The organism is Enterobacter sp. DC4 (assembly GCF_000568095.1).
GTDB classification, from domain to species: Bacteria; Pseudomonadota; Gammaproteobacteria; order Enterobacterales; family Enterobacteriaceae; genus Enterobacter; species Enterobacter pseudoroggenkampii.
In genome coordinates, this window is record NZ_AZUB01000016.1 from 1 (window position 1) to 41,634 (window position 41,634).

Genomic DNA, 41,634 nt, shown 5'->3' on the forward strand with positions numbered 1-41,634 from the left:
GATATGTAAGTAGTTATAATACACACCACTATATAGTGGCGAACTTTCTTCATCAGAAACTTTTTTAGCCTTTTCAAGTATAACATTAGAAGTAAGAAACTTTATTCTTTTTTCCAAAAGAGCGAAATTATTCGTATTGCAATAATCTTTTAAAGAAAGTACAATTTTTCTTTTTAATTTAAGTATTTTCTTTTTTGAAATCGTAACTTTAACATCTCGCTTATCAGAAGCTTTTATTTTCCCGCTTCTAACACAAAAACAATACCCTAAATAATTAAACTCATTGGCCACCATCCCTTTTTCATTATTATGGATATCTATTTCTCTGCATTTTGAAATGTTGAAGTCTAGATTATCCGGCAAGAAACCCTTAAAGAAATTTTGAAAGTCATTTATTTTTTCACACGTAAAAATGATAATATCATCTACATAGCGTGCATAGTAGAAAACACTTTTAGTACGTTTAACCTTATCATCAAAATCTTCAAGGTAAAGCTCAGCCATGGTGGCGCTTAAACCGATTCCTCTTGGAAGACCTGATTCAGTAGACAGATGTGATAGTTCAAAAAAACGCTTTATCAACCTTTTCGTTTTATAAGAAACAATTGAGGATCTTGTTATTTTGTCCAAAATTTTATTTTTATTAATACTTTCATAAAAATCTTTAATATCTAACTTATATACAAAAAATGGGACCGGCTCTTCGAGCATGCAAATCACATGTCTTACAATATCATTCCTATCTGATTGTCTGACACCATAGATTCTCTTGAGATTATCATTTGCTTTTCTTAGTGCCAATATATCTTTGAATTCATTAGGTATTATGACCTTTTTATTATTTATCCTTGCAAAGGAAAACCTGCCAAAATTAAATTTATCGTCATTTATGATTTGTGATAACCTTATCATTTCACTTTCATAATCTTCCCTATCAATATTTCTGAGGAATTTTTTAGGATCTTCTTTATACAAAAGCCTCAAAAGGTTTCTTGGCGAGAATGTTTGATCCAGCATGATTATAAATACCTCGAATTTTATTCTTATCGCAGTAAGCAAGTTGCATTTCAATCCATGTAGACTCAAATCCATATTCATGCAAAATCGTTGACATCGTGTGTCTAAATCCATGCCCAGTCACTTTTCCTCCATATCCAATACGCTTGATCAACTGGTTGATGCTAGCCTCACTCATAGGCTTGTTCGAATTGTTACGCCCAGGAAAAACTAACTGATAGTTTCCTGACATGGACTTTAGCTCAATGAGTAAATCTAACGCTTGAGCTGATAATGGCACAAGATGTGATCTTCGCATTTTCATCCTTTTAGCAGAAATTTCCCAAATAGCGTTATCCAGATCAAATTCTTGCCATAATGCCGCACGTAATTCGATGGTTCTCACGCCTGTAATCATCAGTAATTTCGTGGCTATCTGGACAAGCTTACTTCCGGTATACCCCTCTAAGGCACGCAGAAAATCAGGTATCTCATCAGCTTTTAGGAACGGGAAATGATTGGATTGGTGTACTTCGAGAGCGCTGGAGAGATCCGCCGCAGGATTGTACTCCGCCCTGCCTGTTGCGATTGCGTAGCGAAACACTTCGGAGCAACGCTGACGCACTTTCCGCATTTTCTCCAACGCACCACTTTTCTCAATTTTACGCAGTACGTTCAGCAGCTCTAGCGGTTTAATCTCTCCCACAGGCCTTGTTCCAACATAAGGAAAAATATCTTTCTTAAACGCTTCCATGATGTCTGATGCATAGCCTGCCGACCATTTAGCAGATTTAAGTTGATGCCACTCTCTGGCTATCTTTTCGAAGGCGTTCTCTGACTCTGTTTGCAGAGCCAGCTTTTGCTCTTTTCGAACCTTGCTAGGGTTCTTTCCTTCTGCCACAAGTTTTCGAGCTTCATCACGACGGGAACGAGCATCGGCAAGAGTGATCGTTGGGTAAACGCCAAGCGAGATCATCTTGGGTTTACCGGCATAGCGATAGCGGAACCGCCAGCTCTTGCTTCCATTAGGTTCTATAAGCAATGACAAGCCTTGCCCATCCCCAAGCGTATAGGGTTTATCTTCAGGCTTAGCGCAGCGAATCTGCATATCGTTTAAAGGCATGTGTATAGAAATACATGACCGAACAGGAACATATACACAATCCTATACACATTCTTTATCGGATTCTACTGGATGGCTGCGGACGATGATGGACTAAAAAGCGGTAAAATCGTTATAATTCAGGGTATTATGGATGAATACGGACATTTGGGGAAGTCGAAATGGTGCCGATAATAGGAGTCGAACCTACGACCTTCGCATTACGAATGCGCTGCTCTACCAACTGAGCTATATCGGCCCTGAGAGGCCGGTTACGAGTGTAACCACGGGGCAAAAGGTTAGATCTATCCGGGTGATGCGTCAATGCCCTTTTGAATCAAACGGCTACTTTTGCATCACCCGTGATTATTTACGCACGAATCGTATCGTCACCGAAGCCGATCCACTTGTACGTGGTCAGCGCTTCCAGCCCCATCGGACCGCGCGCGTGCAGTTTCTGCGTGCTAACCGCCACCTCAGCGCCGAGCCCGAACTGGCCGCCGTCGGTGAAGCGGGTGGAGGCATTCACATATACCGCAGAGGAATCCACTTCGTTCACGAAGCGATCCGCATTGCGCAGCGTACGCGTCAGTATGGCGTCAGAATGCTGCGTGCCATGCTCACGGATGTGCGCAATCGCGTCGTCAAGATCGCTCACGATTTTCACGTTCAGATCCAGTGACAGGAACTCGTCGTCGTACTGCTCCGCGTTGACGGGAACGACGTTAGCCGGGCCATCCTGCAGCAGCGCGAGCGCACTGGCGTCAGCATGCAGCGTCACGCCGCTCTCTGCCATCTGTTTGCTCAGGGCCGGCAGGAAGGTGTTCGCAATATCCTGATGCACCAGCAGCGTTTCAACGGTGTTACAGGTGCTTGGACGCTGGGTCTTCGCGTTAACGATAATCTTCAGCGCCGGTGCAATCTCAGCGCTGTCGTCTACAACGATGTGACATACGCCGATACCGCCGGTGATCACCGGAATCGTCGACTGCTCGCGGCACAGCTTGTGCAGGCCCGCGCCGCCGCGTGGGATCAGCATGTCGATGTATTTATCCATGCGCAGCATCTCGTTGACCAGCGCACGATCCGGGCTCTCAATTGCCTGCACGGCACCCGCCGGTAAGCCACACTCTTCCAGCGCCTGCTGAATGACTTTCACCGTCGCGGCGTTGGTACGCCAGGTCTCTTTCCCACCGCGCAGAATAGCGGCGTTACCGGTTTTCAGGCACAGGGAGGCGACATCCACCGTCACGTTTGGACGGGCTTCATAAATAACGCCGATAACGCCGAGCGGCACGCGACGGCGCTCCAGGCGTAAACCGCTGTCGAGCAGCCCGCCGTCGATCACCTGCCCTACCGGGTCGGCCAGATTGCAGACCTGACGAACATCGTCGGCGATGCCTTTCAGGCGGGCCGGGGTCAGCGCCAGACGGTCGAGCATCGCTTCGCTCAGACCGTTGCGGCGCGCTTCCAGTAAATCCTGCTCGTTGGCGAGCAAAATTTCCTGGGACTGTGATTCCAGATAATCAGCGATTTTTTCCAGCACGCGGTTTTTCTCGCGGCTGGAAAGGAGCGCCAGTTTGTAAGAGGCGGCCTTCGCGGCAGCGCCCATTTGTTCCAGCATGTTCTGGCTCCTTAACGAATAATCATGTCATCGCGATGTACGGCAACCGGGCCATATTCATAGCCCAGAATGGCGTCGATCTGCTGTGAGTGGTGACCCGCGATGCGGCGCAGGGCATCGCTGTTATAACGGCTTACGCCGTGGGCGATGTCGCGGCCTTCGAGGTTACGGATACGGATCACTTCACCACGGGAGAAGTTGCCTGTCACGCTTTTAATTCCTTTAGGAAGTAATGAACTTCCTCGTTCCAGAATCGCGGCGGTTGCCCCTTCATCGACGACGAGTTCGCCCGCAGGCGGCGCGCCAAATATCCAGCGTTTACGGTTTTCCAGCGGGGATTCCTGAGCGTGGAAGCGGGTGCCGACCGAGATGCCTTCCATCACGTCACCAATCACGCCAGGGCGGCTGCCCGCCGCAATGATGGTGTCGATACCGGCGCGGCACGCCACGTCAGCGGCCTGCAGCTTGGTCCCCATGCCGCCCGTTCCGAGGCCGGACACGCTGTCACCGGCGATGGCGCGCAGCGCATCGTCGATACCGTGAACGTCGGTAATCAGCTCGGCTTCCGGGTTGGAGCGCGGATCGGCAGTGAACAACCCCTGCTGATCGGTCAGAAGCAGTAATTTATCGGCACCGGCCAGAATGGCAGCCAGCGCAGAGAGGTTATCGTTATCGCCTACTTTGATTTCAGCGGTAGCAACGGCATCGTTCTCGTTAATGACCGGAACGATATTGTTGTCCAGCAGCGCGCGAAGGGTATCGCGGGCGTTCAGGAAGCGCTCTCTGTCTTCCATATCCGCACGCGTCAGCAGCATCTGCCCGACGTGGATGCCATAGATAGAGAACAGCTGTTCCCAGAGTTGAATGAGTCGGCTTTGCCCCACGGCGGCCAGCAGCTGTTTGGAGGCTATCGTCGCGGGGAGTTCGGGGTAACCCAGGTGTTCACGCCCGGCGGCAATCGCCCCGGAGGTCACAATCACAATACGATGCCCTGCGGCATGTAACTGAGCGCACTGACGTACAAGCTCAACAATGTGGGCGCGATTTAGGCGGCGCGATCCGCCTGTTAAAACACTGGTACCGAGTTTTACCACCAGCGTCTGGCTGTCACTCATGATTCTCTGCCGTTCAACGATAAGGGAAAGTAATGTCGAACGAACGTTTTAGCAGGAGTCAGCCCCGTTGCCAACTGCCTTAGCACATCGCGAAACACTTTGTTGCGCGGGATCAGGAAGCGTAGCGGGAGAATTTGACACTTTTATTACCGAAATAATAAATCACAGTTTTTTAAAATTATTCTTAGTTTGTCATAAAAGTTTCATTCCAGAACGATAAAACCCTTCCTGTTTTTTCACGGGACTTAAGCATGAGCTTATCGTCCAGCGAATTTTTTAGCGCGTTTATAAGACAGGATCGAAAATGAAAAAGAGCACTCTGGCATTAATGGTTATGGGCGTAGTGGCTTCTGCATCCGTTCACGCAGCTGAAGTTTATAATAAAGATGGTAATAAGCTGGACGTGTACGGCAAAGTGAAAGCCATGCACTACATCAGCGATGATGCCACCAAAGATGGCGATCAGACTTACGTTCGTTTCGGTTTTAAAGGCGAAACCCAGATTAACGATCAGCTGACGGGCTATGGCCGTTGGGAATCTGAATTTGCAGGTAACAAAGCCGAGAGCGACTCCTCTCAGAAAACCCGTCTGGCGTTCGCGGGCCTGAAGCTGAAAAACTTTGGTTCTCTGGATTACGGTCGTAACCTGGGTGCCCTGTATGACGTTGAAGCATGGACCGACATGTTCCCTGAGTTCGGCGGCGACTCTTCCGCGCAGACCGATAACTTCATGACCAAGCGTGCGACCGGTCTTGCTACCTACCGTAACACCGATTTCTTCGGCGCGGTTGACGGTCTTGACATGACCCTGCAGTACCAGGGCAAAAACGAAAACCGTGACGCCAAGAAACAGAACGGTGACGGTTTTGGTACCTCTCTGACCTATGACTTCGGCGGCAGCGATTTCGCCGTCAGCGGCGCCTACACCAACTCTGACCGCACCAATGCGCAGAACCTGTTGGCGCGTGGCCAGGGCCAGAAAGCAGAAGCCTGGGCAACCGGTCTGAAATATGACGCGAACGATATTTATCTGGCAGCGATGTATTCAGAAACCCGTAATATGACGCCAATTTCTGGCGGGTTTGCCAATAAAGCGCAGAACTTTGAAGTGGTCGCACAATATCAGTTCGATTTCGGTCTGCGTCCGTCCCTGGGTTATGTCCAGTCTAAAGGCAAAGATATCGAAGGTATTGGTGACGAAGATCTGGTGAAATACATTGACGTTGGCGCGACCTATTACTTCAACAAAAATATGTCCACCTTTGTTGATTATAAAATCAACCAGATTGACGACAAAAATAAACTGGGCGTGAGCAGCGATGACATCGTTGCCGTGGGTATGACCTACCAGTTCTGATGATGCGAAATAAAAAAACCGGCCTAGTGCCGGTTTTTTTATTTCAGGGATTAATGCGGTCTGGTGCCCTCTCCCACGGGGAGAGGGAGAAAACCATCATTTTTTGTAGGCCGGGTAAGGCGAAGCCGCCACCCGGCGCTGGGACACCATCAGGCAGTCAGTTTCACCGCTTCGCTGGAAAAGTTATCTGCGGGCTCGAGCTTGAGATCCAGAGTCGCCAGCAGTGCGCGTGCCTTATCATGGAACTCTTTTAGCGTATATTCCAGGCGGTCAATCACTTCCTGATCTTTAATAGAGGTCGCCTGCCAGTTGCCGTCTTTATTAAACAGGCCAAACTGGTAGCTATACGTAAAGCGTTTTTCCTCTGCTTCCATTTCCATCCACCAGCCCCAGAATTCACGTTTTTCGGGTGCAGGCTTCACGTTGACGCATACAGCCAGGCAGTCGAAAAAAAAGCGATTCTCTTCACACTGCTCTTCTCGAATATACGGGCCGAGAGCCATAAACTTCTTAATCAGTCTACTTTTCGGGTGTCCACTCGGTAACGTCATTGCGATCTCCTTTTGTGAAGCCACTGTTTTACCAAACCAGCAAAATTTAGCAATCTATTAACACAATCTCTGAGCGATCCAGCGCGTAATCTCTTTCAGCGCTTTATCGAAATTCTGATAGACCGGGCTGAACGGCACTTCTAGCAATTTGCCATCCGCAGATGACGACGTGATTAAGCGCGACTCTTCTTCCGGACTGAACGGATCGTTTTTCCAGAATCCCGACAGCATCGGCGTTGGGCAGCGGCGTCCCAGCAACCCTTGCGTTTTTAACGAGTAGCGATTGAGCTCAACGCGCAGCGCTTCGTCTGATGCATCATGCATGCCAAGACGGCTGGCCAGCACATCAAGGTACATTTCAGGTACGCTCCCCTGACGTGCGGGATCGCTGAGCAGGGCGTGAACGACCGGGCCGAGGCAGGCGACAGCTTTCAGGCGAGAAGATTCAAGGTAAGCCAGACGCACCGCGACGTTTGCACCAAAGCGGAAGCCAAATGCCGCCACGCGGGTGTGGTCGACCCACGGAATGTTTTCCAGCGCTTTTAGCGCATGCTGGTGCAGCAGGCTGGAATCCTGAGTCAGTTTCCATTTGGAGGAGAAGCCGATAGAGGGCATATCCAGCGTCAGCATCGCGATCCCTTTTGGTGCGAAGTAGCGCTCATACAGGCTGTAATAATCGATCTGCAACGAATCCAGCCCACCGCACATAAGGACTGTCGGGAACGGGCCTTCACCTTCAGGCATATGCAGGAACCCGGTAATGGATGACCCACCCGGAATGGTAAACTCGAGTTCGCGCATCTGGCCCGGCAGGCGTTGAGCCGCCTCTTCATAGGCGCGATTCGCCAGCGCCTGTGCCTGCTCAGCCAGCTCATCACCTTTCAGATGTGGATACGCGGCAATGGCGTAGAGATTGGCAGCATGCAGCCAGTGCTTGCCGCTGCGTGTGGCATCCTCTTCCTGGCTGGCTTTTTGCTGCCAGAGCATCGCCTGTTTAGACCATTCATAGATCCAGTTTCCACCCCGGTAACCCACCACCGTATCATAGAGTTCGCTGTCGGTACGCTCGGCTTCACTCATCACGATACGCGCCTGCACGTCAAGGATTTCACGAGGATCGATACCGCGCCAGACCCACATCAGGCGGTTAATCATACGATACCAGTGGGGCACGTTTTTACCGTCTAACGCGGACTGGACGGCAGGCTGTGTCCCCGGATTAAAGCGACGCACCAGCGTCGACGTTTCAGGGTGTTTGAAACGGGGTTTGAAAAGTGTCTCGGTGAGATTCGCCTGCGTCATTGCGTTGCCTCCATGAATACGTCATATGAAGACTATTGTAACGCGTGGCAGGCCAAAAAGAACAACGCCCGGCATTGCCGGGCGTGTAAAGTTACGTACTGGGATTAACGGCCTGAAATCGGCGGTACGAAGACCACGCCCATATCCCATGGCTGTTCAATCCAGGTATCCTGCGGGATATCAATCACGTAATCGTCAACCAGCGGGCGGCCAGCAGGTTTCGCGAAGATAGTGACGAAATGTGCTTTCGGATACATTTCGCGGATAGCGACCGCAGTACCGCCGGTATCTACCAGGTCATCAATCACGATGAAACCTTCACCGTCGCCTTCCGCGCGTTTCAGCACGGTCAGCTCACGCTGGTTGTCATGGTCATAGCTGGAGATGCAAACGGTATCGACATGACGAATACCCAGCTCACGTGCCAGCAGCGCCCCCGGTACCAGACCGCCACGGCTGACGGCAATAATGCCTTTCCACTGTTCGGAAGGCATCAGACGCGCCGCCAGTTTGCGGGCGTGAATCTGCAACATGTCCCAGGTGACGACGTATTTTTCGCTCATGTGAAGTGTCCCAGCCTGTTTTTATACGGCTTAAAAAGTGTTCGAGGGGGAAATAGGTTGCGCGAGATTATAGAGATCTGACGCACTAAAAACCAGTGTTTAGCGCCCTCTGCCTGTGTTTTTACATGCTTTATGCTACCAGCCAGCAGAGAAAGTGGTATTCTCAGTTTCATCTCGCAAGCCTGACTTGTGGTAACTATTAACCTGCTAACCCTGTGACCTGCAACCCTGTTTGCAGCGCCTCGACAAGGAGACTTATCGTGTCTGAACTGTCTCAATTATCTCCGCAGCCGCTGTGGGATATTTTTGCCAAAATCTGCTCCATTCCACACCCTTCCTACCATGAAGAACAGCTTGCCGAACATATTATGGGCTGGGCGAAGGAAAAAGGTCTGCATGCTGAACGCGACCAGGTTGGCAACATTCTGATCCGCAAACCCGCCACCGCAGGCATGGAAAACCGCAAACCGGTTGTGCTGCAGGCGCACCTGGACATGGTGCCACAGAAGAACAACGACACCGTTCACGACTTCACCAAAGACCCAATCCAGCCGTACATCGACGGCGACTGGGTGAAAGCACGCGGCACCACCCTGGGCGCGGATAACGGCATCGGTATGGCCTCTGCGCTGGCGGTACTGGCTGACGACAGCGTTGAGCACGGTCCACTGGAAGTGCTGCTGACCATGACCGAAGAAGCGGGCATGGACGGCGCGTTCGGTCTGCAGGCGAACTGGCTGCAGGCGGATATCCTGATCAACACCGACTCTGAAGAAGAAGGTGAGATCTACATGGGCTGCGCGGGCGGGATTGATTTCATCTCTACCCTGCCGCTGTCACGCGAAGCGATTCCTGCCGGTTTCCAGACCTTCAAGCTGACGCTGAAAGGTCTGAAAGGCGGCCACTCCGGCGGCGATATTCACCTGGGTCTGGGCAACGCCAACAAGCTGCTGGCGCGCTTCCTGGCAGGCCATGCGGCTGAGCTGGATCTGCGTCTGGTTGATTTCAACGGCGGTACCCTGCGCAACGCGATCCCACGCGAAGCCTTCGCCACCGTGGCAGTACCGGCGGCAAAAGCCGACGAGCTGAAAAAACTCTCCACCGTGTACCTGGATATCCTGAAAAACGAACTGTCGGCGAAAGAGAAGAACCTGACCGTGGTGCTGGAATCCGTCTCCACGGATAAAGCCGCGCTGACCGCGAAGTCTCGTGACACCTTCGTTCAGCTGCTGAACGCGACGCCAAACGGCGTGATCCGCAACTCTGATGTGGCGAAAGGCGTGGTGGAAACCTCGCTGAACGTGGGCGTGGTGACCATGAGCGACGACAGCGCGGAAATCATCTGCCTGATCCGCTCCCTTATCGACAGCGGTAAAGAGTACGTGGTGAGCATGCTGGAATCGCTGGGTACGCTGGCGGGAGCAAAAACCTCTGCCAAAGGCAGCTACCCGGGCTGGCAGCCGGATGCAAGTTCTCCGGTGATGGCGCTGGTGCGTGAAACCTATCAGCGTCTGTTCAACAGCACCCCGAACATTCAGGTGATCCACGCCGGTCTGGAATGCGGTCTGTTCAAGAAACCGTATCCGGATATGGATATGGTGTCCATCGGGCCAACCATTACCGGTCCGCACTCGCCGGATGAGCAGGTTCATATCGAAAGCGTCGGTCACTACTGGACGCTGCTGACTGAACTGCTGAAAGCGATCCCCGTTAAGTAATTCCCTCACCCCAGCCCTCTCCCACAGGGAGAGGGTGAACAACGTAGGCCCGGTAAGCGTAGCGCACCGGGCTTTTTTACAATCCTAATACCAGCTGTCGCTCTAACTGCGGATCCAGCAGCGTGACGTGCAATCCCACCAGCCTCACCCCTCGCCCGCCCCGGCGTTCTTCCCATGCCTTTTTTGCCGTCGCGATAAGATCGTCTTTATTCAGTCGCGGCCAGACGTGTTCCTGCGTGGTCTGCTGGAAGTCGTTGAATTTTAATTTGATACCCTGACGGGCAATGCGCAGGTCCGGCTTCACCTTGCTTAAGCGTCGCTCCAGCTCCGGGTAAAGCTGTTCCGTAATTATGGTTTCGCATTCGGACCAGTCATGAATATCTTCAATGAGGGTGCGCTCAACGCCGACGGATTTCCGTAGCCGTTCACTGTTCACATCGCGATCGTCAATCCCCTGGCTGCGCTCCCACAGCACGCGGCCAAACTTCCCGAAGCGCTTGAGCAGCATGGCGAGGTCGCTTCGCTGCACGTCTTCACAGGTCCGTAGCCCCATGCTTTCCAGCTTTGCGGCGGAGACTTTCCCGACGCCGGGGATTTTACCGAGCGGTAGCGTTTTCAAAAACGCAGGCACCTCTTCCGGCGTGATGACGTACTGGCCGTTGGGCTTATTTAAATCGGAGGCGATTTTGGCGAGGAATTTAACGGGCGCGACCCCCGCCGATGCCGTCAGATTCAGCTCGTTGAAAATCGTCTGGCGGATCTCCTGCGCCATCAGCGTGGCGGAGCCGTGGCAATGCACGCTGTCGGTCACATCGAGATAGGCTTCGTCCAGCGACAGCGGCTCTATCAGAGAGGTATAGCGGGAAAAGATTTCCCGAATATGAAGGGAAGCCTCTTTATAGGCGTCGAACCGCCCGGGCAGAAGCGTGAGATGAGGGCAAAGCTTTAAGGCCATCGCCGTCGGCATGGCGCTGCGCACGCCAAATTTGCGCGCAGGATAGTTGGCGGTGCTGATGACACCACGCTGAACGCGGCTGCCGCCAATGGCGATGGGAATATCCCGCAGCGCCGGGTTGTCTCGCATCTCCACTGCGGCAAAAAAGCAGTCCATATCAACATGGATTATTTTGCGCATAGTAAGCCCTCACTCATCACTGGATAAGTATACAGTAAACAAATGAGGGTTGAGAAGTGTGCGTGGGAATTGTCGGGTGGCGGTTTCGCCTTACCCGACCTGGCAGATTAAATGATGCGCTGCTGCTCGCGGGCCATTCTTTTTTTCCGCGCATCGCACGGTTCCGGGCAGTCGCAGACCTTTTCCATCCCAAGGGAGGAAATACCGCCGCAGCTGCCCTGAATGCTTTTCCGCTTAACGATCCAGCCTAACGACATGCCGAAGATGACAAGCACAAACACCACAAAGGTTGCCAGAAACGTCAGCATCATCAGCCTCCGAAGTCATCAAGCATGATGTTCTCATCTTCAACGCCGAGATCTTTCAGCATCTTAATCACGGCGGCGTTCATCATCGGCGGACCACACATATAGAACTCGCAGTCCTCGGGCGCCGGGTGCTGTTTGAGGTAGTTTTCATACAGCACGTTGTGGATGAACCCCGTATAGCCCGTCCAGTTATCTTCCGGCTGCGGATCGGAGAGCGCCACATGGAAGGTAAAGTTCGGGTTTTCACGCGCCAGCTGTTCAAACTCGTCGTCATAGAACATTTCGCGCAGCGAACGCGCCCCGTACCAGAAGCTGATTTTACGCTTGCTGCCGAGCCGCTTGAGCTGGTCAAAAATGTGCGAGCGCATCGGGGCCATACCGGCACCGCCGCCGATAAAGACCATTTCCGCGTCGGTATCTTTCGCGAAGAACTCCCCGAACGGACCGGAGATGGTCACCTTATCTCCCGGCTTCAGAGACCAGATGTATGACGACATCACGCCCGGCGGTGCATCCGGCACATTCGGTGGCGGCGTGGCGATACGCACGTTGAGCATGATAATGCCCTTCTCTTCCGGATAGTTGGCCATGGAGTAGGCGCGCAGCGTCGGCTCTTTTACCTCGGATACAAAGCGGAAGAGATTGAATTTGTCCCAGTCAGCGCGGTACGCCTGCGGAACGTCGAAGTCCGCATACGCCACGGTATGCTCAGGACACTCAATCTGAATGTATCCCCCGGCGCGGAACGGAACATCTTCCCCTTCTGGTACCCGCAGCTTCAGCTCTTTAATAAAGGTGGCTTTGTTATCATTAGAGATAACCTCGCACTCCCATTTTTTAACGCCGAAGATCTCTTCCGGCAGCTCAATTTTCATGTTCTGGCGCACCGCGACCTGGCAGGCCAGACGGCAGCCCTCTTTTGCCTCACGCTTAGTGATATGCGCCAGCTCGGTGGGCAGAATATCGCCACCGCCCTCTTTTACCGTCACGCGGCACTGCCCGCAGGAGCCGCCGCCGCCGCAGGCTGAGGAGACAAAAATACCGTTACCGGAGAGCGTGTTGAGCAGTTTATCTCCCGCCGGCGTGCGGATCTGATTCTGCGGATCGTCGTTAATATCAATCACCACGTCGCCGGAATTCACCAGCTTCGCGCGCGCCGCCAGAATGAGTCCTGACAGCACCAGTACAATCAGCGTGAACATCACCACGCCAAGGATAATTTCCATCTGTTAGCCCTTATAGCTGCACACCGGAGAAGGACATAAAGCCCAGCGCCATCAGACCGGTGGTGATAAAGGTGATCCCTAAGCCACGCAGACCCGCAGGCACGTTGGCATATTTCATTTTCTCGCGGATCCCCGCCATGGTGACAATCGCCAGCATCCAGCCGATGCCGGAACCAAAACCGTACACCACGGATTCACTGAAGTTGTAATCACGCTGAACCATAAACGAGACGCCGCCAAAGATGGCGCAGTTCACCGCGATCAGCGGCAGGAAGATCCCCAGCGCGTTGTACAGCGACGGGAAATATTTATCGAGGATCATCTCCAGGATTTGCACCAGCGCTGCGATCACCCCGATAAAGGTGATGAAGTTCAGGAAGCTGAGATCAACCCCTTCCACCAGCGCGCCGTCCCGCAGCACGAAGTTGTACACCAGATTGTTAATCGGAACCGAAAGCCCCAACACAACGGTGACCGCCACCCCCAGCCCAAATGCCGTGGAGACCTTTTTAGACACAGCAAGGAACGTGCACATGCCGAGGAAAAACGCGAGCGCCATGTTTTCAACAAACACCGCGCGCACAAACAAACTCAGGTAATGAGCCATCGTCGGTTACTCCTTTTCCTGCTGTTCTGGCTTCAGCGTACGAATCAGCCAGATCAGCAAACCGATAATGAAGAATGCGCTAGGGGCCAGCAGGAACAGGCCGTTTGGCAGATACCAGCCGCCGTTTTGCACCGTGTCCAGCACCGTGATGCCAAACAGCTTGCCGCTGCCAATCAGCTCGCGCAGGAACCCTACGGTCAGCAGGATCGCGCCGTAGCCCAGGCCGTTGCCGATACCGTCCATAAAGCTCGCCAGCGGCGGCATTTTCATGGCGTAGGCTTCCGCACGCCCCATGACAATACAGTTGGTGATAATCAGCCCGACAAACACCGAGAGCTGTTTGGAGGTTTCATAGGCGAAGGCGCGCAGCAGCTGATCGACCACGATCACCAGCGAGGCGATGATCGCCATCTGCACGATGATCCTCACGCTGTTGGGAATGTGGTGGCGGATCATCGAGATAAACATGCTCGAAAACGCCGTGACCAGCGTGACGGCCAGCGTCATCACCACCGCCGTTTCCAGCTTGGTCGTTACCGCCAGAGCTGAACAGACGCCCAGCACCTGCAGCGTGATCGGGTTATTGGCGAGCAGTGGGCCAATGAGCACCTTTTTCACTTCTTTCAGTTCATCGGTATCAGCCATTGTTCAGCGCTCCTTCACGTACGTTTTTCAGGAAAGGACCAAAGCCCAGCTCGCCCATCCAGAAATCAAAACTGTGCTGCACCCCGTTTGAGGTGAGCGTGGCGCCGGAAAGCCCGTCGACGGCGTAGTCGTCACCGGGACGTGCCGCCCCTTTCATCACCTTCAGCGCAGGCAGACCGTTATCGTCAAGCACTTTCTTGCCGACAAACTGTGCCCGCCAGTTCGGGTTTTCCACTTCACCGCCCAGCCCCGGCGTTTCGCCCTGGTCGTAATACGTAATGCCTTTGACCGTGCGGCCATCCGTATCCAGGGCCACAAAGGCATACATCATTGACCACAGGCCGTTGCCGTAGACAGGAAGCACCACTTCCTGAATGCGTTTTTGGGGGTCACGCACCAGGTAAATTTCGGCCAGGTTGCTGCGGCGCTTAATCCCGGCGGGATCTTGCGATGCCTCGAGCGTCACGCTCATCTGCGGATCTTTCAGCGCCAGCGCCTGGTTGAAGGTTGCCGGGTCTTTATCCAGCAGTTCACCCGTTTTTAAATCCACCAGCCGCGCGGAAATACGTTCGGCAAAGACGGCCGAAACGTCGTCTGCGCTCATTCCTTCCTGCATCAGCCCGGCCACGGCCAAAATGTTGCGCTGTTTATCCAGCGCGCGTTGCTCCTGCTGCAGGGGTTTTAACCCCACGGCAGAACCGGCCACGACGATGGAACAGACCAGACAGAGCACCAGCACCACCAGCAGCGTTTTGCTGATGCTGTCGTTATTTTTAACCTCAGCCACGCGCCTTCCTCCGCTTGATGTTGGCCCGCACCACCAGGTAGTCGAACAGCGGCGCAAAAAGGTTGGCAAACAGAATGGCCAGCATCATCCCTTCCGGATACGCCGGGTTGACCACGCGGATCAGGACACACATCGCGCCAATGAGCACGCCATAGCTCCATTTACCTTTATCGGTAAACGAGGCCGAGACCGGGTCCGTCGCCATGAACATCATGCCGAACGCGAAGCCCCCCAGCACCAGATGCCAGTACCACGGCATGGAGAACATCGGGTTGGTAGTAGAATCGATAACGTTGAACAGGGTGGCGGTCAGCACCATGCCGATCATCACGCCCGCCACAATCCGCCAGGAGGCCACACGTCCGAAAAGAATGATCGCCCCGCCAAGCAAAATCATCAGCGTCGAGACTTCACCGATGGAGCCCGGAATGTTGCCAATAAAGGCATCAAACCAGGTGACTTGCTGACCCGTCGCGTTGTTCACCAGCGTTTCGCCACCGTGGGCTGCCCACTGTGAAAGCGGCGTCGCGCCGGAAAAACCGTCTGCCGCCGTCCAGACCAGATCGCCTGAGATTTGCGCCGGATAGGCAAAGAAGAGGAACGCACGCCCAGCCAGCGCCGGGTTGAGGAAGTTCCGCCCGGTGCCGCCGAAGATCTCTTTGGCAATGACCACGCCAAAGCTAATGCCCAGCGCCGCCTGCCAGAGCGGTAAGGTTGGCGGGACAATCAGGGCAAACAGAATCGAGGTCACGAAGAAGCCTTCGTTGATCTCGTGTTTACGGATGATGGCAAACAGCACTTCCCAGAAGCCGCCCACGATAAATACCGTGAGGTAAATCGGCAGGAAGAACACCGCGCCCAGCGTCATCATGCTGATCCAGCCCGCGTCTGCAGCAAAGCTCACCCCTAACGACTGGGCCAGACGGTAGTGCCAGTCAGACTGGAGCACCTGCGCCAGCTGCTGTGCATCGTACATGTGGTGCAGCGCCGGAATGGTCTGCAGGCCAACGTTGTACATCCCCCAGAACATCGCCGGGAAGACCGCAAACCACACCAGGATCATCATTCGCTTGAGGTCGATGGCGTCGCGAACGTGCGCCGCGCCTTTCGTCACCAGCCCCGGCGTGTAGAAAATGGTCGCCGTTGCTTCATACAGCGGGTAGTACTTTTTGAGCTTCCCTTCGGTAAAGTGCGGCTCAATTTTTTCAAAGAGGTGTTTTAAGCCCATCGGTTATCCTTCCTGCTCAATGCGGGTTAACACCTCGCGCAATACCGGTCCATATTCGTATTTGCCCGGACAGACATAGGTACAGAGCGCCAGATCTTCTTCGTCCAGCTCCAGACAGCCCAGCGCCTGCGCGCTGTCGGTATCACCGGCGAGCAAATCGCGCAGCAGCATGGTCGGCAGAATATCCAGCGGCATGACGCGCTCGTAGTTACCAATCGGGACCATGGCGCGCTCGCCACCGTGCGTACTGGTCGAGAAGCTAAACAGCTTATTACGCAGGAAATGGCCCAGCGTGGTGCGGGTGACGGAATATTTTTCCGCACCGGGCAGCACCCAGCCGAACAGCTCTTTCTCACGCCCTTCCTGCACAATGCTGACCTGAAGATGGAAACGTCCCAGATACGCGTGCGCATTGGCAGCATGGCGTCCGCTGAGGACCGAACCGGAAATCAGGCGGTTTTCACCCTCTTTGTTTTCCCCCACCAGCAGTTCATTGATGTCTGCGCCCAGCAGCGTCTTCACCAGGCGCGGGTGTGCAGCCTGCGGCCCGCCGATGGCGATGACGCGTTCCGCGCAGATTTCACCCGTAGTAAAAAGCTTTCCGATGGCGATGACGTCCTGATAATTCAGATGCCAGACCCGTTTCGTCAGGCTTACCGGCTCAAGAAAGTGGATGTGCGTTCCGACCAGACCCGCCGGATGCGGGCCAGCAAACTCATTAAACGTGACCTGCCCCTGCGGATGCCCGCCAAGCTTGCCGCCGCCGGCCTGGCAAACGTGGACTTTCCCTGACGTGAGGCGGGTTAAAACGGTCAATCCGGCATCGAAGGCTTTGCGCTGTGCCAGGATAACCGGCTGCGGGTCCACGCTAAGCGGATTGGTGTCGATGGCCGTGACGAAAATCGCGGCCGGTTCCGTGCCCGGAACAGGGGATTTGCTGAAGGGACGCGTACGAAGCGCGGTCCATAAACCGGACGCCAGAAGCTGAGCCTGAACGGCGTCACGGCTCAGCGACGCGAGGTCTGCGGCATCGTAATGGGCGAATTCACGCTGTTCGTTGCCTTCAATGCGAATAACCACCGACTGCAGAACGCGTCGTTCGCCACGGTTAATCGCCACAACGGTGCCACTTGCGGGGGCCGTGAACATCACGCCGGGATTTTTTTTGTCCTCAAAGAGCGCCTGTCCTTTGATCACGCGATCGCCTTCCTGTACCAACATAGAAGGTCGCATTCCCAGGTAGTCGTCGCCCACAATGGCGACATGATGAACGCTTGCGCCTGTCGAAACGTGCTGCGCGGGCACGCCTGCAATCGGCAGATCAAGTCCTTTTTTTATTTTAAACATGTGGTTAGCAGGTTTCCATGAACAACAATCCAATGGGCGCAAAGTGTAACATTTTCCCCTTCTCGCGGGCAGGGAATCCGCCGTCGCGCGCGCCAAATTGCGAGCTAATGCGCAAAGTTCCTGGAGCCATCGCGATTTTGATGGTTTATAAAGTAAAACTAATTTGTAAACTCACCGCCCGGCTCTTGCGAAAATCTATAGCGGTGCTAATGTGAGCGCTCCTAACAGAATAATCTGATTTCGGGTCTCTTTTGCCGTCCTGGCAAGTTGGTCATGGTTTTATCAAGGAACTAGTAGTATGCGTAAAATCGCATTGTTCATTGCGATGCTTCTGATTCCGTGCATGTCGTTTGCCGGACTGCTCAGCAGTAATAGCTCAACGACGCCGGTCAGCAAGGAATATAAACAGCAGTTAATGGGATCGCCGGTTTATATTCAAATCTTCAAGGAAGAACGCACTCTCGATCTGTTTGTGAAAATGGGCGAGACCTATCAGCTGCTTGATAGTTACAAAATTTGTAACTACTCCGGCGGACTGGGGCCAAAACAGCGTCAGGGCGACTTCAAAAGTCCGGAAGGGTTCTACAACGTTCAGCGCAGCCAGCTCAAGCCTGACAGTCGCTTCTATAAAGCCATTAACATCGGCTTCCCGAATGCCTATGACCGTGCTCACGGTTATGAAGGTAAATACCTGATGATTCACGGTGCCTGCGTGTCTATCGGCTGTTATGCGATGACCGATTCCGGCATTGATGAGATATTCCAGTTCGTGACCGGCGCGCTGGTCTTTGGACAGCCTAGCGTACAGGTCAGCATCTATCCGTTCCGCATGACGGACGCCAACATGGCGCGTCACAAGTACTCATACTACGCGGATTTCTGGAAACAGCTGAAGCCAGGTTACGACTACTTTGAGCAGACCCACAAGCCGCCGGTGGTCTCTATCGTCGATGGCCGTTACGTGGTCAGCAAACCGCTGAGCCACGAAGTCGTCCATCCACAGCTGGCGTCAAATTACACGGTCCCCGAGACAAAATAGCACCCACTCGCCTGGCATAATCTTTTGCCAGGTTTCGTTGCCCGTCAGCGGCTGCGTTGCAATGACTGTGACCACATCGTTCGGTGTGGTCTCCTTCTGAAAGTCTATCTCCACATCCTGATCCAGCAGCGTCGCCACGCCAAACGGCGCACGGCGGGTGATCCAGAACAGATTCGTCGAGCAGAACGCCATCACATAGCGGCCGTCAGAGAGCAGCATGTTGAACACGCCTTTTTCACGCAGTTCAGACGCCAGCGTCGCGATGTATTTGAACACGGCAGCCATGTTGCTGGGCGTGCGGGGATAGCGCTCCGTCAGTTTGTGCAGCAGCCAGCAGAAGGCTTTTTCGCTATCCGTTTCGCCGACCGGGCGGAAATTGCCCGTCTCCAGCGACTTATAGCCCGTGAGTTGCCCGTTGTGCGCATAGGTCCAGTTACGGCCCCACAGCTCGCGGGTAAACGGATGGGTATTTTCCAGCGCCACTTCGCCACGGTTAGCCTGACGGATGTGGGCGATCACCGAGCGGGACTTGATGGGGTAGTCCTGCACCAGTTTGGCAATCGGTGAGTTAAAGCTGGGCTGTGGATCTTTGAACGTGCGACACCCTTTGCCTTCGTAGAAGGTGATGCCCCAGCCGTCTTTATGCGGCCCGGTTCCTCCACCGCGCTGAACCAGCCCGGTGAAACTAAAGCAGATATCGGTTGGCACATTGGCGCTCATCCCGAGCAGTTCGCACATACGTCACCTCCACAACAGCGGGGGCAAGAGTGCCCCCAGCGAAGTCTTACTTAACCATCTCTTTTTCGATCAGCTGGATCAGGATGTGGATCACTTTGATGTGAATTTCCTGAATACGGTCAGCATAACCGAAGTGCGGAACGCGAATTTCAACATCCGCCGTACCGTCCATCTTACCGCCATCTTTACCCGTCAGGGTGATGACTTTCATCCCTTTTTCACGCGCGGCGGCGATCGCTTTGATCACGTTGCCGGAGTTGCCGGAGGTAGAAATCCCCAACAGCACGTCGCCTTCACGGCCTACCGCTTCAACGTAGCGGGAGAAGATGTGGTCGTAACCGAAGTCGTTGCCTACGCAGGAGATGTGGCTCACGTCGGAAATCGCAATCGCCGGGTAGCCCGGGCGGTTTTCGCGATAGCGTCCGGTCAGCTCTTCTGCGAAGTGCATCGCGTCGCAGTGGGAACCGCCGTTACCGCAGGAGAGCACTTTGCCACCGGCTTTGAAGCTGTCGGCCAGCAGGACCGCTGCGCGCTGAATAGCGTGAATATTGGCATCATCTTTCAGAAAGTTCGCCAGCGTTTCCGCCGCTTCGTTCAGTTCGTTACGAATAAGATCCTGGTACATGAGGATAATCCTTCAGTATTGATGAAATAACACAGTGGAGTGTACCGGATAGCGCGAAAAGCGAGAAGCTAAAGCCATGCGAATCGTCCGGCGTTTTGATTTTTTGTGCCGGCTAAAACACGAACAATGTGAACCAGGTTGTAATTATTTTGTAAACACATTGCTAAAGGAATTTACATCAACTACAACCATATCATCACAAGTGGTCAGACCTCCTACAAGCAAGGGAGCTTTTCTTTATGATGATTTTGAGCATTCTCGCAACCGTTGTTCTGCTCGGTGTGTTGTTCTATCACCGCGTAAGTTTATTCCTGAGCAGCCTGATTCTTCTGGCCTGGACGGCTGCGCTTGGCGTCGCAGGTCTCTGGAATATCTGGCTTTTAGTCCCTCTTGCCATCATTCTTCTGCCGTTTAACCTGGCGCCGATGCGTAAATCCATGATCTCTGCGCCGGTGTTCAAAGGCTTCCGCAAAGTGATGCCGCCAATGTCGCGTACCGAGAAAGAAGCGATTGATGCGGGCACTACCTGGTGGGAAGGCGACCTGTTCCAGGGCAATCCGGACTGGAAAAAGCTGCATAACTATCCGCAGCCTCGCCTGACCGCGGAAGAACAGGCCTTTATTGACGGCCCGGTGGAAGAAGCGTGCCGCATGGCGAACGACTTTGCCATCACCCACGAAATGGCCGATCTGCCGCCAGAGCTGTGGGCGTACCTGAAAGAGCATCGCTTCTTCGCGATGATCATCAAGAAAGAGTACGGCGGTCTGGAGTTCTCCGCTTACGCTCAGGCTCGCGTCCTGCAGAAGCTGGCGGGCGTTTCCGGGATCCTGGCGATTACCGTTGGCGTGCCTAACTCCTTAGGGCCGGGCGAACTGCTGCAGCATTACGGTACCGAAGAGCAAAAAGATCACTACCTGCCGCGTCTGGCACGCGGTCAGGAAATTCCGTGCTTCGCGCTGACCAGCCCGGAAGCAGGCTCAGATGCGGGCGCGATCCCGGATACCGGCGTGGTCTGCATGGGCGAATGGCAGGGCGAACAGGTGCTGGGCATGCGCCTGACCTGGAACAAGCGTTATATCACCCTGGCGCCTATCGCCACCGTGCTGGGTCTGGCCTTTAAGCTCTCTGACCCGGAAAAACTGCTGGGCGGCGAAGAAGATCTGGGCATTACCTGTGCGCTGATCCCAACTTCTACCCCAGGCGTCGAGATTGGTCGTCGTCACTTCCCGCTGAACGTGCCGTTCCAGAACGGTCCGACCCGCGGCAAGGATATCTTTGTGCCGATTGACTACATCATCGGCGGTCCGAAAATGGCCGGTCAGGGCTGGCGTATGCTGGTGGAATGTCTGTCGGTGGGCCGCGGCATTACCCTGCCGTCGAACTCAACCGGCGGTCTGAAGTCGGTCGCGATGGGGATTGGGGCTTACGCTCACATCCGTCGTCAGTTCAAAATCTCCATCGGCAAGATGGAAGGTATCGAAGAGCCGCTGGCGCGTATTGCGGGCAACGCCTACGTGATGGACGCCGCCGCCACGCTGATTACCTACGGCATTATGCTGGGCGAAAAACCGGCCGTACTGTCCGCCATTGTGAAGTACCACTGTACCCACCGCGCGCAGCAGTCAATCATTGACGCGATGGATATCGCAGGTGGTAAAGGCATTATGCTCGGCGAAGGCAATTTCCTGGCGCGCGGCTATCAGGGCGCACCGATTGCCATCACCGTGGAAGGGGCAAACATCCTGACTCGCAGCATGATGATCTTCGGTCAGGGCGCGATTCGCTGCCATCCTTACGTGCTGGAAGAGATGGCCGCCGCGCAGAACAACGACGTGGATGCCTTCGATAAGCTGCTGTTCAAACATATCGGTCACGTGGGCAGCAACAAGGTGCGCAGCTTCTGGCTGGGCCTGACGCGCGGTCTTACCAGCGCGACGCCGACCGGCGATGCGACCAAACGTTATTACCAGCATCTGAACCGTCTGAGCGCCAACCTGGCCCTGCTTTCTGACGTTTCCATGGCGGTGCTGGGCGGCAGCCTGAAGCGTCGCGAACGTATCTCTGCCCGTCTGGGCGATGTGCTGAGCCAGATCTTCCTGGCCTCTGCGGTCCTGAAACGTTACGACGATGAAGGCCGTCAGGAAGCGGATCTGCCGCTGGTGCACTGGGGCGTGCAGGATGCGATGTATCAGGCTGAACAGGCGATTGACGATCTGCTGGCGAACTTCCCGAACCGCTTCGTGGCAGGCGCCCTGCGCGTGGTGATCTTCCCGACCGGTCGTCACCACCTGGCGCCGTCCGACAAGCTGGACCACAAAGTGGCGAAGATCCTGCAGGTTCCGAGCGCAACCCGCTCCCGCATCGGTCGCGGTCAGTATCTGACGCCGACGCCGCATAACCCGGTGGGTCTGCTGGAAGAAGCGCTGCTGGACGTGATGGCTGCCGATCCGATTCACCAGAAGATCTGTAAACAGCTGGGCAAAAACCTGCCGTTTACCCGTCTGGACGAACTGGCAAAACAGGCACTCGCCGGTGGCATTATCAATAAAGATGAAGCCGCTCTGCTGGTGAAAGCCGAAGAGAGCCGGCTGCGCAGTATTAACGTGGATGATTTCGAACCGGACGAGCTGGCGACGCAGCCGGTAAAGCTCCCGGAGAAGCACCGTAAACCTGAAGCGGCGTAACGCGTTTCGCTTATACAAACCCCGCCTCGCGCGGGGTTTTTTATTGCCACATTTTCTCGTTATGTCGTGCTACAGTGTCAAAAAGTGGTCGTTTGAGGAGTCTGAATTGTGCCTGGTCTGAAGATTTCTATTTTGCAGCAACCTTTAGTGTGGATGGATGGCCCCGCCAACCTGCGCCACTTTGATCGTCAACTGGAAGGCATTACCGGGCGTGATGTGATTGTCCTGCCGGAGATGTTCACGACCGGCTTCGCCATGGAAGCGGCACAGCAGTCAATGCCGCAGGATGAGGTGGTCGCCTGGATGCATGTCAAAGCGCAGCAGACCAACGCGCTGATTGCCGGGAGCGCCGCCCTGCAAACCGAACGCGGGCCGGTGAACCGCTTCCTGCTGGTGGAGCCGGAAGGGAAAGTGCATTTTTACGATAAACGCCACCTGTTCCGCATGGCGGATGAGCATCATCACTATGAAGCGGGCAACGAGCGCGTGGTGTTCGAGTGGCGCGGCTGGCGTATTCTGCCGCTGGTCTGCTACGACCTGCGCTTCCCGGTGTGGTCGCGTAACCGCAACGATTACGACCTGGCGCTGTATGTCGCCAACTGGCCTGCGCCGCGCTCCCTGCACTGGCAGTCGCTGCTGGTGGCTCGCGCGATTGAGAACCAGGCGTACGTGGTGGGCTGTAACCGCGTGGGAACGGACGGCAACGGACATCACTACCGCGGCGACAGTCGGGTGGTGAATCCGCAGGGCGAGATTATTGCCACCGCCGAACCGCATCAGGCGACGCGTATTGATGCCGAGCTGTCGTTGACCGCGCTGAAAGAGTACCGGGAGAAGTTTCCTGCGTGGCAGGATGCGGATCCGTTTAGCATTGGGTGAATAAAAGCCGGGTGGCGGCTACGCCTTACCCGGCCTACAAATGTTGCCCGCTTCTTTCTAACTCACCAGCGCCTGCCCGTCCTTGCGGCTTTCCGTCGCGGCCACGTAGTGCCCTTCCGGCAGGCGGTAAATCACCTGCGCACCGCCGAAGTTGTAGTCCTGAAGCGGATCTTCCACCACGATCTGATGCCCGCGCGCGCGCAGCGCGGCAATCGTGTTGCGATCGAACGTCGATTCAACGATCACCTCCCTGCCCTGCACCACGCGCCAGCGCGGGGCGTCGATTGCCGCCTGCGGGTTTTGCCCGTGCAGCATGATGCGCAGCGCCATCTGCATGTGTCCCTGCGCCTGCATCGGGCCGCCCATCACGCCGAAGGACATCAGCGGCTGACCGTTGCCGTCCATCGCAAAGCCCGGAATGATGGTGTGGAACGGACGCTTGCTGCCCGCCAGCGCGTTCGGGTGATTCGGATCCAGCACAAACCCGCAGCCCCGGTTTTGCAGGCTGATCCCGGTATCCGGCACCACGATGCCTGACCCAAAGCCCATATAGTTGGACTGAATAAACGAGACCATCATCCCGCTGGCATCTGCAGTGCTGATGTAGACCGTGCCGCTCTGCGTCGGGGAACCGTAGACAAAATCAGATGCGCTGTCGTGGTTGATCAGCGCCGCGCGCGACTTCAGGTAATGGTCGCTCAGCAGCTCTTTCGCCGCGAACGCCATGTGTTCTTCATCCGCCACGTAGCGGTCGAGATCCGCCAGCGCCAGCTTCATCGCCTCAATGGAGAGATGCAGAGACTGCACGGAATCCGGATGATGCTTCTCAATGCCGCACTGCTCAAGAATGCCGAGCGCAATCAGCGTGGCGATCCCCTGACCGTTAGGCGGCAGCTCCTGCACCGAACCGCCCGCGAAGTCGCGCGACAGCAGCTCTACCCAGTCCACGCGATGGTTGGCTAAATCCTCAGCCGTCAGGTGCGCGCCATGTTCTTTGGCAAAAGCAGCAATTTTCTGCGCCAGCTCGCCACGGTAAAAGGCTTCGCCGTTGGTGCGGGCGATCAGCTCCAGCGAGTTCGCCTGCGCCGGGTTACGGAAGATCTCCCCCACGCGCGGGGCGCGGCCTTCCGGCGCGAAGCAGGCGCTGAAGCCCGGCTGATCTTTCAGCTTGCTATAACCGCGCTGCCACAGATGCCCAATCAGCGGCGAGACCGGGAAACCGTTGCGCGCATAGTCAATGGCGGGCTGCGCCAGCGTAGTCAGCGGCAGCGTGCCGAAGCGTTCCGCCAGGGCGACCCAGCCGGATACCGCGCCCGGCACGGTCACCGCGTCCCAGCCGATTTCCGGCACCGCGGTTTTTCCGGCAAACAGATCCGCATGCCAGCTCGCAGGAGAACGACCGGACGCGTTCAGGCCGTGCAGCTTTTCACCGTCCCAGACGATGGCAAAGGCGTCGCTGCCGATCCCGTTGCCGGTCGGCTCGACCACCGTCAGCGCCATCGCGGTGGCAATGGCCGCATCCACGGCATTCCCGCCCAGCTGCAGCATCTTCATGCCCGCCTGCGCCGCCAGCGGCTGAGACGTCGCAACCGCGTTATGGCCCAGCATCGGCGGGCGGCGTGAATCGTAACCGGACGTAAAATCAAGCGCTTTGGTCATCATGACTCCTTAGTCATGGCGCGGTTCGAGCGCATCGCGCAGCCCGTCGCCGAGTAAATTAAAGCCCTGCACGGCAAGAAAAATCGCCACGCCGGGGAAAATGGACATCCACGGGGCCTGCTCCAGAAACCCTTTCGCGGTGTTAAGCATGGAGCCCCAGGACGGATTTGGCGGCTGCTGCCCCAGCCCCAAAAACGACAGGCTGGCTTCGGCAATAATCGCCGAGGCAATCGCCAGCGTGGCCTGCACCAGGATCGGCGACATCACGTTGGGCAGGACGTACTTGATGATGATCCAGCGATCCGGCAGGCCAATTGCCCTCGCGCCGTCGATATACTCTTCGTTGCGAATGGCGATCACCTGGCCGCGCGTCAGGCGGGCGAAGATCGGCATCGCGGAAAGACCGATGGCGATCATCGCGTTGGTCAGGCTTGGGCCCAAAAACGCCCCCAGCGCGATCGCCATGATCAGGAACGGGCAGGCCAGCAGCGCCTCAATAAAGCGCGAGATCACCCCGTCCCACATCTTCTGGAAGTAGCCCGCCACCAGCCCCAGCGGCACGCCGATAACCACCGCAATAACGACCGACATACAGCCCGCCATCAGCGAGGTTCTCGCCCCCCAGATAATGCGGGATAAGATGTCGCGCCCCAGCTCGTCGGTGCCGAACCAGTACATCGCCGACGGCGCTTTGCGCACCGCCAGGAAGTTGGCTTTCACCGGGTCGAACGGGGCGATCCACGGCGCCAGCAGCGCCACCAGCACAAAGAAACCCACCACCACCGCGCCAATGACCGCGCTTTTATTGCCGAGGAATTTCTTCAGCACCCGGTTCTGCGCGCGCGGGAGTGCAGGCGTAACGGTTTGCGTCGTCAGTTCCGCCATGGTTAACCTCGCATTTTCGGGTTGATAAGGACGTAGAGCACGTCGGCCAGCAGGTTGAGCATCAGGAAGCCGATTGCCACGATCAGCACCACACCCTGCACCACCGCGTAGTCACGGTTGAATACCGAGTCGACGATCATCTTGCCGAAGCCCGGAATGGTGAAAACCTGCTCGGTCAGCACCGCACCGCCCAGCAGCTCGCCAAACAGCAGCGTGGTGAGGGTAATCACCGGCACCAGCGCGTTGCGAAACGCGTGCTTTAAGATCACCGCCTTCGGCAGCAGCCCCTTAGCGCGCGCGGTGCGGATGTAATCCGCTTTCAGCACGGCAATCATCGAGGCGCGGGTATGGCGCATCAGCGTTGCCGCGAGGCCCGTTCCGAGAACGGACGCGGGCAGCAGCAGCGTACGCAGGTTCTGGATCGGATCTTCACTGAACGGCACGTAGCCGGAGGCGGGTAGCCACTGCAGGTTCACCGAAAAAACCAGAATCAGCAGGATCCCCAGCCAGAAGTGCGGGATCGAGATCCCCGAGATCGCCACGAAGTTCGCCCCGTGATCGACCCAGCTGTTTTTGTTCACCGCCGCGAGGATCCCCATGCTGATGCCAAACACCAGCGCGATAATCATCGCCAGCAGGGACAGCTCCAGCGTGACCGGCAGCTTGCTGGCAATCAGCTGCGTCACCGGCTCGTGCGTGCGTAAGGAGACGCCCAGATCCCCCTGCAGCGCCCGCGTCAGCCAGTGGAAATACTGCACGGGGATCGGCGCATCGAGGTCCAGTTCCGCACGCAGCTGAGCGATGACCGCCGGATCGCGCTCCTCGCCAGCCATGGCGATCAGCGGGTCGCCGGGCAGCAGCTTTTGCAGCCCGAACACCATCATGCTCACCAGCAATAGCGTCGGGACGGCCAGCAGCAGACGTTTGCAAATCAGTTCCAGCATGGGCTCTCCTCAGGACGGTTATTTCGCCAGCGTCAAACCCGCCAGACGCACGATGCCGTCCGGGTAAGGCTTAAAGCCCTGCACGCTTTTGTTCAGGCCGAAAATACGCGGCTCGAAGTAGAGGTAGGCAATCGGCATGTCGGTTTGCAGCTGCTTCACCACCTTGTCGTACAGCGGCTGGCGTGCGGCCTGGTCGGTGCTCTGGCGCGCCTGGGTCAGCCATTCGTCAACCTGCGCGTTACTGTAGCGGCCGTCGTTCAGGGTGCCTTTGCTGTTGATAAAGCCGTAGATGCTGCCGTCCGGATCCGGGCGTCCCGACCAGCCGGAGAAGCTCAGCTGATAGTCTCCGCTCTGCTGGCGATCCAGCAGCGTGGCGAATTCGGTCATCTGCAGGTTCAGGGTGAAGCCCGCCTCGGCCACCATCGCCTGCAATACCTGCCCCACCTGCTGCGAGGTTGGGTTGTTCGGCACCAGCAGGTTGACGGTCAGCGGCGCGGTCACACCGGCGGCTTTCAGCAGCGCTTTGGCTTTATCGACGTCACGCGGCGGGACCGGCAGGTTAACGTGATACGGGCTGACCGGTGAAAACGCCTGGTTGGCCGGGGTGTAGAGCCCTTCAAAGACCACCTGGTTTAGCGCATCGCGGTCGATAGCCTGCGAGAAAGCCTCGCGCACGCGGGCATCCTTAAACGGATCGTTCGCAGGCACCTTGCCGTTGTTGATGTTAAAGGTGATGCCCTGATAGCCCAGACCCGTTACCTTTGCCAGCGCCAGCTTGCTGTCAGCCTCGACGGTTTTCACATCGCTGGCGGCGATGCCTTCGGTCAGGTCGAGATCGCCCGCACGCAGGTTCGCGAGGCGCACAGAGGCATCCGGGATCGGCAGATAGATAATTTTGTCGAAGTGGTAGGCGTCTTTGTTCCAGTAGTTGTCGAAGCGGGTCAGAACAATACGGTCCTGGGACACGCGGCTGTCGAATTTATACGGGCCGGAACAGACGGGATGGGCGGCAAAGTCAGGCTTTTTCGCCGCCTCGGGGGCCATCATCGCGCCCGCGCGGTCGGTGAGCTGCATCAGCAGCGCGGCATCGGGGGTCTTCAGGTGCAGCGCAATCTGCATCGGGCCGGTGACCTCGACCGATTCAACGGAGGAGATCTCGCTCTTACGCAGGGAGCCTTTTAAGGTCAGGGCGCGGTCGAGGTTGTATTTTGCCGCGGCGGCATCGAATTTCTCACCGTCGTGGAAGGTCACACCTTCGCGCAGATTGAGCGTCAGGGTTTTACCGTCCGCACTCCACGCCCAGTCTTTGGCCAGACCGGGTACGACCTTCAGATTTTCATCCACGTCCACCAGTCTGTCGCACAGGGAGGCAAACACGAAGCGGCCATAGTAGGTGCGCGCCAGATGCGGGTCGAGCATGTCCGGGTCAGCGCCCAGACCGATTCGCAGCACGCTTTCAGAATGGGCGGGCAGCGCCGCGCCAAGCAACATAACACTTCCCAGTACGGTCAAAAGAGAATTACGCATTGTCATTATCATGAGTTCCTTGAAGGAAGGGACGAGTGAGTGGCCGCGTGTTCAAACAGCGCGCGGCGGCGCAGAAAAGCGGCGGATGGCGGTGCAATCTGGATAACGCTGCGATCGCGGTTGATCTCCTGCCAGCGGTGGCAGGCAACCTGACGCCCGCCGTCGAGCACCTGATTGATCGGCTCGACCTGGCGGCATTCGTCGGTGACGTACGGGCAGCGGGTGTGGAAACGACAGCCGGACGGCGGGCTGGCTGGGTTGGGCAGATCCCCCTGCAGCAGCGGCGCATCTCGCTCAATGCCCGGCTGCATCTGCGGCGCCGAGGCGATCAGCGCCTGGGTATAGGGATGCAGCGGCGCGTCAAAAATCTCATCCACGGTGGCAAGCTCGACGATTTGCCCAAGATACATGACCGCCACGCGGTCGCTCATATGGCGGATCACCGCCAGGCCGTGGGCGACAATCACCATCGTCAGCCCCAGCTGGTGCTTCAGGCTTTCCAGCAGGTTGACCACCTGCGCCTGAACGGAGACGTCCAGCGCGGATACCGGCTCATCACCCAGCAGCAGCTTCGGTCCCGAGGCCAGCGCGCGCGCAATGCCGATACGCTGGCGCTGCCCGCCGGAAAACTCGTGCGGATACCGGCCGGCCCAGGCGGCGGGCAGGCCAACGGTTTTAAGCAGCTCGGCAACGCGGTACTGGCGATCCGCTTTTTTCATGTTCTGGTGCAGCCACAGCGGCTCGCCGACGATCTGCTCCACCGTCATGCGCGGGTTCAGGGAGGCGAAGGGATCCTGGAAGATGATCTGCAGCTCGCGCCGGAGTTGATTGAGGCGCGCCCCCGAGGCATGCGTGATCTCTTCCCCCTGGTAAAACACGCGCCCTTCGCTGGCGGCCAGCAGGCGCAGCAGCAGACGGCCAAGCGTGGATTTTCCGGAGCCGGACTCGCCGACGATCGCCAGCGTTTCGCCCGGCATCACGGCAAGCGAAACGCGATCGACCGCGGTGACAAACCGTGCCGGAGTAAAGAGTTTTTTGGGGCCGGGGAAAAGCTTGCTGAGGTCACGGGCTTCAAGAATGGGCGTGGTCATGCGATTTCTCCCAGGGCAATGTGCTGTTCGAGCGGCACGCGGAAGCAGGCGACCTGATGGCCCGCGCCGAGCGTGGTGAGCTGCGGTTTTTCAGCGTGGCAGCGGGTCTGCGCAAACGGGCAGCGCGTCGCGAAACGACAGCCTTTCGGCATGGATTCCGGGAGCGGGACCGCGCCGGGAATGGTGGAGAGCTGGCCCTTGCGTGCCCCCAGCGAGGGGATCGAGCCCATCAGGCCGATGGTGTACGGGTGCTGCGGGTCGGCAAAGATGGCCTCCACGCTCCCCTGCTCCACCACCTGCCCGGCATACATCACCGCTACCTGCTGGGCGACTTCTGCCACCACGCCTAAATCGTGGGTGATCATCAGCACCGCCGTGCCGGTTTCCTCTTTTAAAGTGTTGAGCAAGGCGAGGATTTGCGCCTGGATGGTGACGTCGAGCGCGGTGGTGGGTTCGTCGGCAATCAGCAGTTTGGGATGGTTAATCAGCGCCATCGCAATCATCACGCGCTGGCGCATGCCGCCGGAAAGCTGGTGAGGGTAAGCCTTGAGACGCATCTCTGCCGCCGGGATCTGCACTTTCTCGAGGATCTGCAGCGCGACCCTCATCGCCTCTGCGCGTGAGACGTTCTGATGGCGCATAACCGCTTCACTCAGCTGATCCCCGAGCGTAAACGCCGGATTGAGCGAGGTCATCGGCTCCTGAAATATCATCGCCAGCTCGCTGCCGCGCAGATCGGCATATTCCCGCGGTGAGAGCTTGCGCAGATCGTGGCGGCGAAACTGCATCTCCCCGCTGACGATCCGTGCGCTGGCGGGCAGTAACCCCATCAGCGCCAGTGAGGTGATACTTTTCCCGCAGCCGGACTCCCCCACCAGCGCGAGCGTTTCGCCTGCCCTAACGGTCAGAGAAATACCATCAAGCACGCTAACCGGCGAGCCAGCAAACGTAACGTTGAGATTTTGCACTCGCAATACGGGCGTGGCGTCCTTAAAGGATATTGTCGTCATGGCGTGAAGTCGTCCTCGAGGTGGATCGCCTGAATCAGGGCGGTTTGCAGGCTGAGCAGGTGTTCGCGCATGGCGGCCGCGGCTTCATTAGGCTGGCGATGGATAATCGCAGCCATGATCTTATGGTGGTGGTCGTTATAGCTGTCGACACGTTCGGGGGTGCGCGCCAGCTCGCGCAGATGCTGCCAGCCCGGTTCACGCCGCACTGCATCAATGGCATCAAACAGGCCGAGCATCAGACGGTTGCCCGCCGCCTCGGCAATTGCCCGGTGAAAGGCGCTATCCCACAGTTCGTTGAGATCGCGGTCATCCGGGCTGACCTTATCGATGCGTTCCAGCATGCGCTGCATGAGCGCGAGGTTTTCCCTGGTGGCACGCAGTGCCGCAAGCCGGGCTAAGCCGGGTTCGAGCTGTAGACGAGCTTCCATCACTTCCAGAAGGTTGGTCTGCTGAACCAATCCCTGAAGGGCCAGCGGTTCAACAGGTGCCGCCGGACCAATAAAGGTCCCTTTGCCCTGCTTACGCCAGATGCGCCCCTCTTCTTCCAGCACGTCCAGCGCACGACGCACTTCACGTCGCCCTACGCCGAGAGTGTCCGACAGCTCACGTTCCGTGGGCAGCGGTATGCCTGGTGTTGACTCATGCTGGTTGATTAGCCCGCGCAGCTGCTCAAGCGCGGTGCTGGAATTGGCCAGAAACCGTGACGGTTTTTCCATATTGGTTCGCTCGCTTTCATCATAATTTTATTTTTATTAACGATAAGTTATTGATATGGAATGAAGCTTATCGTGCTAATGATTAAGCAATAACCAAACCAATACGCAATTGGTTCGGTTATTTTTTGGAAAGCGGGAGATAACCAAATGATTCTGCGTGAATTATTTTTACAGAAAGACACATTCTGACTGAGGTCTGAAGAGAGGAACGGTGGTTAAATGCACAATATCAGTGCGGATAACGCACTATATTTGTGCAATTGTTAATTAATTGCACCATAGATATTAACTTTTTGTTAACGATAGTTGAGGGGATGAGATTACAGAATGCTGAAACGACGAAGGCCTGAATCATTTCTGATTCAGGCCTTCTGAATAGTGGCGGAACGGACGGGACTCGAACCCGCGACCCCCTGCGTGACAGGCAGGTATTCTAACCGACTGAACTACCGCTCCACTGTTCCCGTTTGGGGAACGAGGCGCATATTACGGTGCGCCTCCGATCTCGTCAACGCTTTTTCTCGCGTTTTGAATCGTTTGCTGCAAAAATCGCCCAAACGATGATTTTACAGGCATTCCGGCGTTTTTTCAGGCGCGCCACATACAGCTACCGCCCTTCTTCTGGACCAGATCAAGCCGGGATTCGTGGTTATGAAGCTCTTCATCACTGGCTAAAACAACCCGCAACCGGCTTGCCTGACGGACAACACGCTGAATGCCCGCTTCGCCTTGCGTCTGCTGGGATTCATTTTCCATACTGAACTTCATTGAGGTCTGCCCGCCGGTCATCGTCAGATAGACATCCGCCAGGATCTGGGCATCGAGCAACGCCCCGTGGAGCGTTCGTTTGGTATTGTCTATCTCGTAGCGCGAGCAGAGCGCATCCAGGCTGTTACGCTTGCCGGGAAACATCTTCCTTGCCAGCGCCAGGCTGTCCGTCACCTTACAGAAGGTGTTCGTCTTAGGGATATCACGATTAAGCTTGCTGAATTCATAATCCATAAAGCCGATATCGAACGAGGCGTTATGGATGACAAGCTCGGCACCCTTGATATATTCCAGGAACTCGTCAGCGACATCCGCAAACGTCGGCTTATCCAGCAAGAACTCATCGGCAATCCCGTGAACGCCGAACGCTTCCGGATCCACCAGCCGATCGGGTTTGAGGTAGACGTGGAAGTTGTTCCCCGTAAGACGACGGTTCACCACTTCAACGGCGCCGATCTCGATGATCTTATGCCCTTCGTAGTGCGCGCCGATCTGGTTCATACCGGTGGTTTCGGTATCGAGGACAATCTGGCGAGTAATTGCAGTGCTCATAGCGGTCATTTATGTCAGACTTATCGTTTTACTGAACGTTTCGAATACAGGAAGTCTACCAGAGATGCGTAAACAGGTAGAAATTTTCACCGATGGATCTTGTCTCGGTAACCCAGGACCCGGCGGTTACGGCGCGATTATGCGCTATCGCCAGCACGAAAAAACTTTTAGCGAAGGCTATTTTCTGACCACCAACAACCGGATGGAGTTGATGGCGGCCATCGTGGCGCTGGAGGCATTAAAAGAACATTGTGACGTGGTGTTAAGCACCGACAGTCAGTACGTGCGCCAGGGGATTACCCAGTGGATCCACAACTGGAAAAAACGCGGCTGGAAAACCGCCGATAAGAAACCGGTCAAGAACGTCGATCTCTGGAAACGTCTTGATGCTGCGCTGGGCCAGCACCAGATTAAGTGGGAGTGGGTTAAAGGCCACGCAGGCCACCCGGAAAACGAACGCTGCGACGAACTGGCGCGTGCTGCGGCATCCAATCCCGCTCATGAAGATGCGGGCTATCAGCCCGACGTTTAATCGGTTTTTTTGTACTGCCGCGTGGCACCGACGGTCTGGCGGATGGGCGTTTTCGACTTGCTCTGCTTCATGGGGTTAAGCGTAAGGGGAATGGTTCGCTTACGCGCGACGATAAACTGCAAACAGCCCAACGCGGGGAGGTGGGTACTCAGTACAACGCCCCCCTGCCGCGCCCAGGGCAGCACCTGAAAACCACCGTAGCAGAGCACTTCAAAGTTCAGCAGCGAAAGCCAGTCGAGCTGGCGCATCATGGTGAACATCCGGCTGTTGTAAGGCGGCGTCCGACGCAGCACCGGTACCAGCTTACGCAGGCCCATCAGGCTTAGCGGATTAAACCCGCTCAGTACCAGCCAGCCGTCATCAATCAGCACGCGATCGGCTTCGCGAAGCAGACGATGCGGATCGCTGCACCAGGGCAGCGTGTGGGCGAGCAAACAGGCATCAACGGATTTCTCTGCAAACGGCAGATGCAACGGGTCTGCTTTCACCTGAACCGGCGCTCCGCCGAGAGAGACGTTGACCTGATGCGAGATAGCGCAGCTTTCGGTATTGATTTCCGCGCTGAGATTGCCAATCTTAAGCAGGTGAAAGCCATACATCTTCGCGAGCCAGGGCTTCAGCTGTTGTTCTAACGCTTCGCGATAGTATTCACCCCAGGGCAATTCCGCCCAACGTTCCGGTGCTGCGACAGTCTGAGGTATCCTTGCCGGTTTCATCAAAACACCCGCCACGCTATAAGAGGTAATGTATGAATCTTATCAGTATTCCAGCCTTTGAGGACAATTACATCTGGGTTTTGGTTGACGACGATCGCCGATGCGTCATTGTCGATCCCGGAGAATCCGCCCCCGTTCTGCGCGCAATAAAAGAGAACGACTGGGTGCCGGAAGCCATTCTGTTGACGCATCACCATCACGATCATACTGGCGGCGTGCCTGAACTGCGCGCTCATTTTCCGCATCTGGTGGTTTACGGACCGGCGGAGGCACAAGATAAGGGCGTCACGCAAGTAGTCGAAGAAGGCGAAACTATCCTCATACGCGAGTGGGAGTTTTCCGTATTTGCAACACCAGGTCACACTTTGGGACATCTGTGTTTCTACAGTAAACCTTATCTTTTTTGCGGCGACACGTTGTTCTCCGGAGGCTGCGGAAGACTGTTTGAAGGCACGCCAGCTCAAATGCACCAGTCTTTACAGAAGATTAATGCGTTACCCGATGACACCATTATTTGTTGCGCCCATGAGTATACATTAGGAAATATGAAGTTTGCCGTGAGCCTCTTACCCGAGGATCGGGCGATTCAGGATTATTATCACAAAGTGAAGGAGTTACGTGCAAAAGACCAAAAAACACTACCCGTAATTCTGAAAAACGAGCGCCAAATTAATTTATTTTTACGAACAGATGATATTGATTTAATTAATAAAATTAACCAAGAAACAAATTTGCAACAACCAGAACAGCGATTTGCATGGTTAAGGTCAAAGAAAGATAACTTCAGATAATTGCGGGTTGCCTTTTCAAAATTTCGCCGTTATTATCGCTCGTCTTTTAAGCAACTATTGACACACACATGAAGGCAAAAGCGATATTACTCGCCTCTGTCCTGCTTGTAGGTTGCCAGTCGCAGAACGGCAGCAACGTACAACAGCACGCACAGAGCCTTTCTGCAGCTGGTCAAGGGGAAGCAGGGAAGTTTGCAAGTTCGGCGCGCTGGATGGACGATGGAACATCTTTCGCGCAGGATCAAGACTTGTGGACCTCTATTGGCGACGAGCTAAAGATGGGAATTCCGGAAAATACCCGGATTCGCGAACAGAAACAGAAGTATTTAAGTAATAAGAGCTATCTCCACGATGTAACGTTACGGGCAGAGCCGTATATGTACTGGATAGCCGGGCAAGTTAAGAAACGTAACATGCCTATGGAGCTGGTACTCCTACCCATAGTGGAGAGCGCTTTTGACCCACACGCGACGTCTGGCGCCAATGCCGCAGGCATTTGGCAGATCATTCCGAGCACCGGGCGAAACTATGGTCTGAAACAGACCCGCAACTATGATGCGCGTCGCGATGTTGTCGCTTCAACGACAGCCGCTCTCGACATGATGCAACGTCTGAACAAGATGTTTGACGGTGACTGGCTGTTAACGGTCGCAGCGTACAATAGCGGCGAAGGTCGTGTACTGAAGGCAATGAAAGCGAATAAGGCACGGGGTAAATCCACCGATTTTTGGTCGCTCTCACTGCCACAGGAAACAAAGATTTACGTACCGAAAATGCTGGCATTGAGCGATATTCTCAAGAACAGCAAGCGTTACGGTGTACAACTGCCAACACCAGACGAAAGTCGTGCACTGGCGCGTGTTCGCCTCAGCAATCCGGTTGATATTCAACAGGTTGCTGATATGACGGGTATGTCGGTAAGTAAATTGAAAACCTTTAATGCTGGCGTTAAAGGCTCAACCCTGGGGGCAAGTGGCCCGCAGTATGTAATGGTTCCGCAGAAACATGCTGAGCAGTTACGTGAGTCTTTAGCTTCGGGTGAAATCGCCGCCGTTCAGTCAACGCTGATCGCGGATGTCTCATCAGTTAACAGCCGCAGTTATAAGGTTCGTTCAGGTGATACGCTTTCGGGCATTGCGTCACGTCTTGGCGTGAATGCGAAAGATCTGCAGCAGTGGAATAATCTGCGCAGCTCCGGCCTGAAAGTGGGTCAGACTCTGACGGTAGGCGCAGGTAGCAGCGCACAGCGTCTCGCCAGCAACAGCGATAGCATTACCTATCGCGTGCGCAAGGGCGATTCACTGTCCAGTATCGCAAAACGACACGGCGTGAACATCAAGGATGTGATGCGCTGGAACAATGATACTGACAATCTGAAACCTGGCGACCAGCTGACGCTGTTTGTGAAGAACAGCGCGACGCCAGACTCCTGATAGCACGATCGAAAGATAAAAAGGCACCGATTCCCCTCGGTGCCTTTTTTGTTTATCCCGCTTTTTGCGCTTCAGCCATGATGGTATCGCTGGTAAACGAACCATCGTCCTGCAGTTCAAAGTATGCCTTTACCTCTGCGGACGCACTCTCCTGATACAGCCTGATTGCCTGGCTTAATGCTTCCGGGGTGCGCATACGCGCGATCCACGAGCTGAACTCAAGCGGCAAACGGTCTGTGATTAACGCGCGTGTAATCAGTCCCGCTTCCGTGATAAGCGATAACCACTCTCCGCTGGCGTAGTTTTGCACATGCGAGGTGTCGCGCAGCGCTTCCACCGTTTGCAGCCAGATATTGCGCACCGGATGTCCAGGAGACATCACATCCATAATAATGAAGATGCCGCCCGGCTTCAGAACACGTTTGACTTCGCGTAATGCCTGGCCAACATCATGCCAGTGGTGCGCGGAGTAACGGCTGATCACCACCTCAAACGACGCATCATCAAAAGGTAATGATTCGGCATAGCCCTGACGCGTATCAATGTTGTCCAGCCCCTTCGCTTTCGCCGCCTCAGCAACGACGTCCAGCATCTGGCTGGATAAGTCATACGCGGTAACGTGCGCGACATACTGTGCAGCCGTAAAGCTGGCATGCCCTGCCCCGCAGCCTAAATCCAGCACGTGAGCCTGCGGGAATGCCGCCAGACGTTCACCGAGACGCACCAGATCGCGGCCAGAAGCATGCACGGCGCTGCTCAGATAGGCATTTGCCTGAGAACCAAACTGTTTTTCTACGTTGTCATGATGGGAGTGTGTTGTTGTCATCGTACTGTCCTTTGTGAGTGGAAAATAAAGGGCAGCACCCGCGCAGGCCTGCCCCACGGCAGACCTGACACACCATTATTAATCAGGTTTGCCGGGACTGAATTCAACTAGTAGAGGGTTATGATCCGAGGCGCGCGTCACCAGAACAGAGGCGTCATGCACGCTCAAACCACGATAGAAGACAAAATCGAGAGGACGACCAAAGGCTTTTTTGCGCTGGTCATCGCTAAAACGAACTTCACGCAGCGACATTTCGCGCGCAAAGCGATACAGCGCGTTCATGCGTGGACGGCTCCAGGCATTGAAATCGCCTGCCATAATAATGGGCCCGCTGTGATGCGCAATCTGATCGCCAATGGGAAGTAACTGCTTACTGTAGACATCCACGCCCAGGCTGAAATTGACCGCATGGATGTTCACGACCATCAACATACGGGTATCCGGCAGCGGATAGACCGTCACCAGCGCCGATTTCGCCAGACGCAGGATAGGTTCACGTTCGCGCAGAGGACAGCAATAGACGGGATGTGCTGCTGAAAGCGTCATCACGCCTGAGGGGTGCTGCGGCAGAACAAATGCAGGCACCTGGTCGGCGGCAAGATAGTTCGTGGTGGCAAACCGGACAAGCTCAGGGGTGGTTTGCGCCTCCTGGAGCAGAACCAGATGGGCATCTTTGCCAAAATTCTTGAGGACCGATAACCACTCTGCACGCTGCTGCTTAAAGATATTCCACACCAGTACACGGATTTTTTCATCGCTGCTTAACGGAGTTCCGGCGGGTAATGCCTGGCTTATGCTCGCAAATGACCCCGGAGGCAAGATCCTCTCCGCGGGCATTCCGGCAACATAACGCATGGCATAGGTATTTTTTCGCACTTTTGGAAACAGCCTCTGTAACATGAACCAGCCCGGAAAACGGACTGGTTCTAATGTTATAGGGACTTTAGGTCATACTTTCAACGCAATTTCTGAGAAACCGCTTTCCAGTTTTGTAAGCAAGCACTTACTGATTTTATCCCAGCGCGACACGAGCAGGTTTATCAAGACGTCCACTCAGGCCAATCAGCAGGAAGGCGACCAGGACAATCACCGAGCCAATCCATGGGGTCTGGGTTAATCCAACATGCGCTACGGTTTGTCCGCCAATGATGGAGCCCAGCGCGATGCCAATATTAAATGCGGCAATGTTCAGACCCGATGCCACATCCACCGCATTTGGCGTATAGAGCTCGGCTTTCTGGACAACGTAAACCTGAAGCCCGGGCACATTACCAAAGGCAAAGATCCCCATGACCAGCACCGTGACCAGCGCGGCGTAGTGTAGCGAAGCCGTGAACTGGAAAATCATCAGCAGGACAACCAGGGCGGCGAAGATGAATTTCAGCGCCGGTACCGCACCATGCTTATCCGCAAGCTTGCCGCCCCAGATATTGCCAATCGCAACGGAAATACCGTATCCCAGCAAAATCCAGCTCACGGCATTGGGGGAGAAGCCTGCCAGGTCCTGCATCATCGGTGCCAGGAAGGTGAAGGCGGTGAATACGCCGCCATAGCCCAGTGCCGTGACCGCATAGATGATCAGTAAGCGCGGATGCGTGAGCACCTTCAACTGATCGCGCAGGCTGGCGCTGGCCCGGCCAGGAATATTCGACGGTACCAGCAGCAGGCTGGTCACCAGGGCAATGACGCCCAGTAAGGAGACGGCCAGGAACGTTTCACGCCAGCCGAAGTGCTGTCCGATAAACGTGCCCAGCGGTACGCCCGTAACAAGAGCGACGGTCAGTCCGCCAAACATGATCGCAATGGCAGACGCCGCTTTCTCTTTGGGTACCAGGCTGGTTGCAATAGTGGAACCAATCGAGAAGAACACCCCGTGTGCAAGGCCGGTCAACAGACGAGCGATGACCAGCGTGGTGTAGTCCGGTGCCTGCCAGGCCAACACGTTGCCGGCGGTGAACAGCACCATCAGCGCGACTAACAGCTGCTTACGCGGAAAACGTCCGGTCAGGGCCGTCAACACGGGTGCACCGACGGCGACGCCCAGGGCATAGATGGACACCAGCAGCCCGGCGGAGGGCAACGAGATCGCAAGCTGGTTAGCAATGGTGGGAACCAGCCCCACGATAACAAATTCGGTCGTGCCAATTGCAAAGGCACTGATCGTCAGGGCAAGAAGCGCCAGTGGCATAAAATACTCCGTATCATCAGGATTAAGATGACAGGCAGTATGCGCCAGTGCTTAAATAACAAAAATGGTCAAAATATCAATAGAATTTTGCAGGTGGTGCAACAATGAAAGCAACGTCGGAAGAGCTGACAATCTTTGTCGCCGTCGTCGAAAGCGGCAGCTTTAGCCGCGCGGCCGAACAACTGGGACAGGCTAACTCAGCCATTAGCCGCTCGGTAAAAAAGCTGGAGATGAAGCTTGGGGTGAGTCTGCTCAACCGAACGACGCGGCAGCTGAGCCTGACGGAAGAAGGAGAGCGTTATTTTCGCCGCGTGCAGTCGGTACTGCAGGAGATGGCTGCAGCGGAGACGGAGATTATGGAGACCCGCAGCACGCCGCGCGGGTTACTGCGCATTGATGCGGCCACGCCGGTGGTGCTTCACTTTCTGATGCCGCTGATTAAACCTTTCCGCGAACGTTATCCGGAGATGACGCTCTCTCTGGTCTCCTCAGAGACGTTTATCAACCTCATCGAGCGTAAAGTGGATGTGGCTATCCGGGCAGGAACCCTGACCGATTCAAGCTTGCGTGCCCGCCCTCTGTTTGCCAGCTACCGCAAAATTATCGCATCACCAGAGTATATTGCTGAACATGGTAAACCGGAGACGGTTGAAGAACTGAAGCAGCATCTGTGCCTGGGCTTTACGGAGCCGGTGTCGCTGAACACCTGGCCTGTCGCCTGTCATGATGGTCAACTTCATGAAATTACCTGCGGATTATCCTCAAACAGCGGGGAAACGCTGAAGCAGCTGTGCCTTACCGGGAATGGCATCGCCTGTTTATCGGATTACATGATTGATAAAGAAATTGCGCGCGGTGAACTTGTGGAGTTAATGGCCGATAAGCGTCTGCCGGTAGAGATGCCTTTTAGTGCAGTCTATTACAGTGACAGAGCGGTGAGCACGCGCATACGGGCCTTTATTGACTTCCTGAGTGAACATATAAAAACAGCTCCCGGAGGAGCTGTGTGAGGGTTTAGAGTACAGAGGGGGGTTAATATCAGTCCCAGTCAGGCGCTAAGCCTTCCGGGCTAACCAGACGATCGTTGCACTCCAGGGCTGCGATCGCTTTTTTATCGTCAGCATCCAGCTGAAGATCCGTTGCTAACAGGTTGCTGGCCAGGTTTTCACGCTTAGTTGATGATGGGATCACGGCATAACCTTCCCCCATTGCCCATGCCAGAATCACCTGCGCAGCAGTCGCGTTATGTTTCTCAGCGATACGCGTAATCACTTCATCTTTCAGCGCTTTACCGTAGGCCAGCGTCATGTATGACGTGATGTGGATCCCGTGCTGTTTTGCCCAGTCCACGACTTTGCGGTTTTGCAGGTATGGAGACAGTTCAATCTGGTTGGTCGCAATATTTTCTGCGCCAACAGCGGCAATGGCTTTTTCCATCAGCGGAATGGTGAAGTTGGAGATCCCAATTTCGCGGGTTAAGCCCTGCTTTTTCGCTTCCAGCAGCGCCTGCATGAATTCTTCCACGGAGACGGCATCGTTTGGTGATGGCCAGTGGATCAGCGTCAGATCGACGTAGTCAGTACGCAGTTTTTTCAGGCTCTCTTTCAGGCTTGGGATCAGCTTGTCTTTGCTGAGATTCTCAATCCAGATTTTCGTGGTAATGAACAGCTCATTACGCGGTACACCGCTCTCTTCGAGAGCTTGTCCAACGGCAGCTTCGTTTTCATAGATCTGTGCCGTATCAACTGCGCGATAGCCCAGTTCGAGTGCGGTTTTAACTGATGCGATAACAACGTCGTCTTTCAGGCGGAATGTGCCCAGACCAAATGCAGGGAGAGTCATAATTTTCCTCAAGCGTTATGTTCGTAAACTGAGGACGATTATCGCTGGCGGTGTTATAGAGAAAAAGATCGTAAAACGCAGAGGATTTTTGCTGATTTCGCAATAATTAAACGTCAGATAAGAAAAAAGCCCTGAGCGTTAACTCAGGGCTTTTAATAAGTGGCGGAACGGACGGGACTCGAACCCGCGACCCCCTGCGTGACAGGCAGGTATTCTAACCGACTGAACTACCGCTCCACCGAAGACTGCTTGTAACCACCGGATTTATGCACCGGCTTACTACTTAATTTGATGCCTGGCAGTTCCCTACTCTCACATGGGGAGACCCCACACTACCATCGGCGCTACGGCGTTTCACTTCTGAGTTCGGCATGGGGTCAGGTGGGACCACCGCGCTAAAGCCGCCAGGCAAATTCTGTTAATCTGTATCAGGCTGAAAATCGTGTCTGTCTCTTCGCCAAAACACCTTCGGCGTTGTAAGGTTAAGCCTCACGGTTCATTAGTATCGGTTAGCTCAACGCATCGCTGCGCTTACACACCCGACCTATCAACGTCGTCGTCTTCAACGTTCCTTCAGG

At 55.4% G+C, this 41,634-nt stretch carries 39 protein-coding genes, 3 tRNA genes and 2 rRNA genes; 9 read left to right on the forward strand and 35 right to left on the reverse strand.

Annotation, left to right across the window (positions count from 1 at the left end):
* The 5 genes from drt3a to proB form a co-directional block, all read right to left on the reverse strand.
* A partial coding sequence (gene drt3a / locus P349_RS0124795; RefSeq protein WP_193745684.1) for an antiviral reverse transcriptase Drt3a occupies window positions 1–1,017 on the reverse strand: 1,017 nt, incomplete at its 3' end.
* Window positions 968–2,119, reverse strand: coding sequence for a tyrosine-type recombinase/integrase (locus P349_RS00820; protein ID WP_050597543.1), 1,152 nt, complete (start codon window positions 2,117–2,119; stop codon window positions 968–970). The genes drt3a and P349_RS00820, both read right to left, overlap by 50 nt.
* A 162-nt stretch (window positions 2,120–2,281) precedes the next feature.
* Window positions 2,282–2,357 (reverse strand) — tRNA-Thr (locus P349_RS00815).
* 111 nt (window positions 2,358–2,468) lie between these two features.
* Window positions 2,469–3,722 carry a glutamate-5-semialdehyde dehydrogenase gene (gene proA / locus P349_RS00810; RefSeq protein ID WP_032646979.1) on the reverse strand — a complete coding sequence of 418 codons (1,254 nt, stop codon included), beginning with the start codon at window positions 3,720–3,722 and terminating at the stop codon, window positions 2,469–2,471.
* Between the two features lie 11 nt (window positions 3,723–3,733).
* On the reverse strand, window positions 3,734–4,837 hold the full coding sequence (proB, locus tag P349_RS00805; RefSeq protein ID WP_008501877.1) for a glutamate 5-kinase: 1,104 nt from the start codon (window positions 4,835–4,837) through the stop codon (window positions 3,734–3,736).
* A 304-nt stretch (window positions 4,838–5,141) separates the two neighbouring features.
* On the opposite strand from proB, the gene phoE reads away from it, so the two are divergent.
* Complete coding sequence (phoE, locus tag P349_RS00800) at window positions 5,142–6,194, forward strand: phosphoporin PhoE (RefSeq protein ID WP_032646978.1); 1,053 nt, start codon at window positions 5,142–5,144, stop codon at window positions 6,192–6,194.
* A gap of 149 nt (window positions 6,195–6,343) precedes the next feature.
* On the opposite strand, the gene crl is transcribed toward phoE, so the two are convergent.
* From crl to gpt, 3 genes are all read right to left on the reverse strand, one after another.
* Entirely contained in the window at window positions 6,344–6,745 is a 402-nt protein-coding gene (gene crl, locus P349_RS00795) for a sigma factor-binding protein Crl (protein ID WP_024909470.1), read from the reverse strand.
* Window positions 6,746–6,802: 57 nt separating this feature from the next.
* Window positions 6,803–8,047, reverse strand: coding sequence for an esterase FrsA (gene frsA / locus P349_RS00790; protein ID WP_024909469.1), 1,245 nt, complete (start codon window positions 8,045–8,047; stop codon window positions 6,803–6,805).
* Between the two features lie 104 nt (window positions 8,048–8,151).
* On the reverse strand, window positions 8,152–8,610 hold the full coding sequence (gene gpt, locus P349_RS00785) for a xanthine phosphoribosyltransferase (protein WP_010427903.1): 459 nt from the start codon (window positions 8,608–8,610) through the stop codon (window positions 8,152–8,154).
* Window positions 8,611–8,870: 260 nt separating this feature from the next.
* On the opposite strand from gpt, the gene pepD reads away from it, so the two are divergent.
* Window positions 8,871–10,328, forward strand: coding sequence for a cytosol nonspecific dipeptidase (gene pepD / locus P349_RS00780; protein WP_032646976.1), 1,458 nt, complete (start codon window positions 8,871–8,873; stop codon window positions 10,326–10,328).
* Window positions 10,329–10,404: 76 nt separating this feature from the next.
* On the opposite strand, the gene dinB is transcribed toward pepD, so the two are convergent.
* The 8 genes from dinB to P349_RS00740 all read right to left on the reverse strand — a co-directional run bounded on the left by dinB (window position 10,405) and on the right by P349_RS00740 (window position 17,611).
* The gene (gene dinB, locus P349_RS00775; protein WP_032646973.1) at window positions 10,405–11,463 is read right to left on the reverse strand and encodes a DNA polymerase IV; all 1,059 of its coding nucleotides are present in this window, start codon (window positions 11,461–11,463) and stop codon (window positions 10,405–10,407) included.
* A gap of 107 nt (window positions 11,464–11,570) precedes the next feature.
* Window positions 11,571–11,774 (reverse strand): (Na+)-NQR maturation NqrM, encoded by a 204-nt coding sequence (nqrM, locus tag P349_RS00770; RefSeq protein WP_032646972.1) that lies wholly within the window; start codon window positions 11,772–11,774, stop codon window positions 11,571–11,573.
* The gene (gene nqrF, locus P349_RS00765) at window positions 11,774–12,997 is read right to left on the reverse strand and encodes an NADH:ubiquinone reductase (Na(+)-transporting) subunit F (RefSeq protein WP_032646969.1); all 1,224 of its coding nucleotides are present in this window, start codon (window positions 12,995–12,997) and stop codon (window positions 11,774–11,776) included. Before nqrF ends, nqrM begins: the two co-directional genes overlap by 1 nt.
* A gap of 10 nt (window positions 12,998–13,007) precedes the next feature.
* A complete protein-coding gene (gene nqrE, locus P349_RS00760) occupies window positions 13,008–13,604 on the reverse strand; it encodes an NADH:ubiquinone reductase (Na(+)-transporting) subunit E (RefSeq protein ID WP_023334613.1) in 597 nt (198 codons plus the stop codon).
* Window positions 13,605–13,610: 6 nt separating this feature from the next.
* Window positions 13,611–14,249, reverse strand: a complete 639-nt coding sequence (locus P349_RS00755) for an NADH:ubiquinone reductase (Na(+)-transporting) subunit D (RefSeq protein ID WP_032646968.1) — start codon at window positions 14,247–14,249, stop codon at window positions 13,611–13,613.
* The gene (locus P349_RS00750; protein WP_032646966.1) at window positions 14,242–15,036 is read right to left on the reverse strand and encodes a Na(+)-translocating NADH-quinone reductase subunit C; all 795 of its coding nucleotides are present in this window, start codon (window positions 15,034–15,036) and stop codon (window positions 14,242–14,244) included. Before P349_RS00750 ends, P349_RS00755 begins: the two co-directional genes overlap by 8 nt.
* Window positions 15,029–16,264, reverse strand: coding sequence for an NADH:ubiquinone reductase (Na(+)-transporting) subunit B (locus tag P349_RS00745; RefSeq protein ID WP_032646965.1), 1,236 nt, complete (start codon window positions 16,262–16,264; stop codon window positions 15,029–15,031). The genes P349_RS00750 and P349_RS00745 overlap by 8 nt, the downstream gene beginning before the upstream one ends.
* Window positions 16,265–16,267: 3 nt before the next feature.
* Entirely contained in the window at window positions 16,268–17,611 is a 1,344-nt protein-coding gene (locus P349_RS00740) for a Na(+)-translocating NADH-quinone reductase subunit A (protein ID WP_032646962.1), read from the reverse strand.
* Between the two features lie 298 nt (window positions 17,612–17,909).
* On the opposite strand from P349_RS00740, the gene dpaA reads away from it, so the two are divergent.
* A complete protein-coding gene (dpaA, locus tag P349_RS00735) occupies window positions 17,910–18,650 on the forward strand; it encodes a peptidoglycan meso-diaminopimelic acid protein amidase (protein WP_024909462.1) in 741 nt (246 codons plus the stop codon).
* On the opposite strand, the gene P349_RS00730 is transcribed toward dpaA, so the two are convergent.
* Both P349_RS00730 and lpcA read right to left on the reverse strand, forming a co-directional pair.
* Window positions 18,621–19,388, reverse strand: a complete 768-nt coding sequence (locus P349_RS00730) for a class II glutamine amidotransferase (protein ID WP_032646961.1) — start codon at window positions 19,386–19,388, stop codon at window positions 18,621–18,623. The two genes, dpaA and P349_RS00730, sit on opposite strands and share 30 nt — an antisense overlap.
* 46 nt (window positions 19,389–19,434) lie before the next feature.
* Window positions 19,435–20,013 (reverse strand): D-sedoheptulose 7-phosphate isomerase, encoded by a 579-nt coding sequence (gene lpcA, locus P349_RS00725; protein WP_010427884.1) that lies wholly within the window; start codon window positions 20,011–20,013, stop codon window positions 19,435–19,437.
* Window positions 20,014–20,252: 239 nt separating this feature from the next.
* Here lpcA and fadE point away from each other — a divergent pair, with 239 nt between their 5' ends.
* Together fadE and P349_RS00715 are read left to right on the forward strand one after the other, a co-directional pair.
* Window positions 20,253–22,697, forward strand: a complete 2,445-nt coding sequence (gene fadE / locus P349_RS00720) for an acyl-CoA dehydrogenase FadE (protein ID WP_032646959.1) — start codon at window positions 20,253–20,255, stop codon at window positions 22,695–22,697.
* A gap of 108 nt (window positions 22,698–22,805) precedes the next feature.
* Window positions 22,806–23,576 carry an amidohydrolase gene (locus tag P349_RS00715; RefSeq protein WP_032646957.1) on the forward strand — a complete coding sequence of 257 codons (771 nt, stop codon included), beginning with the start codon at window positions 22,806–22,808 and terminating at the stop codon, window positions 23,574–23,576.
* A 57-nt stretch (window positions 23,577–23,633) separates the two neighbouring features.
* Here the strand turns inward: P349_RS00715 and P349_RS00710 are convergent, their stop codons facing one another.
* From P349_RS00710 to dnaQ, 9 genes are all read right to left on the reverse strand, one after another.
* A complete protein-coding gene (locus tag P349_RS00710) occupies window positions 23,634–25,235 on the reverse strand; it encodes a gamma-glutamyltransferase family protein (protein ID WP_032646956.1) in 1,602 nt (533 codons plus the stop codon).
* Window positions 25,236–25,244: 9 nt separating this feature from the next.
* On the reverse strand, window positions 25,245–26,120 hold the full coding sequence (locus P349_RS00705) for an ABC transporter permease (RefSeq protein ID WP_032646954.1): 876 nt from the start codon (window positions 26,118–26,120) through the stop codon (window positions 25,245–25,247).
* A 2-nt stretch (window positions 26,121–26,122) separates the two neighbouring features.
* A complete protein-coding gene (locus tag P349_RS00700; protein ID WP_032646952.1) occupies window positions 26,123–27,064 on the reverse strand; it encodes an ABC transporter permease in 942 nt (313 codons plus the stop codon).
* An 18-nt stretch (window positions 27,065–27,082) separates the two neighbouring features.
* Window positions 27,083–28,597 carry an ABC transporter substrate-binding protein gene (locus P349_RS00695; RefSeq protein ID WP_024909457.1) on the reverse strand — a complete coding sequence of 505 codons (1,515 nt, stop codon included), beginning with the start codon at window positions 28,595–28,597 and terminating at the stop codon, window positions 27,083–27,085.
* A gap of 2 nt (window positions 28,598–28,599) precedes the next feature.
* Entirely contained in the window at window positions 28,600–29,682 is a 1,083-nt protein-coding gene (locus P349_RS00690) for an ABC transporter ATP-binding protein (protein ID WP_032646950.1), read from the reverse strand.
* The gene (locus P349_RS00685) at window positions 29,679–30,692 is read right to left on the reverse strand and encodes an ABC transporter ATP-binding protein (RefSeq protein ID WP_032646947.1); all 1,014 of its coding nucleotides are present in this window, start codon (window positions 30,690–30,692) and stop codon (window positions 29,679–29,681) included. The genes P349_RS00690 and P349_RS00685 overlap by 4 nt, the downstream gene beginning before the upstream one ends.
* Window positions 30,689–31,408: a FadR/GntR family transcriptional regulator gene (locus P349_RS00680; protein WP_024909454.1), complete on the reverse strand. Its 720-nt coding sequence runs from the start codon at window positions 31,406–31,408 to the stop codon at window positions 30,689–30,691. The genes P349_RS00685 and P349_RS00680 overlap by 4 nt, the downstream gene beginning before the upstream one ends.
* Before the next feature lie 379 nt (window positions 31,409–31,787).
* Window positions 31,788–31,864, reverse strand: a tRNA-Asp gene (locus tag P349_RS00675).
* 132 nt (window positions 31,865–31,996) lie between these two features.
* Complete coding sequence (dnaQ, locus tag P349_RS00670) at window positions 31,997–32,728, reverse strand: DNA polymerase III subunit epsilon (protein ID WP_055726119.1); 732 nt, start codon at window positions 32,726–32,728, stop codon at window positions 31,997–31,999.
* On the opposite strand from dnaQ, the gene rnhA reads away from it, so the two are divergent.
* The gene (rnhA, locus tag P349_RS00665; RefSeq protein ID WP_175557791.1) at window positions 32,682–33,260 is read left to right on the forward strand and encodes a ribonuclease HI; all 579 of its coding nucleotides are present in this window, start codon (window positions 32,682–32,684) and stop codon (window positions 33,258–33,260) included. The genes dnaQ and rnhA overlap by 47 nt on opposite strands.
* On the opposite strand, the gene P349_RS00660 is transcribed toward rnhA, so the two are convergent.
* Window positions 33,257–33,976 carry a class I SAM-dependent methyltransferase gene (locus P349_RS00660; protein ID WP_032646943.1) on the reverse strand — a complete coding sequence of 240 codons (720 nt, stop codon included), beginning with the start codon at window positions 33,974–33,976 and terminating at the stop codon, window positions 33,257–33,259. The two genes, rnhA and P349_RS00660, sit on opposite strands and share 4 nt — an antisense overlap.
* A gap of 32 nt (window positions 33,977–34,008) precedes the next feature.
* Here P349_RS00660 and gloB point away from each other — a divergent pair, with 32 nt between their 5' ends.
* Window positions 34,009–34,767 carry a hydroxyacylglutathione hydrolase gene (gloB, locus tag P349_RS00655; protein WP_032646942.1) on the forward strand — a complete coding sequence of 253 codons (759 nt, stop codon included), beginning with the start codon at window positions 34,009–34,011 and terminating at the stop codon, window positions 34,765–34,767.
* Window positions 34,768–34,835: 68 nt separating this feature from the next.
* The gene (mltD, locus tag P349_RS00650) at window positions 34,836–36,200 is read left to right on the forward strand and encodes a murein transglycosylase D (RefSeq protein ID WP_032645479.1); all 1,365 of its coding nucleotides are present in this window, start codon (window positions 34,836–34,838) and stop codon (window positions 36,198–36,200) included.
* A gap of 52 nt (window positions 36,201–36,252) precedes the next feature.
* Here mltD and P349_RS00645 read toward each other — a convergent pair whose 3' ends face one another.
* The 3 genes from P349_RS00645 to P349_RS00635 all read right to left on the reverse strand — a co-directional run bounded on the left by P349_RS00645 (window position 36,253) and on the right by P349_RS00635 (window position 39,214).
* A complete protein-coding gene (locus P349_RS00645) occupies window positions 36,253–37,026 on the reverse strand; it encodes a class I SAM-dependent methyltransferase (RefSeq protein ID WP_032646941.1) in 774 nt (257 codons plus the stop codon).
* 78 nt (window positions 37,027–37,104) lie between these two features.
* Window positions 37,105–37,902, reverse strand: a complete 798-nt coding sequence (locus P349_RS00640) for an endonuclease/exonuclease/phosphatase family protein (protein ID WP_032646982.1) — start codon at window positions 37,900–37,902, stop codon at window positions 37,105–37,107.
* A gap of 136 nt (window positions 37,903–38,038) precedes the next feature.
* Window positions 38,039–39,214 carry an MFS transporter gene (locus P349_RS00635; RefSeq protein ID WP_032646940.1) on the reverse strand — a complete coding sequence of 392 codons (1,176 nt, stop codon included), beginning with the start codon at window positions 39,212–39,214 and terminating at the stop codon, window positions 38,039–38,041.
* A gap of 104 nt (window positions 39,215–39,318) precedes the next feature.
* On the opposite strand from P349_RS00635, the gene yafC reads away from it, so the two are divergent.
* The gene (gene yafC / locus P349_RS00630; RefSeq protein WP_032646938.1) at window positions 39,319–40,224 is read left to right on the forward strand and encodes a DNA-binding transcriptional regulator YafC; all 906 of its coding nucleotides are present in this window, start codon (window positions 39,319–39,321) and stop codon (window positions 40,222–40,224) included.
* A gap of 28 nt (window positions 40,225–40,252) precedes the next feature.
* On the opposite strand, the gene dkgB is transcribed toward yafC, so the two are convergent.
* The 4 genes from dkgB to P349_RS0124800 form a co-directional block, all read right to left on the reverse strand.
* A complete protein-coding gene (gene dkgB, locus P349_RS00625) occupies window positions 40,253–41,056 on the reverse strand; it encodes a 2,5-didehydrogluconate reductase DkgB (protein WP_032646936.1) in 804 nt (267 codons plus the stop codon).
* Window positions 41,057–41,216: 160 nt separating this feature from the next.
* Window positions 41,217–41,293, reverse strand: a tRNA-Asp gene (locus P349_RS00620).
* Between the two features lie 56 nt (window positions 41,294–41,349).
* A 5S ribosomal RNA gene (gene rrf, locus P349_RS00615) occupies window positions 41,350–41,465 on the reverse strand.
* Window positions 41,466–41,534: 69 nt separating this feature from the next.
* A 23S ribosomal RNA gene (locus P349_RS0124800) occupies window positions 41,535–41,634 on the reverse strand; the annotation flags it as partial.

Bases quoted from the DNA above. Each gene is read 5' to 3' on its own strand.
- P349_RS00820 (WP_050597543.1), bottom strand. From the start codon at position 2,119: ATGCCTTTAAACGATATGCAGATTCGCTGCGCTAAGCCTGAAGATAAA.
- proA (WP_032646979.1), bottom strand. From the start codon at position 3,722: ATGCTGGAACAAATGGGCGCTGCCGCGAAGGCCGCCTCTTACAAACTG.
- proB (WP_008501877.1), bottom strand. From the start codon at position 4,837: ATGAGTGACAGCCAGACGCTGGTGGTAAAACTCGGTACCAGTGTTTTA.
- phoE (WP_032646978.1), top strand. From the start codon at position 5,142: ATGAAAAAGAGCACTCTGGCATTAATGGTTATGGGCGTAGTGGCTTCT.
- crl (WP_024909470.1), bottom strand. From the start codon at position 6,745: ATGACGTTACCGAGTGGACACCCGAAAAGTAGACTGATTAAGAAGTTT.
- frsA (WP_024909469.1), bottom strand. From the start codon at position 8,047: ATGACGCAGGCGAATCTCACCGAGACACTTTTCAAACCCCGTTTCAAA.
- gpt (WP_010427903.1), bottom strand. From the start codon at position 8,610: ATGAGCGAAAAATACGTCGTCACCTGGGACATGTTGCAGATTCACGCC.
- dinB (WP_032646973.1), bottom strand. From the start codon at position 11,463: ATGCGCAAAATAATCCATGTTGATATGGACTGCTTTTTTGCCGCAGTG.
- nqrM (WP_032646972.1), bottom strand. From the start codon at position 11,774: ATGATGCTGACGTTTCTGGCAACCTTTGTGGTGTTTGTGCTTGTCATC.
- nqrF (WP_032646969.1), bottom strand. From the start codon at position 12,997: ATGGAAATTATCCTTGGCGTGGTGATGTTCACGCTGATTGTACTGGTG.
- nqrE (WP_023334613.1), bottom strand. From the start codon at position 13,604: ATGGCTCATTACCTGAGTTTGTTTGTGCGCGCGGTGTTTGTTGAAAAC.
- P349_RS00755 (WP_032646968.1), bottom strand. From the start codon at position 14,249: ATGGCTGATACCGATGAACTGAAAGAAGTGAAAAAGGTGCTCATTGGC.
- P349_RS00745 (WP_032646965.1), bottom strand. From the start codon at position 16,264: ATGGGCTTAAAACACCTCTTTGAAAAAATTGAGCCGCACTTTACCGAA.
- P349_RS00740 (WP_032646962.1), bottom strand. From the start codon at position 17,611: ATGTTTAAAATAAAAAAAGGACTTGATCTGCCGATTGCAGGCGTGCCC.
- dpaA (WP_024909462.1), top strand. From the start codon at position 17,910: ATGCGTAAAATCGCATTGTTCATTGCGATGCTTCTGATTCCGTGCATG.
- P349_RS00730 (WP_032646961.1), bottom strand. From the start codon at position 19,388: ATGTGCGAACTGCTCGGGATGAGCGCCAATGTGCCAACCGATATCTGC.
- lpcA (WP_010427884.1), bottom strand. From the start codon at position 20,013: ATGTACCAGGATCTTATTCGTAACGAACTGAACGAAGCGGCGGAAACG.
- fadE (WP_032646959.1), top strand. From the start codon at position 20,253: ATGATGATTTTGAGCATTCTCGCAACCGTTGTTCTGCTCGGTGTGTTG.
- P349_RS00710 (WP_032646956.1), bottom strand. From the start codon at position 25,235: ATGACCAAAGCGCTTGATTTTACGTCCGGTTACGATTCACGCCGCCCG.
- P349_RS00705 (WP_032646954.1), bottom strand. From the start codon at position 26,120: ATGGCGGAACTGACGACGCAAACCGTTACGCCTGCACTCCCGCGCGCG.
- P349_RS00700 (WP_032646952.1), bottom strand. From the start codon at position 27,064: ATGCTGGAACTGATTTGCAAACGTCTGCTGCTGGCCGTCCCGACGCTA.
- P349_RS00695 (WP_024909457.1), bottom strand. From the start codon at position 28,597: ATGACAATGCGTAATTCTCTTTTGACCGTACTGGGAAGTGTTATGTTG.
- P349_RS00690 (WP_032646950.1), bottom strand. From the start codon at position 29,682: ATGACCACGCCCATTCTTGAAGCCCGTGACCTCAGCAAGCTTTTCCCC.
- P349_RS00685 (WP_032646947.1), bottom strand. From the start codon at position 30,692: ATGACGACAATATCCTTTAAGGACGCCACGCCCGTATTGCGAGTGCAA.
- P349_RS00680 (WP_024909454.1), bottom strand. From the start codon at position 31,408: ATGGAAAAACCGTCACGGTTTCTGGCCAATTCCAGCACCGCGCTTGAG.
- dnaQ (WP_055726119.1), bottom strand. From the start codon at position 32,728: ATGAGCACTGCAATTACTCGCCAGATTGTCCTCGATACCGAAACCACC.
- P349_RS00660 (WP_032646943.1), bottom strand. From the start codon at position 33,976: ATGAAACCGGCAAGGATACCTCAGACTGTCGCAGCACCGGAACGTTGG.
- gloB (WP_032646942.1), top strand. From the start codon at position 34,009: ATGAATCTTATCAGTATTCCAGCCTTTGAGGACAATTACATCTGGGTT.
- mltD (WP_032645479.1), top strand. From the start codon at position 34,836: ATGAAGGCAAAAGCGATATTACTCGCCTCTGTCCTGCTTGTAGGTTGC.
- P349_RS00645 (WP_032646941.1), bottom strand. From the start codon at position 37,026: ATGACAACAACACACTCCCATCATGACAACGTAGAAAAACAGTTTGGT.
- P349_RS00635 (WP_032646940.1), bottom strand. From the start codon at position 39,214: ATGCCACTGGCGCTTCTTGCCCTGACGATCAGTGCCTTTGCAATTGGC.
- yafC (WP_032646938.1), top strand. From the start codon at position 39,319: ATGAAAGCAACGTCGGAAGAGCTGACAATCTTTGTCGCCGTCGTCGAA.
- dkgB (WP_032646936.1), bottom strand. From the start codon at position 41,056: ATGACTCTCCCTGCATTTGGTCTGGGCACATTCCGCCTGAAAGACGAC.